This window comes from Vreelandella aquamarina, from assembly GCF_020075495.1.
Lineage (GTDB): Bacteria > Pseudomonadota > Gammaproteobacteria > Pseudomonadales > Halomonadaceae > Vreelandella > Vreelandella aquamarina_A.
In genome coordinates, this window is record NZ_JABYQT010000015.1 from 1 (window position 1) to 57,265 (window position 57,265).

Annotated in this window: 51 protein-coding genes, 4 tRNA genes and 1 rRNA gene (1 of these 56 cut by a window edge); 20 read left to right on the forward strand and 36 right to left on the reverse strand. The window is 59.4% G+C overall.

The window, feature by feature from the left end; genetic code table 11:
• The 5 genes from HW452_RS16040 to HW452_RS16060 all read right to left on the reverse strand — a co-directional run.
• Positions 1–94: ribosomal RNA gene (locus tag HW452_RS16040) — 16S ribosomal RNA — on the reverse strand; the annotation flags it as partial.
• Positions 95–615: 521 nt separating this feature from the next.
• Entirely contained in the window at positions 616–2,421 is a 1,806-nt protein-coding gene (locus HW452_RS16045; RefSeq protein WP_224107109.1) for an acyl-CoA dehydrogenase C-terminal domain-containing protein, read from the reverse strand.
• Between the two features lie 206 nt (positions 2,422–2,627).
• On the reverse strand, positions 2,628–3,395 hold the full coding sequence (locus tag HW452_RS16050) for an SDR family NAD(P)-dependent oxidoreductase (protein ID WP_224107110.1): 768 nt from the start codon (positions 3,393–3,395) through the stop codon (positions 2,628–2,630).
• Between the two features lie 19 nt (positions 3,396–3,414).
• Complete coding sequence (locus tag HW452_RS16055) at positions 3,415–5,085, reverse strand: AMP-binding protein (RefSeq protein ID WP_224107111.1); 1,671 nt, start codon at positions 5,083–5,085, stop codon at positions 3,415–3,417.
• A 194-nt stretch (positions 5,086–5,279) separates the two neighbouring features.
• Positions 5,280–5,843 (reverse strand): TetR/AcrR family transcriptional regulator, encoded by a 564-nt coding sequence (locus HW452_RS16060; protein ID WP_224107112.1) that lies wholly within the window; start codon positions 5,841–5,843, stop codon positions 5,280–5,282.
• Between the two features lie 139 nt (positions 5,844–5,982).
• Between HW452_RS16060 and HW452_RS16065 the strand changes: the two genes are divergently transcribed.
• Complete coding sequence (locus HW452_RS16065) at positions 5,983–7,170, forward strand: acetyl-CoA C-acyltransferase (protein WP_224107113.1); 1,188 nt, start codon at positions 5,983–5,985, stop codon at positions 7,168–7,170.
• Between the two features lie 61 nt (positions 7,171–7,231).
• On the opposite strand, the gene pstB is transcribed toward HW452_RS16065, so the two are convergent.
• The 4 genes from pstB to HW452_RS16085 all read right to left on the reverse strand — a co-directional run bounded on the left by pstB (position 7,232) and on the right by HW452_RS16085 (position 11,926).
• Positions 7,232–8,047 carry a phosphate ABC transporter ATP-binding protein PstB gene (pstB, locus tag HW452_RS16070; RefSeq protein ID WP_425348118.1) on the reverse strand — a complete coding sequence of 272 codons (816 nt, stop codon included), beginning with the start codon at positions 8,045–8,047 and terminating at the stop codon, positions 7,232–7,234.
• 21 nt (positions 8,048–8,068) lie between these two features.
• Positions 8,069–9,427: a phosphate ABC transporter permease PstA gene (gene pstA, locus HW452_RS16075; RefSeq protein ID WP_224107114.1), complete on the reverse strand. Its 1,359-nt coding sequence runs from the start codon at positions 9,425–9,427 to the stop codon at positions 8,069–8,071.
• A 6-nt stretch (positions 9,428–9,433) separates the two neighbouring features.
• Positions 9,434–10,813, reverse strand: a complete 1,380-nt coding sequence (pstC, locus tag HW452_RS16080; RefSeq protein ID WP_224107115.1) for a phosphate ABC transporter permease subunit PstC — start codon at positions 10,811–10,813, stop codon at positions 9,434–9,436.
• A gap of 102 nt (positions 10,814–10,915) precedes the next feature.
• Positions 10,916–11,926: a substrate-binding domain-containing protein gene (locus tag HW452_RS16085; protein ID WP_224107116.1), complete on the reverse strand. Its 1,011-nt coding sequence runs from the start codon at positions 11,924–11,926 to the stop codon at positions 10,916–10,918.
• Between the two features lie 275 nt (positions 11,927–12,201).
• Here HW452_RS16085 and HW452_RS16090 point away from each other — a divergent pair, with 275 nt between their 5' ends.
• Both HW452_RS16090 and tal read left to right on the forward strand, forming a co-directional pair.
• Positions 12,202–13,860, forward strand: a complete 1,659-nt coding sequence (locus tag HW452_RS16090) for a methyl-accepting chemotaxis protein (protein ID WP_224107117.1) — start codon at positions 12,202–12,204, stop codon at positions 13,858–13,860.
• Positions 13,861–13,886: 26 nt separating this feature from the next.
• Complete coding sequence (gene tal / locus HW452_RS16095) at positions 13,887–14,825, forward strand: transaldolase (protein ID WP_224107118.1); 939 nt, start codon at positions 13,887–13,889, stop codon at positions 14,823–14,825.
• Positions 14,826–14,890: 65 nt separating this feature from the next.
• Here tal and HW452_RS16100 read toward each other — a convergent pair whose 3' ends face one another.
• The 8 genes from HW452_RS16100 to HW452_RS16135 all read right to left on the reverse strand — a co-directional run bounded on the left by HW452_RS16100 (position 14,891) and on the right by HW452_RS16135 (position 25,971).
• Positions 14,891–15,403, reverse strand: coding sequence for an STAS domain-containing protein (locus HW452_RS16100; RefSeq protein ID WP_224107119.1), 513 nt, complete (start codon positions 15,401–15,403; stop codon positions 14,891–14,893).
• Complete coding sequence (locus HW452_RS16105; protein ID WP_224107120.1) at positions 15,393–16,586, reverse strand: PP2C family protein-serine/threonine phosphatase; 1,194 nt, start codon at positions 16,584–16,586, stop codon at positions 15,393–15,395. Before HW452_RS16105 ends, HW452_RS16100 begins: the two co-directional genes overlap by 11 nt.
• An 8-nt stretch (positions 16,587–16,594) precedes the next feature.
• Positions 16,595–17,389: an MlaA family lipoprotein gene (locus tag HW452_RS16110; RefSeq protein WP_224107121.1), complete on the reverse strand. Its 795-nt coding sequence runs from the start codon at positions 17,387–17,389 to the stop codon at positions 16,595–16,597.
• A 30-nt stretch (positions 17,390–17,419) separates the two neighbouring features.
• The gene (locus tag HW452_RS16115) at positions 17,420–18,541 is read right to left on the reverse strand and encodes a beta-ketoacyl-ACP synthase III (protein ID WP_224107122.1); all 1,122 of its coding nucleotides are present in this window, start codon (positions 18,539–18,541) and stop codon (positions 17,420–17,422) included.
• 113 nt (positions 18,542–18,654) lie between these two features.
• Positions 18,655–22,659, reverse strand: a complete 4,005-nt coding sequence (hrpA, locus tag HW452_RS16120; RefSeq protein ID WP_224107123.1) for an ATP-dependent RNA helicase HrpA — start codon at positions 22,657–22,659, stop codon at positions 18,655–18,657.
• Between the two features lie 128 nt (positions 22,660–22,787).
• The gene (locus HW452_RS16125) at positions 22,788–24,473 is read right to left on the reverse strand and encodes an AMP-binding protein (RefSeq protein ID WP_224107124.1); all 1,686 of its coding nucleotides are present in this window, start codon (positions 24,471–24,473) and stop codon (positions 22,788–22,790) included.
• Between the two features lie 213 nt (positions 24,474–24,686).
• On the reverse strand, positions 24,687–25,490 hold the full coding sequence (locus HW452_RS16130; protein ID WP_224107125.1) for a class II glutamine amidotransferase: 804 nt from the start codon (positions 25,488–25,490) through the stop codon (positions 24,687–24,689).
• 55 nt (positions 25,491–25,545) lie between these two features.
• Positions 25,546–25,971, reverse strand: coding sequence for a hypothetical protein (locus HW452_RS16135; protein ID WP_224107126.1), 426 nt, complete (start codon positions 25,969–25,971; stop codon positions 25,546–25,548).
• 62 nt (positions 25,972–26,033) lie between these two features.
• On the opposite strand from HW452_RS16135, the gene HW452_RS16140 reads away from it, so the two are divergent.
• Both HW452_RS16140 and HW452_RS16145 read left to right on the forward strand, forming a co-directional pair.
• A complete protein-coding gene (locus HW452_RS16140) occupies positions 26,034–28,136 on the forward strand; it encodes a S9 family peptidase (protein ID WP_224107127.1) in 2,103 nt (700 codons plus the stop codon).
• Between the two features lie 153 nt (positions 28,137–28,289).
• Positions 28,290–28,445, forward strand: a complete 156-nt coding sequence (locus HW452_RS16145; protein ID WP_224107128.1) for a hypothetical protein — start codon at positions 28,290–28,292, stop codon at positions 28,443–28,445.
• A gap of 56 nt (positions 28,446–28,501) precedes the next feature.
• Here HW452_RS16145 and HW452_RS16150 read toward each other — a convergent pair whose 3' ends face one another.
• From HW452_RS16150 to grxD, 8 genes are all read right to left on the reverse strand, one after another.
• Positions 28,502–28,957: a YcgN family cysteine cluster protein gene (locus HW452_RS16150; protein WP_224107129.1), complete on the reverse strand. Its 456-nt coding sequence runs from the start codon at positions 28,955–28,957 to the stop codon at positions 28,502–28,504.
• A 24-nt stretch (positions 28,958–28,981) separates the two neighbouring features.
• Positions 28,982–29,560 (reverse strand): ACP phosphodiesterase, encoded by a 579-nt coding sequence (locus HW452_RS16155; RefSeq protein WP_224107130.1) that lies wholly within the window; start codon positions 29,558–29,560, stop codon positions 28,982–28,984.
• A 9-nt stretch (positions 29,561–29,569) separates the two neighbouring features.
• Positions 29,570–29,872, reverse strand: coding sequence for a YcgL domain-containing protein (locus tag HW452_RS16160; protein WP_224107131.1), 303 nt, complete (start codon positions 29,870–29,872; stop codon positions 29,570–29,572).
• Complete coding sequence (rnd, locus tag HW452_RS16165) at positions 29,869–31,002, reverse strand: ribonuclease D (RefSeq protein ID WP_224107132.1); 1,134 nt, start codon at positions 31,000–31,002, stop codon at positions 29,869–29,871. Before rnd ends, HW452_RS16160 begins: the two co-directional genes overlap by 4 nt.
• Before the next feature lie 50 nt (positions 31,003–31,052).
• Positions 31,053–31,658: a recombination mediator RecR gene (gene recR, locus HW452_RS16170; RefSeq protein ID WP_224107133.1), complete on the reverse strand. Its 606-nt coding sequence runs from the start codon at positions 31,656–31,658 to the stop codon at positions 31,053–31,055.
• A gap of 3 nt (positions 31,659–31,661) precedes the next feature.
• Positions 31,662–31,988, reverse strand: a complete 327-nt coding sequence (locus tag HW452_RS16175) for a YbaB/EbfC family nucleoid-associated protein (RefSeq protein ID WP_106376064.1) — start codon at positions 31,986–31,988, stop codon at positions 31,662–31,664.
• A 51-nt stretch (positions 31,989–32,039) separates the two neighbouring features.
• Positions 32,040–33,956 carry a DNA polymerase III subunit gamma/tau gene (dnaX, locus tag HW452_RS16180; RefSeq protein ID WP_224107134.1) on the reverse strand — a complete coding sequence of 639 codons (1,917 nt, stop codon included), beginning with the start codon at positions 33,954–33,956 and terminating at the stop codon, positions 32,040–32,042.
• A gap of 139 nt (positions 33,957–34,095) precedes the next feature.
• Complete coding sequence (gene grxD / locus HW452_RS16185; protein ID WP_224107135.1) at positions 34,096–34,446, reverse strand: Grx4 family monothiol glutaredoxin; 351 nt, start codon at positions 34,444–34,446, stop codon at positions 34,096–34,098.
• A gap of 187 nt (positions 34,447–34,633) precedes the next feature.
• On the opposite strand from grxD, the gene argF reads away from it, so the two are divergent.
• Positions 34,634–35,554, forward strand: coding sequence for an ornithine carbamoyltransferase (argF, locus tag HW452_RS16190; protein ID WP_224107136.1), 921 nt, complete (start codon positions 34,634–34,636; stop codon positions 35,552–35,554).
• A 151-nt stretch (positions 35,555–35,705) separates the two neighbouring features.
• On the opposite strand, the gene HW452_RS16195 is transcribed toward argF, so the two are convergent.
• Positions 35,706–35,781, reverse strand: a tRNA-Ala gene (locus HW452_RS16195).
• A 188-nt stretch (positions 35,782–35,969) separates the two neighbouring features.
• Here HW452_RS16195 and uvrY point away from each other — a divergent pair.
• The 7 genes from uvrY (at position 35,970) to nadB (ending at position 41,337) form a co-directional block, all read left to right on the forward strand.
• Positions 35,970–36,620 (forward strand): UvrY/SirA/GacA family response regulator transcription factor, encoded by a 651-nt coding sequence (gene uvrY / locus HW452_RS16200; RefSeq protein ID WP_106376068.1) that lies wholly within the window; start codon positions 35,970–35,972, stop codon positions 36,618–36,620.
• 42 nt (positions 36,621–36,662) lie between these two features.
• On the forward strand, positions 36,663–38,477 hold the full coding sequence (gene uvrC, locus HW452_RS16205; protein ID WP_224107137.1) for an excinuclease ABC subunit UvrC: 1,815 nt from the start codon (positions 36,663–36,665) through the stop codon (positions 38,475–38,477).
• Positions 38,478–38,596: 119 nt separating this feature from the next.
• The gene (gene pgsA / locus HW452_RS16210; RefSeq protein WP_224107138.1) at positions 38,597–39,145 is read left to right on the forward strand and encodes a CDP-diacylglycerol--glycerol-3-phosphate 3-phosphatidyltransferase; all 549 of its coding nucleotides are present in this window, start codon (positions 38,597–38,599) and stop codon (positions 39,143–39,145) included.
• Between the two features lie 83 nt (positions 39,146–39,228).
• Positions 39,229–39,303 (forward strand) — tRNA-Gly (locus tag HW452_RS16215).
• Positions 39,304–39,389: 86 nt separating this feature from the next.
• Positions 39,390–39,463 (forward strand) — tRNA-Cys (locus tag HW452_RS16220).
• Between the two features lie 35 nt (positions 39,464–39,498).
• Positions 39,499–39,585: transfer RNA gene (locus HW452_RS16225), tRNA-Leu, on the forward strand.
• A gap of 156 nt (positions 39,586–39,741) precedes the next feature.
• Positions 39,742–41,337, forward strand: a complete 1,596-nt coding sequence (nadB, locus tag HW452_RS16230; RefSeq protein WP_224107139.1) for an L-aspartate oxidase — start codon at positions 39,742–39,744, stop codon at positions 41,335–41,337.
• On the opposite strand, the gene HW452_RS16235 is transcribed toward nadB, so the two are convergent.
• Complete coding sequence (locus HW452_RS16235) at positions 41,314–41,628, reverse strand: hypothetical protein (RefSeq protein WP_224107140.1); 315 nt, start codon at positions 41,626–41,628, stop codon at positions 41,314–41,316. The two genes, nadB and HW452_RS16235, sit on opposite strands and share 24 nt — an antisense overlap.
• Positions 41,629–41,671: 43 nt before the next feature.
• Positions 41,672–41,965, reverse strand: a complete 294-nt coding sequence (locus tag HW452_RS16240; protein ID WP_224107141.1) for a succinate dehydrogenase assembly factor 2 — start codon at positions 41,963–41,965, stop codon at positions 41,672–41,674.
• A gap of 138 nt (positions 41,966–42,103) precedes the next feature.
• Here HW452_RS16240 and HW452_RS16245 point away from each other — a divergent pair, with 138 nt between their 5' ends.
• The 3 genes from HW452_RS16245 to lapB all read left to right on the forward strand — a co-directional run bounded on the left by HW452_RS16245 (position 42,104) and on the right by lapB (position 44,102).
• A complete protein-coding gene (locus HW452_RS16245; protein ID WP_224107142.1) occupies positions 42,104–42,469 on the forward strand; it encodes an integration host factor subunit beta in 366 nt (121 codons plus the stop codon).
• A 109-nt stretch (positions 42,470–42,578) separates the two neighbouring features.
• Entirely contained in the window at positions 42,579–42,902 is a 324-nt protein-coding gene (locus HW452_RS16250; protein WP_224107143.1) for a lipopolysaccharide assembly protein LapA domain-containing protein, read from the forward strand.
• The gene (lapB, locus tag HW452_RS16255) at positions 42,903–44,102 is read left to right on the forward strand and encodes a lipopolysaccharide assembly protein LapB (RefSeq protein WP_224107144.1); all 1,200 of its coding nucleotides are present in this window, start codon (positions 42,903–42,905) and stop codon (positions 44,100–44,102) included.
• A 4-nt stretch (positions 44,103–44,106) separates the two neighbouring features.
• On the opposite strand, the gene pyrF is transcribed toward lapB, so the two are convergent.
• The gene (gene pyrF, locus HW452_RS16260; RefSeq protein WP_224107145.1) at positions 44,107–44,799 is read right to left on the reverse strand and encodes an orotidine-5'-phosphate decarboxylase; all 693 of its coding nucleotides are present in this window, start codon (positions 44,797–44,799) and stop codon (positions 44,107–44,109) included.
• Positions 44,800–45,014: 215 nt separating this feature from the next.
• Between pyrF and HW452_RS16265 the strand changes: the two genes are divergently transcribed.
• Positions 45,015–45,299: a ComEA family DNA-binding protein gene (locus tag HW452_RS16265; protein WP_224107146.1), complete on the forward strand. Its 285-nt coding sequence runs from the start codon at positions 45,015–45,017 to the stop codon at positions 45,297–45,299.
• A 110-nt stretch (positions 45,300–45,409) separates the two neighbouring features.
• On the opposite strand, the gene prpF is transcribed toward HW452_RS16265, so the two are convergent.
• The 5 genes from prpF to HW452_RS16290 all read right to left on the reverse strand — a co-directional run bounded on the left by prpF (position 45,410) and on the right by HW452_RS16290 (position 52,202).
• Positions 45,410–46,624 (reverse strand): 2-methylaconitate cis-trans isomerase PrpF, encoded by a 1,215-nt coding sequence (gene prpF, locus HW452_RS16270; protein WP_224107147.1) that lies wholly within the window; start codon positions 46,622–46,624, stop codon positions 45,410–45,412.
• 18 nt (positions 46,625–46,642) lie between these two features.
• A complete protein-coding gene (gene acnD / locus HW452_RS16275) occupies positions 46,643–49,252 on the reverse strand; it encodes a Fe/S-dependent 2-methylisocitrate dehydratase AcnD (RefSeq protein WP_224107148.1) in 2,610 nt (869 codons plus the stop codon).
• Between the two features lie 60 nt (positions 49,253–49,312).
• Positions 49,313–50,440 (reverse strand): bifunctional 2-methylcitrate synthase/citrate synthase, encoded by a 1,128-nt coding sequence (prpC, locus tag HW452_RS16280; protein WP_224107149.1) that lies wholly within the window; start codon positions 50,438–50,440, stop codon positions 49,313–49,315.
• A gap of 95 nt (positions 50,441–50,535) precedes the next feature.
• Positions 50,536–51,429, reverse strand: a complete 894-nt coding sequence (gene prpB / locus HW452_RS16285; protein ID WP_224107150.1) for a methylisocitrate lyase — start codon at positions 51,427–51,429, stop codon at positions 50,536–50,538.
• 32 nt (positions 51,430–51,461) lie between these two features.
• Complete coding sequence (locus HW452_RS16290; RefSeq protein WP_224107151.1) at positions 51,462–52,202, reverse strand: GntR family transcriptional regulator; 741 nt, start codon at positions 52,200–52,202, stop codon at positions 51,462–51,464.
• Positions 52,203–52,433: 231 nt separating this feature from the next.
• Here HW452_RS16290 and pabB point away from each other — a divergent pair, with 231 nt between their 5' ends.
• Complete coding sequence (gene pabB / locus HW452_RS16295) at positions 52,434–53,798, forward strand: aminodeoxychorismate synthase component I (RefSeq protein ID WP_224107152.1); 1,365 nt, start codon at positions 52,434–52,436, stop codon at positions 53,796–53,798.
• Between the two features lie 117 nt (positions 53,799–53,915).
• On the forward strand, positions 53,916–54,536 hold the full coding sequence (locus tag HW452_RS16300; RefSeq protein WP_224107153.1) for a phosphoadenosine phosphosulfate reductase family protein: 621 nt from the start codon (positions 53,916–53,918) through the stop codon (positions 54,534–54,536).
• 54 nt (positions 54,537–54,590) lie between these two features.
• Here the strand turns inward: HW452_RS16300 and cysB are convergent, their stop codons facing one another.
• Positions 54,591–55,565 carry an HTH-type transcriptional regulator CysB gene (gene cysB, locus HW452_RS16305; RefSeq protein WP_224107154.1) on the reverse strand — a complete coding sequence of 325 codons (975 nt, stop codon included), beginning with the start codon at positions 55,563–55,565 and terminating at the stop codon, positions 54,591–54,593.
• 318 nt (positions 55,566–55,883) lie between these two features.
• On the opposite strand from cysB, the gene trxA reads away from it, so the two are divergent.
• Entirely contained in the window at positions 55,884–56,207 is a 324-nt protein-coding gene (gene trxA / locus HW452_RS16310) for a thioredoxin (protein ID WP_106376086.1), read from the forward strand.
• A 42-nt stretch (positions 56,208–56,249) separates the two neighbouring features.
• Here trxA and HW452_RS16315 read toward each other — a convergent pair whose 3' ends face one another.
• On the reverse strand, positions 56,250–57,265 hold the 3' portion of the coding sequence (locus HW452_RS16315) for an AI-2E family transporter (protein ID WP_224107155.1). It continues 130 nt past the right edge of the window; 1,016 of the gene's 1,146 nt are visible here — the last part of the coding sequence; its start codon lies off the right edge, out of view; its stop codon occupies positions 56,250–56,252.

Genomic DNA, 57,265 nt, shown 5'->3' on the forward strand with positions numbered 1-57,265 from the left:
AGCGGGAAGCAAGCTTCCCCTGTTACCGCTCGACTTGCATGTGTTAAGCCTGCCGCCAGCGTTCAATCTGAGCCATGATCAAACTCTTCAGTTTAAAATCATTGTGATCCTTACGTGCTGCCCGAAGACAACAAAAGCGGATCAAACTTGGCTCAAGGTTCAAACGAATTCACTGTGATACTTAATAAAAAGATAAAAAGTATCGATGTGTCGCTTGCCTTGATATTTGGTGACTTGTCACCCTCATCGGCAAACGCCCACATGAATTACCTGATCAAATTGTTAAAGAGCTGTTTCGCTGGAGACCTATCAATACCTGGCTCGATGACCGGAGCCGCTTGCCTCAGCGAGGAAGGCGTATTCTACGCATTTCCTGGTGTTTGTCAAGGGCGTTGTTTTCGATGTAAAACCTGCCGCATCCAAAACCGCTAACCAACTGACAAACCGAAGGTTTTCACCTTCACTCACCGCTGGTAACGCTGGGCGTCCCCGGCAGCGGATGCGTACTTTACGGATTCATTGCCGGTTGTGCAAGCGCTTTTTTAAAATAAAAAAGGCGGCAGGCATCTTCATGAGAAGAGAACCTGCCGCAAACCACCGATCAGAAAGCGTTTACTAGATTTCAAACCCCAGGCCGAAGTCTTCGCTGGAGATCGCCATCAGGCTTTGCGCTCCCGCCTTGATCATCTGCGCGTGTGCCTGAGTGCGCGGCAGCAGCCGTTGATAGTAGAAGCGCGCTGTATTCAGCTTGGCGGTATAGAACGCCTTGTCGTCACCTTCAAGCGAAACGGATGCCTGTTTGGCGGCGCGGGCAAAAAGATAGGCAAGCGCAACATAGCCGGAGTACATCAAGTAATCGACGCTTGCCGCCCCCACCTCTTCGCGATCCTGCATCGCCTTCATGCCGATACCCATGGTCAGCTCACCCCATTCAGCGTTGAGCTTGGCCAGCGGCTCGACGAACTCCTTGAGGGCGGGGTTATCAGCCTCAGCCTTACAGAACTTGTGGATCTCCTTGGTGAAGACCTTGAGCGATTCACCCTGACTCATCAGCACCTTGCGGCCCAGCAGGTCCAGCGCCTGAATGCCAGTCGTCCCTTCGTAGAGGCGCGTAATGCGCGCATCGCGCACCAGCTGCTCCATGCCCCACTCTTTGATGAAACCGTGGCCGCCAAAGATCTGCACACCTTCGTTGGTGCTTTCAAACCCTACTTCCGTCAGAAACGCCTTGACGATGGGCGTCAGCAGCCCGAGCAGCGTTTCGGCACGCTCCTGCTCTTCACCGGGCTGGCCGTGCTCCACGATATCGAGCATCTGCGCGGCGTACAGCACCAGCATGCGGCCACCTTCGGCAAAGGCCTTCTGGGTCAGCAGCATCCGGCGGACATCAGGGTGAACGATAATCGGATCAGCGGGCTTGTCCGGCGCCTGCTTACCGGAGAGTCCACGCATTTGCAGGCGATCACGGGCATAGCTCAGCGAATTCTGGAAGCTGGCTTCGATCAGCCCCAACCCCTGGATACCCACGCCAAGGCGGGCAGCGTTCATCATGGTGAACATGCACGCCAACCCCTTGTTGGGCGGGCCAACCAGGTAACCGGTCGCACCGTCGAAATTCATGACGCAGGTGGCGTTACCGTGAATTCCCATCTTGTGCTCGAGCGAACCGCAGGTAACACCGTTACGCTCACCCACGTTACCCTGAGCATCCGGCATGAACTTGGGCACGACGAACAGTGAAATGCCTTTGGAGCCTTCCGGCGCATCGGGCAGTTTCGCCAGCACCAGATGAACGATGTTCTCGGCCAGGTCATGCTCACCCGCCGAGATGAAGATCTTGGTACCGGTAATGGCGTAAGCGTCGCCTTCAGCAGGTACCGCGCGGGTCTTGATCAAGCCGAGGTCGGTGCCGCAGTGCGGCTCGGTCAGGCACATGGTACCGGTCCACACGCCTTCAACGAGCTTGGTCAGATAGGTGGCCTTCTGCTCATCGGTGCCGTGATGACGCAGGGCGTCGGCTGCGCCGTGGGAAAGCCCTGGATACATCCCCCAGGCCAGGTTGGTAGCGCAGATCATTTCCGAAAGCAGCATGGCCAGTGAGTGCGGTAGCCCTTGGCCACCGTGCTCCGGGTCAGCCGCAAGGCTAGGCCAGCCGCCTTCTACATATTGCTGATAGGCTTCCTTGAACCCTTTAGGCGCTTTTACTTCCCCACCCTCCAGGCGGCAGCCTTCAGCGTCGCCGCTCTGATTGATCGGCAGTAACACGTCGCGCGCAAAGCGCGCGCCTTCTTCCAGAATCGCGCTCACCACATCCGGCGACGCATCGTCATCTTTGGATAGGGCCGCGTAGTGGGCGGGATAATCAAGCATTTCGTCCATGACGAAACGCATATCGCGCAAGGGGGCCTGATAGCTGGGCATTGCACTTCTCCTGAACTGGGGGGCTGAAAGCCGGAACGCTTCACAGGCTTTCAAACACATGTTTGAAAATTAGCGCGCCCCGTCAGGCGAGTCAAGCGAGCGTTTGAATATAACCGACCTGAAGCGCCATTCTTTAGTCGAAGCCACCGGCTATAAAAAAGCCCGCCCACTGGGCAGGCTAGCCTTGAGCGTCGTGCAGCGCTCAGCTACTGCATACGAATACCGCCGTCCAGGCGAATCACCTCACCGTTAAGCATTGGGTTGGCAATGATCTGCTCGGCGAGCTGGGCAAACTCCTGGGCCCTGCCAAGGCGCTTGGGAAACGGCACGGCAGCAGCAAGCGCCTGAGCCGCTTCATCGGGAATCTCGCTCATCATGGGCGTCTCAAACACGCCAGGAGCAATGGCCATCACGCGGATGGCATGCCGTGAAAGCTCTCGCGCCGCGGGCAGACTCATGCCCACCACCCCTGCCTTGGATGCGCTATAGGCACACTGCCCTACCTGACCATCAAACGCCGCAATGGAGGCGGTATTGATGATCACCCCACGCTCGCCGCTATCCGCTGGCGTATTTTTCGCCATGGCCGCCGCTGCCAGGCGCATCACATTGAACGTACCTACCAGATTGATATGGATGGTCCTTGCATAGGCTTCCAGATCAGCCGGGCTGCCTTCACGGTCCACCAGCTTGGCAACGCTGACCACTCCCGCGCAGTGAACGACGCCGGCAAGCCCTTGCTCTTCGCTCAGGGCAACGGCCATATCGAACGCCTGCTGCATCTGCTCGGCCGAGGTGATATCCACTCGGCAGGCTCGGGCACTCTCGCCCAGACGCTCGGCAAGCGTCGTTACTTCTTCATTCAGATCACACAACATCACCCTGGCACCCGCCTTTGCCAGACGTTCAGCGGTGGCCGCGCCCAACCCCGAGGCGGCGCCGGTAATCAAGAACGTACGATCCTTTACCTGCATTGCAGCTCTCCTTGATGAATTACGGTATGTGGCGAACCTGATCGGCCGCCTGAGCGCGTAGCTTGAAGCGCTGAATCTTGCCGCTGGGGGTCTTGGGCAGCTCATCGACAAACTCGATCACTCGCGGGAACGCGTGAGTCGACAGGCGTTCGCGCACCTGCTGGCGAATCTCCTCTGCCAGTTCGTCGCTCGGCGTATATCCATCGCGCAGGACGATGTAGGACTTGATCACCTCGCCGCGAATGTCATCGGGCTGGCCAACTGCTGCAGACTCGGCCACCGCCGGGTGGGTCATGACGCTATTCTCCACATCCGTAGGCCCTACCCGATAGCCGGCGGTGGTAATGATATCGTCGTCACGACCGGCGAACTGGAAAGTGCCATCCGCGTTGCAAACCACCACATCGCCGGTCAGGTAGTAGCCGTTCACAAAGGGGTCTTTCTCCTGCCAGGTGTAACCCTGAAAGAAATGCGCAGGCGAGCGCTCGATATCCACGGCCAGCACACCAGGCTCCCCAGGCGGCAGCTCGTTGTACTCGGCATCCAGAATCGCCAGGCGATAGCCGGGCAGCGGCATGCCCATGCCGCCGACATGCTTGGGATGCTCGAGAGCGTGATGATTGTTGCAGGTCATGCCCGTTTCAGTCTGCCCGTAATGGTCCATGACCGAACAGCCCAATGACTTCTCGACCCAGTTGACCACCTCGGTATTCAGCGGCTCGCCCGCTGAACTTGCGGCACGCAAATCAAGCGTCCGATGGGCATCATCAAACAGTCCTGAAGCTTTCATCAATCGGTATGCCGTCGGCGCGGCGGCAAAATTGGTGATTCCGTGGCGCTTCATGAAGGCAAGTGCTCCTTCAGCGCTAAAGCCTGCCTCACAAAAATGCGTGGTAACGCCCAGCAGCAGCGGCCCGGCAATGGCGTAGTAAAGCCCGTAGGCCCACCCGGGGTCGGCCATGTTCCAGAAGCGATCCTCTTGTTGCAAATCAACCGCAAGCTCCATATACAGCGCAAACGCGGTCATCGCTGAAAGCGGCACCGCAACGCCCTTGGGTTTACCGACGGTGCCGGAGGTAAACATCTGCAAAAAAGGCGCTGACGGGGCAAGCCGGGGCGGTTTCTCGCTCATGGGTGCATGCGCCAGTGCCGCCTGCCAGTCCAGGTCGTCAGGGTGTTCACGGCTTGCCCCGCCCACGCTCAGTATCGGCGGGCACTGGCTCAGGCCATCAAACTTGTAGCGGTTAGCGTGATCGGTAATGACCAGCCGGGTATCTGCCCGGCTCAACCGATAGTCCACCGCGTCCGGGCCGAAGGCGGTAAATAGCGGCTGGTATACGCCCCCTATTCGCCAGACCGCCAGCACGGCCACCAACAGCGCTTTTGAACGGGGCAGCATGCAGGCAATGCGATCGCCCTTCTCGAGCCCCTGGGCCAGCAGCCAGCCCGCCAGCCTGGCGCTCTGCTCGTCCAGTTCGCGATAGGTCAGGGTATGGATTTCCCCGTGGGTATCTTCATGAACCAGCGCCAGCCCCTCGCCACGCCCGGAACGCACGTGGCGCCCGCAGCACGCCTCATAGGCATTGAGCTGACCATCTTGATGGTCATCAAGCGTCGATGTCACCTGATCGATGGAAAAGCGGTCAAGGTAGTCGGCATAGCCGGGAAGCGGTCGTGTTGTCGCTGTCATGGTGGCTCTCTTGTATTGTTGGTAGTGAGCAATCTGCAACGCGGGAGATCAACATCTAACCCTAGATTCATTCTTTCAGCTTACGTTAACGTAACCCTGTCGATAATTCTCAACGCTAAAAGCAAATGGCAGGAAGCGCAAGCGACGCGCCCTGTTTATGCGTTATACGTTGGTAGCGGGAAGCCCCACAGCGCCTAGCGCGCCATGATCATGCCTACCAGCTCATCGGCCAGGTCGTCCGGGGCGCGCGACCCATTGGGGTCATACCAGCGTACCGTCCAGTTCAGTGCGCCCAGTACAAAGCGCGATACCAGAAAGCGATCACCGTGGATCAACCCTGCACGCAGCGCGTCATCGATTACCTCTACCCACAGCGTCTCGTAGGCATCGCGCAGATGACTGAGGTGAGCACTGGCTGCCGGATCCAACCGGCGCCATTCGAACAGTGCCACCACATGCGCGTTGCGATCAGTAAACAGCGTTTTTAGATGCGCTCGCGCCATTGCCCGCAGACGCGCCTCAGGGTCCGGACCGCAGCGCTTGAGGGATTGACGCGCAATGGCCAGGGCATTCTGGGTGCCCTCTTCGATCACCGCGGCCAGAATTTCCTGCTTGTCCTTGAAATGGTGGAACAGGCTGCCTGACTTGATGCCCATTTCCTGAGCCAACATGCGCACAGTGGTGCGATCGAAACCCTCCTGAACGAACAGCTGGGCCGCCAGTCGGGTGAGCTCCTTGCGGCGAGGTGATTCATTCATTACATTCATATCATTCACACTAGCGCTTGCTTGGTTACTCAGGAGAAAACCACAGCCCCGGCAGCGGGTCAACGCATCGCTGGTGACGTCACACCACCACTTCATGTCATAAGCATAATAAATCTGAAGGAGTCAGCTCATGAGCAGCGCGAACGATATCGTGTTTCTTGCCGCCACTCGTACCCCCATGGGCGCCATGATGGGCAGCCTTTCCACCATGAGCGCCGCCGAGCTGGGCGCGGTGGCCATCAAGGAAGCCATCAAACGAGCCGGCATCGAACCCGGCGCCATCGATGAAGGCATCATGGGCTGCGTACTGCCCGCCGGTGTAAAGCAGGGGCCTGCCCGCCAGGCCATGCGTCAGGCGGGAATTCCCGATGCCATTGGCGCTACCACCATCAACAAGCTGTGCGGCTCGGGCATGAAGGCCGCCATGCTGGCTCACGATCTGATCAAGGTCGGCAGCGGCGACATTCTGCTGGCTGGCGGCATGGAATCGATGTCCAATGCCCCCCACGTGTTGACCAGGGCCCGTAGCGGTTACCGGCTAGGCCATGGCGAGCTCAAGGATCACATGTTTCTCGATGGGCTCGAGGATGCAGAAACCGGCAAGCTGATGGGCGTGTTTGCTCAGGATATCGCCACACAGCGCGGCTACACCCGCGAGCGCCTGGATGATTTCGCAATTGCTTCGCTTGAGCGCGCCATGACGGCCGCGAACGGCGGACATCTGGCAGCCGAAATGGCCCCGGTCATGGTTTCCACTCGCCAAGGCGAAACGCTGGTCGAGCACGATGAGCAGCCGTTTCAGGCAAAACTGGACAAGATCCGAGCACTGCGCCCCGCGTTTGCCAAAGACGGCACGATTACCGCAGCCAACGCGAGCTCGATTTCTGACGGCGCCTCGGCGCTGATTCTGGCAAGCCAGCACGCCGCCGAGCGCGTGAGCGCCAAACCGCTGGCCCGAATGCTCGGCCACGCCACCCACTCGCGCCATCCCAGCGAATTTACCATTGCCCCGGTAGGCGCGATTGAAAAGCTGATGAAGAAGCTCGATTGGCACGTCAGCGACGTCGACCTGTTCGAGATCAATGAAGCCTTCGCGGTAGTGACGCTGATGGCCATGGATGACCTGGGTTTGCCCCACGAAAAGGTCAACGTGTTCGGGGGTGCCTGCGCCCAAGGCCACCCCATCGGCTCGACCGGCTCGCGCATCATCGCCACGCTGATTCACGCACTGCGTACCAAAGGCGGTAAACGGGGTATCGCCAGCCTGTGTATCGGCGGCGGTGAAGCCACGGCAGTAGCGGTGGAACTGATCGATTGATCCGCCCGGCTGGCAGGACAAGGCATGAAGGCCAGCCGGGGTTAGAGGGGCCTTGCAGGTACTAGCCGAAACGGCCGGTAATGTAGTCGTGGGTGCGCTGATCCTGCGGGTTGGTAAATATCTGGTCGGTGCTGTCCACTTCTACCAGATCACCCATGTGGAAGAACGCGGTGCGGTCGGCTACCCGCGCGGCTTGCTGCATGTTGTGGGTCACCATCACGATGGTGTAGCTCTCGCTCAGCTCATCGATCAACTGCTCCACCTTGGCAGTGGCAATCGGATCCAGCGCGGAGCACGGTTCATCCATCAGAATGACATCCGGGCTGACCGCCACGGTACGCGCAATGCACAGCCGCTGCTGCTGGCCGCCGGACAGCCCTGTGCCGGGCTTGTCCAGACGATCCTTCACCTCGTCCCAGAGTCCCGCGCGGCGCAGGCTGCTCTCGACGATGTCATCAAGCTCCGCCTTGCGCCGGGCAAGCCCGTGCAGGCGTGGTCCGTAGGCGATGTTTTCGTAGATCGACTTGGGAAACGGGTTGGGCTTCTGAAACACGATGCCCACCTGCGCGCGCAGCAGTACCACGTCACGGTCCGCCGCGTAGATATCGTTGTCGTCCAGCGTGATCTTGCCCTCTACCCGACAGATATCGATGGTGTCGTTCATGCGGTTCAGGCAGCGCAGAAACGTCGACTTGCCGCAGCCCGAGGGGCCGATGAATGCCAGCACCTCGTTTTCATAGATATCCAGATCAATGCCGTTGATGGCTTGTGCATCACCGTAGAAGACCTTGACGCCCTGAGCGTTCATCTTCACCTTGTCCTTGGCCTTGCTCACACGGCTTTCACCGCTGCCAACGCTTACCGAAGATGTCGCCATGGGTTGTGCAGGAATATTCACTTACCACCTCGTCTCGAATTTTTTACGCAACCAGATCGCCAGTGCGTTCAAGCTCAGCATCAAGCCTAGCAGCACAATGATGGCCGCCGACGTGCGTGCTTCAAAGAAATTACGCAGTTCGTTGCCCTGCCATAGGTAGATCTGAACCGGCAGAGCCGTCGACTGTTCAAGCGGCGTTCCCGGCACGTTGGCCACAAACGCATTCATGCCGATCAGCAAAAGCGGCGCGGTTTCGCCCAGCGCCTGGGCCACGCCCAGAATGGAGCCGGTCAGGATACCGGGCAGCGCCAGGGGCAGCACATGATGAAATACCGTTTGCACCCTTGACGCGCCAATGCCCAGCGCCGCCTGGCGGATGGAAGGCGGAATGGAGCGCAGCGATGCCCGGGTCGCGATAATGATGGTCGGCAGGGTCATCAGCGTCAGCACCAGCCCCCCCACCAACGGCGCCGACAAGGGCAGGCGCAGATAGCCGATGAAGATCGATGCCCCGAGCAGACCAAAGACGATGGAGGGCACCGCTGCGAGGTTGTTGATATTGATCTCGATCAGGTCGGTCAGTCGGTTCTTGGGGGCAAACTCTTCCAGATAGATGGCGCTGGAAACCCCCAGAGGCACGGACAGCGCAATCACCACTATCATCATGAACAGCGAGCCCATGAAGGCACCGGCCAGGCCCGCCGAGGCCAGCGAACTGCGCGAATCGGTATTCAGAAACAGCGACGTGCTGAACGCATTGCGAATCACGCCCTGCTCTTCCAACTGATCGGCCCACCCACGGGTCTGCGCGCTGAGCTGCTGACGGGCATCAGGCAGGTCACGGCTGATGTTGCCCTTGAGCCAGACGTCCACGTTAGCGCTTGCCAGCATCTTGAGCTCGACGGTCTGGCCCAGCAGTGAAGGGTCTTCGATGAAGCGATCACGCAGCGCGTAGCGCTCGCCCGAGGTTACCAGCGCGCGCAGGTCGCGCAACTGGCGCGGCTCGACCTCTTCACCCAGCGCCTCTTCCAACGCGTTGTCGATCAGCGTCTGCCAGTTCACCAGTCCCGCCCGAGTCAGCCACTGGGAGTAGCGCTCGTTGAAGTCAAACTGGCTCTCGCCACGTTCTCGCTCGGGTTTTGGCTCGAGCTGTATCACTTCCGGGTCAAAGTAGACATCGGTATAGAACGTCGCCTGCCAGAAGGCCGGTACGCCGCGCATCAAAATGCTGACAAACAGAATGGCCACCAGCGTCATGCCGGTAACGACCGCCAGCAGCCCCATCCGCCGGAAGGCATTCTCCTTGCGGTGCCGCTTCGCCAGCGATTTTTCAATCGTCATGAGCCGGTGCTGACGACGCTGTTCAATCGATATGGACATGGTCACTTACTCGTATTGCTGGCGGTATTTACGCACGACAACCAGTGCGATGACGTTCAACCCTAGCGTAATGACAAACAGGGTCAGGCCGAGGGCAAAAGCCACCAGCGACTGGGGGCTGGCAAAATCCATGTCGCCGGTCAACTGGTTGACGATCGTCACGGTAATGGTCGAGACAGCCTCGAAGGGATTGGCATGCAGTACAGGATTATTGCCAGCCGCCAGCACCACGATCATGGTTTCACCGATAGCCCGGCTGGCAGCCAGCAAGAAGGCCCCCACAATACCGGGAAGCGCCGCAGGCAGTACCACCTGGCGAATCGTTTCCGACTTGGTCGCCCCCAGGCCGAGCGCCCCATCGCGCAGCGATTTTGGTACCTGGGTGATGATGTCGTCAGACAGCGAGGAAACGAATGGAATGATCATGATGCCCATGACCAGCCCCGCCGTCAGGGCGCTGGTCGTACGGATATTGATCCCGATGAGATCCCCCAGGCTGGAAAGGAACGGCCCCACCACGATCAGGGCAAAAAAGCCATAAACGATGGTCGGAATACCCGCGAGTATTTCGATCACCGGCTTGGCCACGTTACGTAGCCAGGGCGGCGCATACTCGGCCATGTAGATAGCGGTCATCAAGCCCACGGGGATAGCCACCAGCAGCGCAATGATGCTCACCATCATCGTTCCCCAGAGCAGCGGCAGCAGGCCGAACTCGCCCTGATTGCTGGACCCGGAGGTACTGAATCGCGGGTTCCAGGTCGTGCCGAAGAAGAACTCGACGGGGCTTATGAAGCTGAAAAACTTGAGCGCTTCCCCCAGCATGGAAAGCACGATACCGATGGTGGTAAAGATGGCCACCGCGGAGCTTGCCGCCAAGGCGACCATGATGACCCGCTCGACCTGGTTACGGGCACGCCAGTTGGGGGATATGCGCCGCCGAGCAACGATCAACCCCACCACGACCAGCACCGCCATCAAGGCAACCAGACTGAAGTTTTCAATGGTTTGAAGTCTTGCCATGTGCGCCGCGGCGTCAAGCTCCTCAGGGCTCCCGCCCCCGGCCACTCCCCGCCCATCGGCCAGCGCCGTCACACGACGCAGGACAGTTTGCAATTCACGATCACTGAGTCCGGCGACCAGGTCGGCCGGCAACTGCTGGGTAACCAGCATGTCGATCAGCTGTGGCGCCAGAAAGGACCACAGCAGAAAAATGGCCAGTGCCGGCAGGCCACACCACAGGGCGACCAGCACGCCGTAATAACCGGGGCGCGAATGCATTCGTACATCGTGCTCTGCCGCAACCGCGCGACTGCGGGTCAAGCCCAGGTGGTATGCCAAAGCCATCATTACCAGCAGCGTGGCTATCAAGGCAAGGTTGCTCATTATTTCTCCGCCTTTGACTTGCTACGTTTAAACGCCGGCATCACTGCTGCGATGCCGGCGTGAAAACAGACCTGATTAACGTAAAAGCCTGAACCGTTCAGCTTACTCGGCGGTAGCAACTGTACGTGATTCGAACTTCTCAAGCGCTTCGGCGCGCTCTTCTTCATCCATCGGGATGAGACCGGCGTCTTCCAGCGGGCTGCCGTAGCCAGAGGTCATGTCGTTCAGGAAGAATTCGGTGTACTCGGCCAGGCCCGGGATCACATCCAGGTGCTCGCCCTTCACGTAGAAGAACAGCGGACGGGAAACCGGATACTCGCCAGAGCCAATGGTTTCCAGGCTGGGCGTTACGCCATCAACGGTCGCCACTTGCAGGCGGTCACGGTTCTGGTCGTAGAAGCTCAGACCGAATACACCTACCGCGTCTTCCTGGGCGTCAAGGCGGGCCAGGGTTTCGGTATAGTCGCCGGCGATTTCCACGATACGGCCATCACCACGCAGGTTGTTACAGGCGTCGTCTTCCACTTCCGCCACGGTATCACAACCGGGGTGAATCACTTTCTCTTCGAAGACTTCACGAGTGCCGTGGTTGGAGGCCGGGATGACCAGCACGATTTCCTGGTCCGGCAGGCTCGAGTCGATTTCAGACCAGCGGGTATAGGGGTTGTCCACCAGCTCGCCATCCTGGGGCAGCTGGGCCGCGGCCGCCTTGAAGACGTGCTCGGGCGTCAGGGCGAACTCGGCACGGTCAAGGCGTGAGGCGAACACGATACCGTCATAGCCGAATTTCACTTCAAGAATTTCGTTGACGCCGTTCTCGGCGCAGCTTTCGATTTCACCACTGCGAATAGGACGTGACGCATTGGCGATGTCGATGGTGTTTTCGCCAACGCCCTGACAGAACTGGCGCAGGCCGCCGCTTGAGCCACCAGAGCCAACCACCGGCGTGTTGAACTCAGCATAAGTGTTGCCAAATTCCTCGGCGACGATACTCGCAAACGGCAGTACGGTAGAAGATCCCGCAATCTGGATGGTATCGCGCGCCATGGCGGCGGTTGAAACACAGGCGGCTAGACCGGCGACGACTGCAACACTTAGCGCATGCTTTTTCACGTTGTGTTCCCCTCTGGTTTGATATCCGGCCAGCTACTGCCTACCGGAATAATTGGCCCGTTGGCCGTTCACATCGAGGAGTGTGCACACAAAGGATTGCAGAAATGTGACAGCCATAAAAATCTTGATGATTCAGACACAATGGCAGTTGCCGTTCGCTACATCGCCAAGTCTGCATCGATCCGAAAACAAGCATCGCGGACACGCAAAACTGCAACATAACCTGCTTAGTCTCTGTTTCGTGAGCCTTACCAAGACGAATCTCTGGGGACGTCATGAACGTTAACGCCTTGAAAAATCTTCCCTTACGCTGGTTAAGCCTGTCAGCGCTCGCTCTGGTCGCCCTGTGCGTGCTGACATTTGCCCTCATTACCTGGAGCGTGATGCAGCAGAGTCAGCGCGATCTGGCAGCGCTGGAGCAGGTCAATGTTCAGCAATCATCATCGCTCAACAGGCTGCATATCGCAGGGCTGGAGGGCCTTCATCGCCTGGACCGGGCGCTTGAGCGTCAGTTGCGCCCCTCCCTTGGTGACCCGGTCGAGGCGCTTGAAGCAGTCGAGCATGAACTCTCGGAAATGGCGCAATCGCTGGCGACCTTCCTGGCAGCCACTGCCGATACTCCCCATGACACCTTGCGCGATGCCATCGAACAGCAGGCGTCAGCGCTGATCGCCACCATGCATGAGCAGCTCGGTGCCGTTAAGATGGGTGATCGCGGCGGCTACCGGCAGTTAACACTGGATGCGCTGACCCATAGCCAGGCCTTCAGCAAAGAAGCACGCGCCTTTTACCAACTGGCCGATCATCAGGGAACGAGCCTGATGAGCGCTGCCGAACGGCGCGCTCATGGCGTTGGCCAACTGCTGCTCTTGGGCATCGCCGTTGCGCTTGGCCTTCTGGGAATGATGGCCTGGGTGGGCCAGCGTCACGTTCTCTTGCCTATCAACCGCCTGATCCATCACTTTCGCACCATGGCGGCAGGCGATTTGAGCACGTCCGTTCCCGATCAGGGTAACAATGAAATAGGCCAGCTTTACCAGGCACTTGATCATATGCAGCGCGCCTTGATCGAGACCGTTTCCGAGCTGCACGGCAACAGCCGACATATATTCGACAGCGCCCAGCGCCTGGCATTGGGCAATGAGGACCTGGCTATCCGCACCCGCCAGCAGAACGCTTCCCACGAAGCCACGGCAGCCAATCTGGATGAATTGACGGAAAACGTGGCAACCACCGCCGGTTACGCTGCCGATGCCAACGGTCTCACGCTCAAGGCAGCTACCCAGACCCAGCAAGGCAGCCAGATCATGGCCGAGTTCTTGACGACCATGCAGGAAATCCATGCGCGTTCCAAAAAGGTCGACGAGATCGTCAACGTCATCGATACCATTGCCTTTCAAACCAACATTCTGGCACTGAATGCCTCGGTGGAAGCGGCACGCGCCGGTGAACAGGGCAAGGGGTTTGCCGTGGTAGCCGATGAAGTGCGCGCGCTCGCGTCCCGAAGCGCCGACGCCGCGCGCCAGATCCAGACACTGCTGGCCGCATCGGCCAGCAGCATCGAGCAAGGCCACGCCCTTTCAGCTCAGGCTGGCCAGGGAATGCAGGCGATCGTGGAATCTGCCGAGCAGGCCAATAGCATCATGCGCCAGATTGCCGATGCCGCCAGCGAACAGCACCGGCACATTGAACATCTCAACAGTACGCTTCACGAGCAGACTCAGGTCAGCCGTGCCAACGCCCGTCAGGTCGAAACCACCGCTCAAGATGCCATGTCGCTGGAAGCCGCTGCCGAGCGAATGCGCGAACAGGCAGCGCGCTTCAAGATCGACCGTGACACGCTTGACGGTGGCTTTACCTGGCAGGCTTCCCGGAAGGACGCACCAACGCCTGCATCGGAAGATATTCAGCGTGCGCCAGCCTTGCTACAGTAAGGGACTACTTACGCAAGGAGCACCGCATGGCCACCAGCCTTCTGACTCAACTCAAAGACATGACGTCGGTTGTCGCCGACACGGGCGATCTGGAAGCGATCCGCCGTTTTGCCCCCCAGGATGCGACCACCAATCCGTCGCTGATTCTCCAGGCCGCCCAGCAGGAGGCGCGTCGCGCGCGCCTTGCCGCCATCGCCAAGGAGAGCACCGATATCGACGATGCCGCCGATCGGGTGGCCGTCGAGATCGGTAGTGAAATAAGCGAACTGGTGCCGGGATATGTCTCGACCGAAGTCAACGCAAGGCTTTCGTTTGATCGTGATGCCACCGTCGCCCGTGCGCACTCGCTGATCGAGCGCTACGCTCAGAAGGGTGTGGCTGCCGAGCGTATCCTGATCAAGATGGCATCTACCTGGGAAGGTATCCAGGCTGCCCAGCAGCTCGAACGCGAAGGTATCCGCACCAACCTGACACTGCTGTTTGGCTTTGCCCAGGCTCAGGCGTGTGCCGATGCCGGGGTCACGCTGATCTCGCCATTCGTCGGCCGCATTCTGGACTGGCACAAGACGCGCCAGCCGGACGCCGACTTTTCCGGTGACAACGACCCGGGCGTGCAGTCCGTCAAGCAGATCTACAACTACTTCAAGGGTCACGGCTACGCTACCATCGTGATGGGCGCAAGCTTTCGCAACATCGGGGAGATTACTGCCCTGGCCGGCTGCGACCGCCTGACCATTTCGCCGGCCCTGCTCAATGAGCTCGATGAACAGCATGGCGAGCTTGCTCGCAAGCTGACCCCGCTAGGTGCCAGCAGTTCGGTCGAAGAAGCGCTGACGCAAAGCGACTTCCGCTGGGCCATGAACGAAGATGAAATGGCCTCTGACAAGCTGGCAGAAGGCATTCGCAAGTTCATGGCCGACCAGCGCAAGCTGGAAGAACTGCTGGCTACATTGCGTAAATCGTAAGGCCACGTCCGGTCAGGCATTACCGGCTGGAAATGATGAAAGCCCCCGACAGGGGGCTTTTTGTGTTAAAGCTCGGCGTTCTGGGCTTCCAGCATTTCGACCAGCGGCTGGAACTGCTCCCGATTATGCTCGTTCATGTGCATCAAGATACGGTGCGCTTCTAGAATACGCTCACGCAGCGCCCGCTCATCGGCAGGCTCCTCAGGCAAGTCGATCAGCCCTTCATCAAGTGCAGATGCCTGTTGAAGGGGTGCCTCCATCAACGTAAAAAAACGCGCAAACCCCATCACATCGAGCATCTTGCGTACATCGGGGTTATCGACAATGATCGTTGGCGGGTGGGCCAGGCGCCCTTTCACGGCCATGGCAACCTTGGCCAGAAAGCCAAGGGCTGTGGAATCAACGTTCGTTGCCTCGCGCAGGTCGATCATGACCGCGCGCAGTCCTGGCGTCTGGGCAAGGTGTTGCGCCTGGGTATCGAGCGTGGCACACAGCGTCAGACGCACGTCACCACACAGCTTCAGGACGAAAACACCAGAATCGAACGCCGCTTTGATACGGCCTTCTTCAATCAGCATGACCAAATCCGCTCACCATCATGATTGTCAGATCATCGGGTAAAGCATCGCGGTCTTGGTTCGCCTCATCAATTGCGCCTCCTTCTGCCAGGAGTGCATTCGTCTGGGCTAGCCGGTCGCGCAACTGCTCAAGCGTGACACTTTCGCTTATCAATTGCTCAAGCTCCTTGAGCCGCGTGTCGAGCGTATTACCCGGCAAGCATTCCAATACACCGTCTGAACACAGCCACAGGCGAAATTCATCCGGTAGAGCACAGCTGAGCGAAGGATACTCGATATCAGGGAAAAGACCTACCGGCATCCCCTCTCCCTCGAGCCTGACGAGCGTGTCGCGGGCTGCCAGCATCGGCATCGGCAGCTGTGCGCCGAGCGAATAGTGAAGGGTATGCGTCTCATGGTCAATAACCCCGACGAACAGGGTCGCGTGCTTGCCTATGTCGGTATCCTGCAACTCCCGATTCATGGCCGCCAGCCAATCAGGTGCAAGGCGCTCTGGCTGCTTGCCATCCCACTCGTTGAGCCAGCGATTGCACAGATATTTCAACAGCACCGTGACGAATGCCGATGACGCGCCGTGCCCGGATACATCGGCAAAATAGAACGCGCTGTAGCGCTCGTTATAGCGCTGATAATCCAGAAAATCCCCGGACAGGTAGAGCGAAGGCGCAAACCAGTAATCATAATAGACACGGTTGATCGTCTTGGGACGCGCCGGCAGCAGCCGACGCTGGATATGCCCCCCACTCTGCTGGTCCATGCGCAGAAGCGCCAGATGTGTCTCCAGACTCTCGTTGAGCTCCGCCAGGCGCTCACGATCACGGTCGCGCTCGATAGCCAGGGCATTGAGCTCGATCGCCTTGCGGATCATTCGCCGCAGCAGTTCCGTATGGCGCAGCGGATGCACGATATAGTCGACCAGGCCAATATCGATTGCCTTGATAAGATCCGCATCTTCACGTGAATCGCTGACCACCAGGGTAGGCAGGCGCCGCGTCAGCTGTGACCACTGCTGACGCGGCACCGCATGCGCATGAGCCACGATCAACGTGGTGGTCGCCGGCAAATGACCGATATCAGACGCTGCATACACGCACATGTCGTCGCAGGTGATCGCCTCTGCCAACGCGTTACGCTCGGGGCCGGGCTCAGCGATGACCGCAATCAGCTGCTTGGAATGCTCCATATCAAGCCTCAATCGGCAAAATCATCGTCACTGAAGTCGTTATCGTCGAACTCGAAGCTGTCCATGGCAAACGGATCATCACCCAACTGACCATCGTTGATTTCAAACTGGCGGCGCTGCAGGAAGGCGTCGCGTATGAAACTGTATCGATCGCCCTGAATCAGGTTCTCCTGATCGAGCAGACCCGCGCGGATATCGACGATATTGAGCGCCGCCAGCCCGATTCGGGTCGCGTCGTCCTCGATGTAGAACGTCGGGTAAGACGCCATATCCGCCGGCAGGCCAGTAGTGTCGCGCAGCGTGCTGGGGCCCAGCAGCGGCAGGACCAGATAGCGTGACTCCTCCCAGCCCCACGCGGCCAACGTCTGTCCGAAATCCTCGTCGTCGGCGGTGATTTCCATCAGCGTTGCGTAATCAAGCAGTCCACCGATACCCACGGTCGTGTTGATCAGAAACCGGGAGGTGGCAAGTCCTGCATTGGCGGGCTTGCCTTGAAGCAGGCTGTTGATGACCGTGCGGATTTCCCCCAGGTTGGAAAAGAAGTTGCCTATGCCGGTTTGCACGGGATCTGGTGTCACCGTGCGATAGCCTTTCGCCACTGGCTTCAACGCATAACGATCAAGCACATCGTTGAATACGAATACCCGGCGGTTAAAGCCTTCCCAAGGATCGTCCGGGTGTGGCTCCTGCGCCATCTGGGTACTGGCACAACCGCTCACGGCCAGGGTAGTCAACAGCATGACAGGCAACGCGGCCCTTGGCTTGGGGAGTGTAGGCATCTGGCTGGCTAATAACCGCAGCATGATCTTTCCTCTTGTGAAACCTGAGCGCTGTTACTGACGCTGTACGATGACGCTGCCGGCGCTGTAGCCTGCCCCGAACGAGCAGATGACACCGATATCGCCCTTCTTGAGCCCGCTGCGATGCAAATGAAAAGCAATGATGGAACCCGCTGAACTGGTGTTGGCGTAGCGGTCGAGAATGATCGGCGCCTGTTCCTCACTGGGCTCGAAACCCAGCACTTTACGCGCGATAAGGTCATTCATGTGGCGATTGGCCTGATGCAGCCACATGGTCTTGAGATCGTCCCCCGACAGCTCGAGCGATGCCAGATGTTCGGAAATAAGCTGCGCCACCATAGGGCACACTTCCCGGAACACCCGGCGCCCCTCCTGTACGAACAGCTTGTCCAGCGCCAGCGGGTCGCTGTCTGTGACGCGGTTCAGGAAACCGGCGTTATTGCGAATCGCGTTGGAAAATTGGGTCACCAGGCGCGTGCCAAGAATCGCAAACCGCTCCTTGGCAACCGCGTCGGCGCTGTTTTCCAATACTACCGCCGTACAAGCATCGCCGAAAATAAAGTGGCTGTCACGGTCTTGAAAGTTTAAATGCGCCGAACATATTTCAGGATTGATCACCAACGCACGCTTGATACGTCCAGACACGATGGCGCTGGTCGCGGCGTCGATCGCAAAGGTGGCAGAACTGCAAGCCACGTTCATGTCAAATCCGTAACCGCTGGTGCCCAGCGCCTGCTGCACTTCGACCGCAACTGCCGGATAGGCACGCTCGAGATTTGAGCAGGCCACGATGACAAGGTCGATATCCTGTGCTGCCACGCGGGCATTTTCCAGCGCCTGGCGGGCAGCACTGACCGCCATTTCACACTGAATGGAAGGCTCGTCATTGGCGCGCTGGGGCAGTCGCGGGCGCAGCCGCTCAGGGTCAAGAATCCCTGCGGCATCCAGCACGTAGCGACTCTTGATGCCAGAGGCCTTTTCAATGAACTCGCTACTCGAGTGGGCCAATGGCTCGCGTTCACCGCGAGCAATTTCATCGCCATGGCGAGCATTTTCACTATCCACCCACGTGTTGAATGCACTGACCAGCGCTGCGTTGTCAATGGCGTGTTCCGGCGTATAAAGCCCCGTGCCGGTAATCACCGCTTCATTCATGCCTATCTCCTTTCAGCGTCTTGCCATTGGTTATTCGCTCTCAGGCCAGTCAAGGCCCTGGCTCACGCTTATGATGACTGTGTGCTTTATCCGCGCCGTTTTCCAGTGGCGGTCTAAACGCTAATTATCTCTTGCCAACGTTTTTCCAGCCGCTTGGTCGACACCGGTGCAAGCGTACCGAGCTGCTGGGCAAACAGCGATACCCGAAGCTCCTGCAGCCACCATCCGAACTCGACAAGTGTCGGGTCTTCCACACGCCCGCGGCGTTCGCTTTTGCGCCGCGCATCAAAGCGTGCTTCCAGCGCTTGCACCTCGTGCATCATCATCTGATCACGTCCGCGCTCACGCGCGGCCTTTTCCAGGCGAATGAGCGCCGCTTCCGTATAGCGAGGATACTCCGTGAGCCAGCTTCCCGCATCGCGAATGAAGCCAGGATAGACCAGGCGCTGCATCTGCGCGCTGATATCGCTGTAGGCAAGTGCCAGCGCAAAATTGAGCTTGCCCTTGAGTACCTTGCTGACCGCCAGATGGCCTTTCAGCGCTGCCTCCACCTGACTTAAAAGTGTGGTGGCATGCGCTACCAGCTCACCCTTGGTGGCCTCGAGCCGTGCGGTCAGCTCGGCAGAGGAACGGGGCAGCGGCTGCTGTGCGACCACCTGGGTAAAGACCGCCAGCAGCAGGTCGTCCACCAGCTCCTGCTTGCCACCCACCTTGGCAAACAGCAGCGCACATGTCTCGACCCCGGGCAAACGCTTGATAAGCTTCACCTGATCGGCCTGCCGGGAAATTGCCAGGCGAGCTACCCCTTCCTGATGGGCCGCCTGTGCTTTCGCCGGATGATCGAACAGCGCCACCTTGAACTCGCTGGCCTCGGCCACCAGAGCCGGATAAGCCTCGACCCGAATCCCCGCCTGGGTGGTCACGCGGGACTCCGGCAGCGGCTCCTCGGGTAGCCCGGCAAGCGCGGGCGCCTGACTTGCCTGCTCTGCCAGCGCCTGAGCACCGGCACTGGCAGCCGCTTCAAAGCGGCGCTCCAGTGCCCGCACATCGCGCCCCTGACCCAGCAGCTTGCCCGCGTGATCGACCACTCGAACGTTCATGATCAGGTGAGGCTCGAGCAGATCCAGCCGCCAGTCATCGGCATGTACTCGTGTACCGGTGCGTCGGCGTATGAATTCGCCCAGCGCCTCGGTCAGCGGGCGCTGATCCGGCACCAGCGTTTCCAGCGCGGCGTCCACCCAGTCTGGAATAGGCACTACCTGGCGGCGGATGCTCTTGGGCAGCGACTTGAGCAGTGCAATGCACTTTTCGCGCAGAAGCCCGGGCACCAGCCACTCCAGCGCATGTATCGGCAACTGTGGCAGCATGGCCGCCGGCACGGTCAGCGTCACGCCATCGTCTTCGGCGTTGGGCTCGAAATGATAGCTGACCGGGTAGGTCACGCCAGCCAGGGTCAGATGATCGGGATACTGCGCCTGGGTAACGTCAGCAGCGTCGCGAGCCTTTAGCGCTTCAATGTCAAAGTGAAGAAGCGTCGGCGTCTGGCGCTCGGCCTGCTTGCGCCAGTGCTCGAACCCCTTGCCGTTGACGATCTCATGGGGTATGCGCTCGTCGTAGAAGGCAAACAGGGTCTCTTCATCGACCAGAATGTCGCGTCGCCGGGCGCGGTCTTCGAGCGCTTCGACTTCCTCTACCAGGGCGCGGTTATGGGCAAAGAACGCGCCCTTGGTAGTGAATTCACCTTCCACCAACGCCCGGCGAATGAACAGCTCACGAGACTCCATCGGAGCAATTGGCCCGTAGTGTACACGTCGACGCGCAACTATCGGCAGGCCGAACAGCGTGACCTGCTCAAAGGCAACGACCTGGGCGCGCTTTTGCTCCCAATGGGGCTCGCTGTAACTGCGTTTTACCAGGTGCTCTGCCTGGGGCTCGATCCACTGCGGATCGATCTTGGCCACGGTGCGTGCAAATAGCTTGGTAGTTTCAATCAGCTCGAACGCCATGACCCACTTGGGGGATTTCTTGGCAAGCCCCGAGCCTGGATGAATCATGAACTTGCGGTTGCGTGCGCCAAGGTACTCGCGATTTTCCAGCAGTGTTCCGAGATTGGAGAGCAGTCCCGAAAGCAGCGCCTGGTGAAGCTTGCCGGACGTCTTGCGCCGCGCTTGACGCGCCAGCTCCTCGCTCTGCTCGTCATCCTTGGGCAGTGGTGCGGGCACTTCTATGTCCATGTCGCGCAGCAATTGACGCAGTTGACGGAACGTATCGTGCCACTCGCGCATGCGCAGGTAATTGATATAGTGCTCACGGCACCAGCGACGTAGCTGGTTGCCGGAGAGCGCTTCGCGAGCGTTTTCGATGCCGTGCCACAGGTTCAGCAGGGCCACAAAATCCGAATCCGGATCGTGCCATCGCTGATGCGCCTGATCGGCGGCCTGACGCTTGTCCGCCGGGCGCTCGCGCGGGTCCTGTATGGCCAGCGCAGAGACCACCACCAGCACATCGCGCAGGCTGCCACGCTCGGCACCTGCGAGCACCATGCGCGCCAGGCGCGGATCAATGGGCAGCTTGGCAAGCTTGCGCCCAAGCGGGCTGAGGCGCTGCTTGTCATCCACTGCGCCCAGCTCGAACAGCAGCCGGAAGCCATCCTTTACAAAGCGGCTGTCCGGCGGGTCGACAAACGGGAACGCTTCGATGTCGCCAAGCTTGAGCGCCAGCATGGAAAGAATGACTGACGCAAGGTTCGTGCGCTGAATTTCCGGATCGGTGAACGCCGGACGAGAGAGAAAATCCTCTTCATCATAAAGGCGAATACATACACCGTCGGCAACCCGCCCGCAGCGACCCTTGCGCTGGTTGGCGCTGGCCTGGCTCACCGGTTCGATGGGCAGGCGCTGGATCTTGGCGCGATAGCTGTAGCGACTGATGCGCACCAGCCCCGGGTCGATCACGTAGCGAATGCCGGGCACCGTCAGCGAGGTTTCTGCCACGTTGGTGGCCAATACGATCCGCCGCCCACGATGAGAGGAGAATACCCGGTTCTGCTCCTCGTTGGAGAGGCGCGCATAGAGCGGCAGAATTTCCGTGCCCTTCAAGTCGGCCCGGCGCAGGGTATCCGCCGTTTCGCGAATTTCACGCTCGCCGGGCAGAAACACGAGCACGTCGCGCGGGCCGTGCAGCCAGCCCTTTTCACGTTCGATGGCTTCGATTTCATGCACCGCGTGCAGAATACCCTCCTGCAGCGTGCGATCCTCCTCGTCCTCTTCACCGCGTGCCAGTGGGCGATAGTGAACATCCACCGGGTAGGTACGCCCTGATACTTCCACCACCGGGGCGGGCGTTTCAGGCGTTCCGAAATGGGCAGCAAAGCGCTCTACATCGATGGTGGCCGAAGTGATGATGACTTTCAGATCCGGCCGTCGAGGCAACAATCGCTTGAGATAGCCAAGCAGGAAATCGATGTTCAGGCTGCGCTCGTGGGCCTCATCGATGATCAGGGTGTCGTAGCGCAGCAGCAAGGGGTCATGCTGGGTCTCGGCCAGCAGGATACCATCGGTCATCAGCTTGACCAGCGTGGTGGGGCTGCTTTGATCGGTAAAGCGCACCTGATACCCCACCTGCTCACCCAGCGGCACGTCGAGCTCTTCTGCCAGGCGCGTGGCTACGCTGCGCGCCGCCAGGCGCCGCGGCTGAGTGTGGCCGACCAGCCCCTTGCGCCCACGGCCCAGCTCCAGGCACATCTTGGGCAGCTGGGTGGTCTTGCCCGAGCCGGTCTCGCCAGCTACCACGACCACCTGATGGTCACGAATGGCAGCCAGGATGTCATCACGGCGCTCCACCACCGGCAGTTCATGAGGATAATTGAGCGCGACCTTCAACGCTTCACGCTGGCTGAACACCTGTTGGGCCCGCTGAATCTCACGCTGCACCTCGTCGAGACCACGATCGACGGGCTTTGTGTCGCGCACGCGCCGCGCAAGCCCCGCCAGGCGCCGCTCAAGCCTTTGGGCATCGCGTAGCATGACGTTGCCCAGGGCTTTTTCAAGCTCGGCCAGGCGCTGGTGGTCATTGAGGTCAGAAGGCGTATCAGGGATCACGTTAGGCTCGGTTTCCATTCGTCATGTAAAAGCGGGGGGATGCGCGTCGCTTGACGGCAGAGCCCATCAACAGTCGGCCCGCTGACAAAGCGGGCCGAATATTATAACGCTTTCCTTGACGCGACGCCTAACCAGCGGCAAGTTCGCTAGCCATTGGCATTGGTCGGTTCAGGTTTTTTCTCATCGCGCAGTTCCCGGCGCAACACCTTGCCCACATTGGTCTTGGGCAGTTCATCACGAAACTCGATGTACCTGGGCACCTTGTAGCCGGTCAACTCCTTCTTGCACCAGGCACGCAGCGTTTCGGCGTCGAGCTGGCTGTTCTTCGAAACCACGAACAGCTTGATGACTTCACCGGCGTCATCATCCGGCACGCCCACCACTGCCGCCTCGATGACGTCCGGATGCGCAGCGACCACGTCCTCCACCTCATTGGGGTAGACGTTGAAACCGGACACCAGAATCATGTCTTTCTTGCGATCGACAATACGGATATAGCCATCGTCCTGCAGCACGGCAATATCGCCGGTGTGAAACCAGCCATCCCCATCGATGGAGTTGCGGGTTTCATCGTCACGCTGCCAGTAGCCTTTCATCACTTGAGGCCCCTGCACACACAGCTCGCCCGGCTCTCCCATCGCGACATCGTTGCCATCGGCGTCGACTACCTTGACCGCCGTGCCCGCTACGGGCTTGCCGATCGTGCCCAACTGAATGGCATCGGTGGGGTTGAAGCTTACAATAGGCGACGTCTCCGTCAGGCCATACCCTTCGGCGATGGGGCATCCGGTGGTCTCTTCCCAGCGCTGGGCAGCCGCCTTGGTCAAGGCCATGCCGCCGGAAATGGTCAGCTTGAGATGGGAAAAATCCAGTTGCTTGAAGTCATCGCGATTGCACAATGCGTTGAACAGCGTGTTGAGGCCGATAAAGGCGGTGAACTTGACCTTCTTGAGTTCCTTGACGAAACCATCCAGATCCCGCGGGTTGGTGATCAGCAGTGAATGGTTGCCGGACTCCATCAAGAACAGGCAGTTAACCGTAAACGTATAGATGTGATAAACCGGCAGCGGTGCAATCACGACCTCTTCACCGTGCCTCAGGTGCGCGCCGATCGCGGTACGCGCCTGAAGCATATTGGCAATCAGGTTGCAGTGGGTCAGCATCGCTCCCTTGGGCATGCCGGTGGTGCCGCCGGTGTACTGCAGCGCGGCCAGATCGTCCTGACCACGGCTGACGTCGGTATGGTTCAGCGAAGCGCCCTTTTTCATGACGTCGACAAAACGCACCGAGCCCGGAAGCGAATAGGCAGGCACCATCTTTTTCACGTGCTTGACGACTGCATTGATCAACCAGCGCTTGGGCAGGCCATGAAGGTCACCCAGCTCGGTCACCAGCACATGCTGAATATCGGTCTTGCCCAGCACGTTTTCGAGCTTCTTGGCCATGTTGGCCAGAATCAGCACTGCCTTGGTGCCGGAATCCTTGAACTGGTGCGTCATCTCACGCTCGGTGTAGAGCGGGTTGGTGTTCACGACCACAAGCCCCGCGCGCAGTGCGCCAAAGACGGCAACCGGAAACTGCAAGACGTTGGGAAGCTGAATGGCAATGCGATCCCCCGGCTCGAGATCGGTTTCATGCTGAAGCCAGGCGGCGAAATCCGCCGACAGACGATCCAGCTCGCCAAAGGTGAGGGTCTTGCCCATGCAGCTGAAAGCGGGCTTGTCTCTGTAGCGATTGACGGCAGCGTGAAAAACGTCTGTGACCGAATCGTACTGGTCCAGCCCTTCAAGCGCCGGGCCGCGTAAAATTGAAGCTCTGGCGTGTTCGCTCATGGGCAATCTCCGCTATCCATGTCGATGATGTTACCGACCTTGTTATTGTCGCGAGGCAAGGAAGCCACCGTATACGATGCGCGGCATAGTGTAAAACGATCGCTTGAAACTTGCGTTTCAACTTTAGACCATAACCCGTAGCGCCCATCAAGGTCAGCCACGTAACGGGGGTTTCTCCTACTCGTGCTTTCTCCTATTTGCGCTTTCTTCTACTTAATAATGTAGCGACTCCTGGCCTGATGGACAGTAGCGAGCCTGAATTTCTCCGTTGCGCCAGACCAGAAGCTCACCGGGCACCATCCGCTGCCACGCTTCATTATGAGTCAGGGGTTCGGTGGCAATGACCGATACCACGTCGTCAGGCGTCGTATGTTCTGCGAAGTTGACCGTGATTTCCGCATCGGAAAGCTCGGCATCGCCAAACGGGGCCCGGCGAGTGATGTGAGCCAGCTTGGTTGAGCAGTAGGTATAAAGGTACTGTCCATCGGACAGCAACAGGTTGAACACACCCAGCCCGCGCAGCTCTTCACACAGCCCATGAAGCGTGGCCCATAGGGCGCTCGAGGAATCCGGCGCGACAGGAAACGCCTGTCGCAACGCGCCCATCAGCCAGCAAAAGGCGTGCTCACTGTCGGTGCTGCCTACCGGTGTATACATTTCAAGCGGCAGCTGCTCCCAACCGCTCAGTTGGCCATTGTGAGCATAGCACCAGGGGCGCCCCCACATTTCACGGGTGAAAGGGTGGGTATTGGCCAAGCGTACGCCACCCACGTTTGCCTGACGGATATGACTGATCACGATGTGGGACTTGATCGGATAGTCGCATATCAGCCGAGCGATAGGAGAATCCACCGAGGGGTGTGGATCGCGGAATTCGCGATAGCCGCCCTCTTCGTAAAAGGCGATTCCCCAGCCATCGCGGTGCGGCCCGGTGCCGCCGCCGCGATGCAGAAAGCCCGAGAAGCTGAAACAGATATCGGTGGGAACATTGGCGCTCATGCCCAGCAGTTCACACATGCATAGCTCCCTTTTCACACATGCATAGCTCTCTTTCTTGCCCCGGCGGCTAGCATCAGCCAAGAACCGGTTCGCGGCGACGTGTCGGCTGCGGGTCTTCGTCCACCTGCTTGACCCGTTTTGCTGGCGGCACATCTGTCGGCCGGCGCCACCACCACAGCGCAATACCGATCATTACCCCCACCGCAATACCCACGACCAGACAAAGCAGGCTGGTGCGCAGAGCATTGGTGTCATGCTCGAAGAAACCGACGGCGGCCACCATCGCGGCGGGCGCCCACCCGGTATAGAATTCACCCTCTTCTATCAAGGGCAAGCGGAACATGGCAGGCGCCCACATGGCCCCGGCGACTCCCCAGGTCACCACCAGACGCGGCAGGCGCGGCAGGAAAGCCAGTGCCAGATAGACCGCGGCCAGGACCAGCAATGAAATACCGTAATAGCTAAGCCACAGCAGTGACATTGAATTTTCAAACAGCATAATACCTCTCATGTGGGTGCATGCACCCGACGTTGATTTCCCGTTATGGTACCTGTCAATCTATGAAAGCACAGCCAGATACGCGTTCAGGCTCACCCGTGGCGCGCTATTATCGCGCTAATGACCCCAAATGGCACTGGTTGGAAGCCCGCGAAACGCCCGAGGTCAGCGAGTTTCTTGACGCCGCCAATCAAGAGCAGGCCGCATGGTTTACCCCTCTCGCCCCTCTGGCCGATGCATTGTACGAAAGCCACCTGGCGCGGCGCGAACTTGCCGTCAAGAGCCTTGAGACACCGCTTGACCATTTTACGTTCTGGAGCGAAACCGGCGCTGAGGATGACTACCCCCGCTGGTGGCGCTATCCCAATGGCCAGCCAGAACAGCGCGAATGCTTTTTCGACGTTCAAGCCCGCGCGGCCGATGAAGAATTCTATGACATGGGCGATATGGCGCTCTCTCCGGACGAGCAGTGGCTGGCCTGGACGGAAGACACCCAGGGCGACGAGCGCTATACGCTGTGGATCAAGCAGTTGCCAGCCGGCAGGCCTAAGGCATTGATCCATGACATTGGCGCTGGGCTCTGCTGGGCGGAAAACCAGACACCTGCATCCGCCACACTGTTTTTCACCCGGTTTGATGACACCCAGCGCCCGGACAGCCTGTGGCGGGTGTCACTGCCGTTTGAAGCGCCGGAGCAGCACGCTGAGCCGGTGCTGGTGTTACGCGAGGACGATACAGAATTCTGGCTTGGCGTCGGCAAGACTCGCTCACGCGAATGGCTCTTGATCGAAAGCGCCTCGAAAGATACCAGCGAGATCCATGCCCTGCCGGCTCATCGCCCGGAGACCACACCGTGGTGCATCCAGCCACGCCAGCCGGGAGTGGAATACAGCATCGACCACCGTCCTGGCGCGTTCTATCGCCTGCACAATCAGACGAGCGCTCACTTCCAGCTGGACTACCTGCCCGAGGCGGCCCTCCCCAGCACCGAAAGCCAGTGGCAGCCGCTGATCGCCCCGCGTGACGAGGTAACCCTTGAAGGCATCGACGCCTTCGCCTGGGGGCTGGTGATCGGCGAGCGTGATCACCGCCAGGCCCAGGTAGTGCTGCGTCGCTGGGAGTTCGATAGCCAGCACCAGCGCACATTGGACGAGTACCTGACGCAGCCCCAACCGCCCTGCTCGCAACTCCTGGAAGATGCACCTCACTTCGACACTCGGGTGCTGCGCCTTCGTGAAGAGTCGTTCACTCAGCCGCCCAGCTGGTTTGCACTGGATCTTGAAAGCGGCGAGCGAACGCTGCTCAAGCGCACCCCGGTATATGGCAGTCTCATGCCCGAGCAGTTGATCAGCCGCCGCCTGTGGGCGACCAGTCGGGACGGCGAACAGGTGCCGGTATCGGTAGTGATGCGCGCCGATCTTGCCGACCAGCCATTACCGACCCTGCTCTATGGCTATGGTGCCTATGGCGAGGCGCTCGACCCCTGGTTCTCGATTGCCCGACTGGAGCTGCTCGAGCGCGGTGCTGCCTTTGCCGTGGCCCACGTGCGAGGCGGCGGCGAGCGGGGTGAACCCTGGTATCTCGACGGCAAGATGGCGCACAAGGAAAACAGCTTCGACGATTTTCTGGCCGCACGCGATGCGCTGGTCGAAAACGGTATCAGCAACCCGCAACGCATTGCGGCTTATGGTGCCAGCGCAGGCGGCCTGCTGGTGGGCGCCTGCGTCAACCGCGCACCCCAGGCATTCTGTGCAGCGCTTCTCGATGTGCCATTTCTCGATGTGCTGCGCACCATGCAGAACCCGGAACTGCCGCTGACCACCGCCGAGTACAGCGAATGGGGCAACCCGGCAACACCGGAGGTCGCCGAGCGCATTCGTGGCTATTCGCCCATGGACAACATCACCGATCAGCGCTACCCGGCGCTATGGATTGAAGGCAGCTGGTTCGACACCCGAGTAAGCTACTGGGAGCCCGCCAAATTCTACGCCCAGGTAACTCAGCACCAGCAGGGCGATGCACCGGTGCTGCTGCATACCGACATGAGCAGCGGCCATGGCGGCGCGTCAGGGCGCTTCAAGGCGTGGCGAGATACGGCTCGCCAGGATGCTTTCCTGCTCTGGGCGCTGGGCCTGACGCCCCACTCTGGCGCAAACGAAAGCTGAGTCCTTGCAAGCCCTGCCTTCCATTCAACGCTCTCTTCGGCAGCGCCTGGCGCTGCCTTTTTTATTTTTTGAAAATACTTTCCATAAATCTTATTTTGCGCCATACTCGACGTTAGTCGCATAAACGTACGTCTGAGCCATGGAGCTCCTATCATGAAATATCAGGATCACTTCCCGACCATCTGGGATACGCCGCTCAAACAGCCTGCTCGCAAGGCCACCCACAAGGCGAGCGCGTCCAGGCCTTTGGCATTCAAGGCGCTGTTATTGAGTTTCTGGAATAGTGCAAAACGCAAACCAGCCGCCTGAAAGAAGGCACTGGTTTCGGTGATGCGAACTCGCTTAAAGAGGCAGGTTTGCCGCCCTTACATGGGCAGAACGGCAATGATGTGAGATTCCAGCGCCCGCTCGGGCACCTCTTCTTCCGATACGGCAAAATTGCGCACGCTGACTCCCTTGCGATGTACGCGCTCGGCATCATTGCTTAAAAGCGGATGCCAGCCCGCGAGCTTGCGCCCTTCCGACACCCGGCGATAACCGCAGGTGGGCGGCAGCCAGGTAAACTCCTTGACCAGCGCCGGGGTCAGCTGCGTGCAGTCCGGCACGCTGTCGAATCGATTGGGATAATCGCTGCACTGGCAGCTTTTGATATCCAGAAGTCGGCAGGCGACGTTGAGTATGGCAAGCTCCTGGGTGTCGTCATCGTGCAGCTTTAACAGGCAGCACTGTCCGCAGCCATCGCAAAGCGCTTCCCACTCGTCGGCATTGAGCTCCTCAAGCGTGTAGCGCTCCCAAAAGCGCTCGCGCAGTCCGGTTTCCATGCTAACTCCTCTCGTTGTCACCACTTAGGTGTCTGCTGCTCTTGGGCTGCTCAGCGCAGCGCTTAGCGCCGGCCATAGCGTATTGAAGTCTGCTTCCAGCCGTGAATAGTCGCTTTGCAGCCAAGGCACCAGCGCGGCCAGATGGTTGGGGCCAGACAACCGCCGGCCCAGCCCGGCAATGGCCCGGCAGGTAAAACCGAAGTCGGCATACCCGCTTAGCCAGTCATGTTCGACCAGATGCGGCACCATGTCCGCCATTCGGTTGGGTGCCGACCTTGCCGTCAGCAGGCGATAGCAACGTGCCACCAGTTGCTGCTGGGACGTCTGTCCGGCTTTCTCGCGGGCCAGAAAATGATCCCAGACGATATCCAGCGCAATCGCGGCATAGCGGCGCTTGCCCTGCGGCGCGCGGTGCTTGGCATTCAGCACACATGGATGCTGATCCACCCAGGCGTCCACCCGGCGATGATGACGCACGCCGGCAGCCACGTCAGCGGGCCAGGCGCTTAGATCACTGCCCTTGACCCCATCGGCAATGAGGTTGCCATACAGGAAGTCGTCGCTTCCGCTTCCGGCAAGCCAGGCGTGAGCCAGAAAGTTCATGGCTGGCCGTTACCTTTCCACGTCACGGGCATTGAGCTGCGCCCGATGTATATCCAGCAGATAATCCTCTTTGGCCGGCGGCATCTGCAGATAGAACCCCTGACTTTCGATTGCATCGATGACCTCGCCGGCGTCGACCCGTGCCAGCTTCTTGTCAGCGGTCAGAATCATGGTCAGCACCGAAATGGGCTTGCCGAAGGTTTCCATCAGCGCTTCGGGAACCCGTTCACACCCTTGGCGCTTGTCAACGTACAGGTACATCTCTTGCTTGCGCGAGCTCTTGAATATCTCGCAAAGCAGCTTGTCGCTCATGGGGACACCTCCTCAAGTGCTTGAACGAACCCGTCAGCCAGACACTCACCTCGCCACCCGTTCGGCAGCGTCAGCGGCTCACCGGCCATATCCTGCACCACCAGAGCTTCGATATCGCGGCGGCGCATCAGCACTTCAGACGCAATCCCGAGCTCTCCCGCCTTTTGGGTGACGACACCTTTAAGCGCCTTGAAGCGGCGCTTGAAAGCCGGCTGCATGGGGTCAGGGCAGCGAGCGGGCAGGCTCGCTTCGTCAACCTGCAGGGCCTTTTTGACGAGAGATAAAAGAGTGTCGCCCTCCTTTTTGATCAACGAGGGCTTCAAGCCTTCCACCTCGGCAAGCTCAAAACGGTTTTTGGGCATGGCCTCAGCCACCGCAAACAGCAGCTTGTCGGCGATCAGCCAGTTACGCGGCAGATTGCGCCGCCGGGTTTCCCCTTCCCGCCAGATGGTCATCAGCCGATAGGCTTCCAGTTCACGGGGGGCCAGCCGCCACAGCTGACGATGACGAGTAAACCACTGCCCGTCTGCCTCGACGCTGCGCCCGGCCTGCTCGATCAATCCAGCACACTCCGAGGCAAGCCATTCGCAGCGGCCAAGTTCGGTCAGGCGCTCGGCTTGCAGGGCCCACACTTTCAACAGATAGATCACATCCAGCGCCGCGTAATCGCACTGCGACGAAGTCAGTGGTCGCTCCAGCCAGTTGGAGCGCGTCTCCTCCTTGGGCAGTGTCTCGCCCATCCACAGCTCTACCAGCTTCTGATAGCCCATGGCTGGCGTTTCACCCAGCAGCCCCTGGGCTACCTGCGTATCTACCAGCGGCGTCGGGAGCACTCCCGCCCAATGCTGCAGCACTTCCAGGTCTTCACTGCAGGCATGCAGGAGCTTGACTGCGCGACCCTGGAGCAGCTCGCGGAATGCGGGGGTGCAGGGGGTAGCAAGCGGGTCGATCAGATACGCAAGCTCCCCGGCGGCGAACTGGATGAGCGCAGGCACGGGAAAAAACGTGTTTTCACGAAAGAACTCGGTATCCAGCGCGATCACATCGGCATCGGCTACCTGCGCGCAGGCGGCGTTAAGCGCGTCAGCAGTGTCAATCCATTGATATACAGGAGAGGCTAGAGAAGACAAGTCATACTTCCTTGATGCAACCGCGGCGGCGCTTGCAATGTGGGGTGTGATTATTCGCTGGTGAAGGGCTGACGTCCGTTGAACGCGCGGCTTAGCGTACCGCCATCGACATACTCGAGTTCCCCTCCCATGGGGACGCCGTAAGCCAGACGTGAAAACCTGATACCGTGACGAGCAAGCTGCGCGGCAATGTAATGCGCCGTTGCCTCCCCTTCCACGGTAGGGTTGGTGGCCAGCACGATCTCTTCGATCTGACCTTCATTCACGCGGGCTTCCAGTTGATCCAGGCCAATCGCATCCGGGCCGATGCCATCCAGCGGCGAGAGATGCCCATGCAGCACGAAATAACGCCCCTGGAAACCGCCTGCTTCTTCTATGGCCAGCTGGTCGGCCGGCGATTCTACCACGCACAGTAGCGTATCATCGCGGCGCGGCGTCTCGCATATGGCACAGATATCGGCTTCGGTCAGCGTGCGGCAGCGCCGACAGTAGCCCACTTCGTCGATGGCCTTCTGAATGATGGATGCCAACCGCTGCCCCCCCGGACGCTCACGCTCGAGCAGATGCATGGCCATGCGCTGAGCCGTCTTGGGCCCAACGCCTGGAAGGACGCGAAACGCCTCCATCAACTGCTCGATAAGAGGAGAAAAGCGCATTACTTAAAACGGCATCTTGAAGCCCGGCGGCAGATTCAGGCCTGCCGTTGCTTCTTCCATCTTGGCCTTGGAGTTGGCTTCCACCTTGCGTACAGCATCATTGACCGCCGCTGCCAGCAGGTCTTCAAGCAGTTCCTTGTCTTCTTCCAGCACGCTTGGGTCAATGGACACATTGCTGACATCGTGACGGCCATTCATGGTGACCTTGACCATGCCCGCGCCCGCTTCGCCCTGCACTTCTGTCTGGGCGGCTTCTTCCTGAACGCGCTGCATCTTTTCCTGCATCTCTTGGGCTTGCTTCATCAAGTTGCCCATTCCACCTTTAAACATGGTGTGCTCTCCTAGCGGGTTAATGACGGGATAAAACAGATAACGATAGTGCTAGCGCTTGTCAGCGGCCGGCTTGACGGTTGACTCGACCAGTGTCGCGCCAAAGGCCTGCTGAAGCTTCTGTATATTGGGATCGTGATGAAGAAGATCAACGGCCTGGGCATGGCGCTCCTGATTCAAGCGCTCTTCACGCTGGCGCGGTGTTTCACGATCAGCTGGCAACTCGGCAACGTCGAACATTACCCGGCGCGGCATACCCTGCTCACTCAGCGCCCGCTCGATACGGGTCTGGTGAACCTCGGCCTGCATGGCGGCCTGGCTCGGATCCAGACGCAGCGTCAACGTCTTGCCGTCATCGCTTTCCAGAAGACAGTTGGCTGCCAGGTTGCGCGTCAGCCCACCAAGCCCTAGTGAGTCAAAGCATAGCAGCCATTTCTGATGATCGAGCAGCCCACCAGGCTCAACGACCAGCGCCTGGGGCGGTTCAGGTGGCGACTGCGCTGTTTCTGGCTCTGGCTCTGGCTCTGGCTCTGGCTCTGGCTCTGGCTCTGGCTCTGGCTCTGGCTCTGGCAGGGATGTTACCTCTGTTGCCGCCTCGGCGACCTCGTCCAGCGACCAGGGAGGCGGTGCCTGGTTATCAGCCTCGTCTGGCGTAGCCGGCTGCTCGATCTCTGGGCGCGGTGGCTGCACCGCCGAGCCAGGTTCAGCCGGCACAGCGGCGAAAGGCTTTGCATCTTCCTGCGAAGCCTCTGGCGCTGACTGAGGGACGTCGGTCTGCTCTACACGAGGCTGAGCCGACTGCTCAGCACTGCCGCCCGACGGTTCGGCGCGCAGCGGTAGTGGCGTGCGCGGCGGCTTGGGAACGCCCTGGGGGCGAAACGCCAGCATGCGCAGCAAGGTCATCTCCAGCGCGCTGCGCAAATCCGGGGCGTGTACCATATCGCCACGGCCTTGAATACCAATCTGGTAATAAAGCTGAATATCTTCCGCAGTAAAGCGGCTGGCCAGGGCCAGAATCGTCTCACGGTCACCATGACTGTTATCGACCGCATCAGGCACCATCTGCGCCACGGCAAGACGATGCAGAATCGCCGACAGCTCGTCGAGTACCGCAGCAAAATCAGGCCCCTGTTCGGCCAACTGACTCACCTCGCTCAACAGCCGCTGAACGTCCACGTCAGCCAGTGCCTCGGCCAGCGCCAGCACATGGCGGTGATCAAGCGTGCCCAGCATGGCCGCCACGTCGGCATGGCGTACCGCGCCTTGCCCAAAGGCAATGGCCTGGTCGGTCAGGCTCATGGCATCGCGCATGGAGCCTTCGGCCGCCTTGCCCAGAAGCCATAGCGCACTTTCGTCAAATGCGACCCCTTCTTCTCCCAGCACATAGGTCAGATGCTCGACCACACGCTCAGGCGGCATGTGCTTCAAGGTAAACTGAAGGCAGCGGGAAAGCACCGTAGCCGGCAACTTCTGCGGGTCGGTGGTGGCCAGCAGGAACTTGACGTGGGGAGGGGGTTCTTCCAGGGTTTTCAGCAGCGCATTGAAGCTGCTGGTCGAGAGCATGTGCACCTCATCGATCAGGTACACCTTGTAGCGCCCCTGAGTGGGCGCATACTGCACGTTATCCAGCAGCTCCCGGGTATCTTCGACCTTGGTGCGCGACGCCGCATCGACCTCGATCAGATCGACAAAGCGCCCTTCATCGATGGCCTGGCAACTGTCGCACCGGCCGCAGGGCGTCGAGGTAATGCCTTCATCGCCGAGGCCGTTGGCCGTGCAGTTCAAGCATTTGGCGAGGATGCGCGCAAGCGTGGTCTTGCCCACACCGCGGGTGCCGGTAAACAGGTACGCGTGATGCAGACGGCCCTGGTCAAGGGCATTGACCAGAGCGCGTTGAACATGGGCCTGGCCCACGAGCTCGTGGAATGTACGTGGCCGCCATTTGCGGGCCAGAACCTGATAGCTCATTGAGCAATGTTTCCTTCAGCGGGCTGCATGATAGTGCATCACTTCAACACCAAGTGCCCGCAATGCATGGTAAAAACGCCATTCTAGCGGCTACGCTGCAGCCCGCCAACCGTCCGGGCGGCTAGCCCGGACGCGTTCATCAGGCGTTATCGTCGGCCTGCTCGGCATTGGCACGTTCAGCGGCTTCCTTTACCAGCTTTTCGAGTTCGCCATTCTGGTGCATTTCCATGACGATATCGCAGCCGCCAACCAGCTCGCCCTCCACCCACAGCTGCGGGAAAGTCGGCCAGTTGGCAATCTTGGGCAGTTCGGCACGAATATCGGGGTTGTCCAGAACGTTGACGAAGGCAAAGCGTTCGCCGCAGCTCATCAATGCCTGAACGGTCTGGGCAGAAAAGCCGCACTGAGGCAGCTGAGGCGTGCCTTTCATGTAGATCAGGATGGGGTTTTCGCCAATCTGACGCTGAATGTTTTCGGCTGTTGTGCTCATGTGAGTACTCCTTGAGTAAAGAATTGACACGACCAAGATGAGTATATGCAAGGCCCGGCATCTCGCTAACAATACCTGAGCGCGTTACTCGGCCTTCATCCTTGAACGCCATTCTACGCATGCCGCTTGCGTTGCGCATCCCCCGCCGCCTCGCTAGGATGGTGTTTTTGCGCGGAGAGAAGCAACCATGGCGACACGCCATTTCCTTACCCTGCTGGATTTGACGCCTGACGAACTGGATTATCTGATTCAGCGTGCCATCAAGATCAAGACGGACCTGAAAGCCAATGGGCCGGTCTATACGCCGCTTCCCAACCGCACGCTGGCCATGATTTTTGAGAAGTCGTCCACCCGTACGCGCGTCTCCTTTGAAACCGGCATGGCGCAGTTCGGCGGACACGCCCTGTTTCTTTCACCGCGCGACACCCAGCTTGGCCGTGGCGAACCCATCGAAGACACCGCACGCGTGCTGTCGGAAATGGTCGATGCCGTCATGATCCGCACCTTTTCTCACGCCGGACTTGAAACCTATGCCAGCGCCAGCAGCGTGCCGGTCATCAACGCGCTGAGCGATGACTACCACCCCTGCCAACTGCTGGCTGACGTCATGACCTGGACCGAGCTTCGCGGCAGCGTCAAGGGTCGCACGGCGGTGTGGATCGGCGATGGTAACAACATGTGCCACTCCTGGATCAATGCCGCCCGCCAGTTCGATTTCAACCTGCGCATCTGTTGCCCGAAAGGCTATGAGCCGCGTGAAGATATCCTGGCCGCCGCCGGTGATCGCGTGACGCTGCTTCACGACCCCGAGGCCGCCGTGCAGGATGTTGACCTGGTCACGACCGATGTGTGGGCATCCATGGGCCAGGAAGAGGAGCAGGCCAGGCGCGAAGCGGATTTCGCAGGCTTTCAGGTCAGCGAAGCCATGCTGGACAAGGCAAAGGACGATGTGCTGTTCCTGCACTGCCTGCCCGCTCACCGTGGCGAGGAGATCAGCCATACCCTGCTCGATGACCCGCGTTCGGTGGTCTGGCAGGAAGCCGGCAACCGCCTGCACGCCCAGAAGGCGCTGATCGAATTTCTGCTGCTTGGCCGTATCAGCGAATAGACGCCTGAAACCACCAGTACTGCCAGCCGCTAAAGATACTTTCTCGGCGGCTGGCAAGCCAGGACAATCTCATCGGCACCGGACACGCGCGCCTGCTGACAGGCATACAAAAAAGCCTCGCTACGGATAGCGAGGCTTTTTGGATAAATTTTGGTGGAGCCTAGCGGGATCGAACCGCTGACCTCAACACTGCCAGTGTTGCGCTCTCCCAGCTGAGCTAAGGCCCCTTTACTATCAGCGCGAACAATTCTGCGTGGACAGCGAGGCGCATACTATTATGAAAACGGGCCTGCGTCAATGTTCTATCCAAATAAGTGCTTACTAATTCTCCTTTATAGATAGCTGTGGCACTCTATGCGTAAGCATCAGCGGCTATCGCCTGAGCCCACTATGTTTCCATGCAGGAGCCAGTCCATTGATCAACGTTCTAATTGCCGATGATCACCACCTGGTGAGAACCAGTATTGCTCACCTGCTGAACGAAGAAAGCGATATAAAAATCATAGGCGAAGTCGACGACGGCGAAAGCGCTGTCACTCAGTGCCGGCACTTGAAACCCGATATCGTGCTGATGGATATACGCATGCCCGGTATTGGCGGTCTGGAAGCCACCAGGCGCATTCACCGTACGATGGTGGACATCAAGGTATTGATCCTGACGGCACACATGGAAGATAGCGTGCTGCGGCGCATGCTCGAAGCGGGTGCTTCGGGCTTCTTGAGCAAGGGCGCTGATGCGGCTGAAATGACCGATGCCATCCGCCAGGTTTTCCACGGCCGACGCTATGTCAGCCAGGAAATTGCCCAACGCCTGGCGCTGGCTCACTTTACCAACGAGGACAATCCGTTCAGCCATCTCTCTCATCGTGAGCTGCAGATTGCCCTGATGATCGTCAACTGCCAGCGCGTTCAGGACATCTCGGATCGCCTGCACCTGAGCCCCAAAACCGTCAATACCTACCGCTATCGACTGTTCGATAAACTTCAAGTCGCCACCGATGTCGAACTGACACACCTGGCGCTGCGCCACGGCCTTGTGGAAGGCTTTGACGGCAGCCAGGGTTGAACCTAACATCCCTAGCGACTCCTCGGCGCTCGATACGGTGCAATGACATTTAATGCAAAGCAGTTCTTAAGCTCGGTAAGCACCTCCCCCGGTGTCTATCGCATGCTGGATGACGATGGCAACACTCTTTATGTGGGCAAGGCGAAACGCTTGAAAGCGCGCCTTGCCAGCTATTTTCGTGGCCAGCTCAATACCAAGACCCAAGCCATGGTCGCACGAATTGCGGATATCCAGATTACCGTCACTCGTAGCGAAACCGAGGCGCTTTTGCTCGAACAGACGCTGATCAAGGAGCTGCGTCCGCCCTATAACATTCTGCTGCGCGACGACAAGTCCTACCCGTTTGTCTTCGTGACCGACCGCCACCCCTACCCCAAGCTTGAATACAAGCGCGCTCGCCAGCGTCGGGACGATGGTCGCTATCTCGGCCCTTATCCGAGCAGCGGCGCAGTCCGCGAAAGCCTCTCATTGATGCAGAAGATCTTTCATATTCGCAACTGCGAAGACAGCGTATTTGCCCACCGCTCCCGCCCCTGCCTGCAGTACCAGATCAACCGCTGCAGTGCGCCCTGCGTGGACTACATCGCCGAGGAGGACTATCAACGTGACGTCGAGCACGCAGTGATGTGCCTCGAGGGCAAGAGCGAGGACGTTACTCAGGCGCTTACCCAGGCTATGGAAACCGCAAGCCAGGCGCTGAATTTCGAAGAGGCCGGCCGCCTGCGTGACCAGATACAGCAACTGCGTCAGCTCCAGCAGCGCCAGTTCGTGGATAACGACAGTGGCGATGCGGACATCTTTGCCCTGGCCCAGCGCCCTGGCGCATTGGGCATTTCAATACTGAGCGTCCGCGATGGCCGGATGCTTGGCGCACGCCATCACGCTCCGAAGAACGGACTGGATCTGACCCCGGAAGCCTTGCTGACCGACGTCGTCAGCCAATACTACTTCGGCCAGCCACATAACGTTCCCAGTGAAGTCATCACCAGCCATACCCTGGACGATAGCGCGCTGATTGCCGAGGCATTGACCCAGCAGGCGGGCAAGCGCATCCGTGTCACCAGCCAGGTGCGTGGCCACCGCGCCCAGTGGCAGCAGTTGGCCATGACCAATGCAGAGCAGCAGCTGGCGTCACAACTGGCCAATACCACCCAGCTCACCCAGCGTTTTGCCGCCCTGCAGAAGGCGCTGGGACTTGACAGCCTGCCCGAGCGGCTTGAGTGCTTTGATATCAGCCACAGCCACGGCGAAGCCACGGTGGCCTCCTGTGTGGTCTTCGATCATCAGGGTCCGCGCAAGAGTGACTATCGTCACTTTCGCATCGAAGGCGTGGCCGCCGGCGACGATTACGCGGCCATGCAGCAGGCGCTTACCCGCCGGTTGAAACGCGTCAAGAGCGGCGAGGCCGTGGCACCGGACATCTTGATAGTCGACGGCGGCAAGGGTCAGCTCAACATGGCGCGAGAGGTGCTCGACGAGCTCGCGGTCACCGGCATCCTTCTGCTCGGCGTGGCCAAGGGTACGACGCGCAAGGCAGGGCTTGAAACGCTGTTTCTGGAAACCGCCGACAATCCGCTACCGCTGGACCCTGCATCGCCTGCCCTGCACCTTATCCAGCACATCCGCGATGAATCGCACCGTTTTGCCATCGCTGGGCACCGCGCGCAGCGTGATAAAGCCAGACGCACCTCGACGCTCCAGGAGATACCCGGTATCGGCCCCAAGCGCCGACGCGAACTTCTACGCTTTTTTGGCGGGCTTCAAGGCGTGCAGAAGGCCAGCCGCGCGGAGCTTGCGCGAGTGCCGGGCATCAACGCAGCACTTGCCGAGAGCATTTATCTTGCCCTTAATAAATAATATCTTGCCCTTGACGGATAAACCCGCCTTGGGCATGGATGCCGCCTGCCAAGGGGGATAGAATGGCCCTAGACCACATTTCGAATCTTATGACTCTCCGGTAAGGATCGCCGACCGCGATGAATATACCCAACCTACTGACACTAGCCAGAGTTGCCTTCATTCCTCTGCTTGTCGTGCTGTTCTACTTGCCTTTCAACTGGAGCATGCCGCTGGCCGCCGGGCTTTTCGCCCTGGCGTCGGCGACCGACTGGCTGGACGGCTATCTGGCCCGGCGCTGGAATCAGTCGACGCCCTTTGGCGCGTTTCTGGATCCGGTAGCCGACAAGCTCATGGTCGTCGTGGCTCTGGCCCTGCTGATCGAGCGTTACGACACCCTGGTGCTGACGCTACCGGCGCTGGTCATTATCGGACGTGAAATCGTCATTTCCGCACTGCGGGAGTGGATGGCAGAAATGGGCAAACGCGGCCTGGTGGCGGTTTCCTGGATCGGCAAGCTCAAGACTACGCTACAGATGGTGGCGCTGCTGATCCTGCTCGCCCTGCCGCCCAGTCACGAAATTGCCCTGCTGGGCGTTGTCGTTCTCTATGCCGCTGCGGTCCTGACACTCTGGTCAATGATCCAGTATCTCAAGGCGGCCTGGCCTCATCTTAGTCGCTCCATGTAAGTATTTGATTACCTGGATGAGATGATGACGACATTGATGATTGACATCTCACCGGCGATGCGTATAATTCGCCCTCGAGTCGAGCGGGAATAGCTCAGTGGTAGAGCATCGCCTTGCCAAGGCGAGGGTCGAGAGTTCGAATCTCTTTTCCCGCTCCAACTTGGACAGTGTGGCAAAGCAGGTAGGGTCGAGAGCTGGAACGCCAGCCCGGTCAAATCTCTTTTCCCGCTCCATCGACTCTTCAGGCTGGATGGCAGAGTGGTTATGCAGCGGACTGCAACTCCGTGTACGCCGGTTCGATTCCGACTCCAGCCTCCACTTTTATGTGCCGTGCAACGTTTTCATGCTGCACTGCCCGGATGGCGAAATCGGTAGACGCAAGAGACTTAAAATCTCTCGGGGGTAACCCCGTGCCGGTTCAAGTCCGGCTCCGGGCACCACTTCTATTTTTCGCTCCCCTTATTTTGACTATCTGCACGATCACCATGATCGATGCGGATTTTTTGCGTTTCTGCATCGCCAACCACTGATGGCCACGCTATGATGCCTGCCGTTTGGCAGCACACTGCAGATAGCTATAAAAAGGAGCGGGCCTGATGAGCACGCCAACAAGCGATATTCTGATTATTGGCGGCGGCGTGGCCGGCCTGACCCTGGCGCTTATGGCAGCCGAGCACTTTTCTGTCACACTGGTGCGCCCAGAACACGATGAAAAAGGCGCCAGCCGATGGGCTCAAGGGGGCATCGCCGCCGCACTCTCCCCGGAGGACAGCCTGGAAGCCCATATCCAGGATACGCTGATCGCCGGGGACGGCTTGTGCAATGAGCAGGCGGTTCGCTTTACCGTTACTCATGGCCCGGAGGCCATTCAGTGGCTGATCGACAATGGCGTCCCCTTTACGCCGGATACCACCGACGGCGCCCGCTATGCCTACCATCTGACCCGAGAAGGCGGGCATAGCGCGCGGAGAGTCATTCACGCCGATGACGCCACGGGACGTGCACTGATTGATACGCTCTCGCACAAGGCCGCACAGCACCCACGCATTCATCAGCGCAATGACCTCACCATGCTGGGGTTACTGCAGGATGATGACGGGGGTTGTCGCGGCGCTTACGGGCTTGACGCGCAGCATCAGTTGCACAGACTGACGGCCTATAACACCGTACTGGCTACCGGTGGCGCCAGCGGTCTTTATCAGCACACGACCACTCCCTCTCCCAGCAGCGGCGAAGGCATGATCATGGCCGCCGAGCTGGGTGCGCCGTTGATGAATCTGGAGTTTCAGCAGTTTCATCCGACCAGCCTGTATGACCCTGACGGGCCAGCATTTCTCATCAGCGAAGCGGTACGCGGCGAAGGCGGCTACCTGCTCGATGAAGCCGGCAAGCGGTTCATGCCCGCCCTTGATCCCAGAGCCGAACTGGCGCCCCGGGATGTGGTGGCACGAGCTATCGATGCTCAGATCCAGAAGAGCAACCTCGGGCACGTGTGGCTGGATATCCGCCACCTGGGGGAGCGCGCCATTCACCATCACTTCCCGACGATTGTCGCCCACTGCGCCGCACGCGGCATGGATATAACGCGGCAGCCGATCCCGGTAGTTCCCGCCGCGCACTATAGCTGCGGCGGCATTGCCACGAACCATCAGGGCGCCACGCAAGTACCTAACCTGTATGCCGTTGGGGAAGTTGCCTATACAGGCTTGCATGGTGCCAACCGCATGGCGAGCAATTCGCTGCTGGAGTGTCTGGTCTATGCCAGAAGCTGCGCCCAGGCGCTGCGCGAGAAAAAAGCGCCCCACTGGAAGAACTCGACGCCTTCAGGACCCGAACGCCTTGCCACGTTGAGCCCGCCAGATCAGGACATGCTCATGGCGCTACGCCACGAGCTTCGCTGTATCATGACTCAGCATGTATCGATTGTGCGCAGCAGCGCCGGCCTCAAGACTGCTCAACACAAGCTTGCCGAACTATCAATGCGCCTGAACGAGGGGCCAGTGGATCAATGCTCGCTTGAAGGCATCCAGCTTCGCCAGGCACTCTTGCTGGCAAAGCTGACGGTAGCGGCAGCAGTGACGCGCCGTGAGTCGCGCGGGCTGCACTACTCGACTGACTGGCCTTCTGGCCAGCCAGCAACCGCCCCCTCTTGCCTGACCCTTGCCGACCTAACGCCCGGCACGGTGGCATAACCGGCGCAGCTGCCGGTGGCTTTCGCGGGGCAGGCTATCGGGCCAGAGCCAGAGACGCTCAGGCCCTACCCAAAGTCCTATCAGCCAAGGGCCCAGGTAGTCACAGCGCACGGTCAACTCTTCCCCAAGCTCTCCATAGGCCAGTCGCCAACGTCCCGACAGCGTGCCCTCACCCTCTGTGAGGTAGAGTACCCCCTTGGGCTGGACAGAAGCGCTGCGCCAGAGCAGTACGATAAACACGGCGCCCGCGATACCGGCCACCCAGGCGCCCAATAGCTGAAGGCTCAGCACACAAAGCCCCAGTGCTAAAACCGCCTGGAGCAGACCAGCAGCGCTAGAGGGTACGATAGGCAGAATTATCGGTGTTTTCGGCATGCTCGACGATCATCTGCACGATACGCCGTAGCGCGGGGTCTTCCGGCCATTCGCGGTGCATCAGCCAGACAAACAGATCCTGGTCTTCTTCGGCAATCAACCGTTCGTAAGCTCGCCGGTCCTCCTCGCCAAGTGTTTGAAAACGTTTTTCCAGAAACGGAATCAGCAGTAGATCCAGTTCCCACATGCCGCGCCGGGAGTGCCAGTAAAGGCGCTTGCGCAGAATGGCTTCTGAGGATGTGTCGTCGCTCAAGGCCGGCCTCTTTGATGATGAAAATGAAGCGCCAGTATACCTAAGCTAAAAGGTCGCGCCAGCGCCAAGCTTCGCCTATGCTGTTATCCAGTCTAGTACCTTGTTTTATCTGCATTGTTTAATATCGATTTGCACAGTATGCTGAATTCGAGTGATCGAGATCAGCAGAGCCAGCCACGGCCTTCACAGCTTGCAGGGAGCCAACCGATGACCAAATCTGAATTGATCGAACAAATCGCGATGCGTCAACCGGAGCTATCCGCCAAAGAAGTCGAAACGGCGGTACGTATTATTCTGGACGATATGACCGAAGCCCTTTCCAGTGGCGGCCGCGTCGAAATACGTGGCTTCGGCAGTTTTTCGCTGCACTTTCGTGAGCCCCGCACGGGTCGCAACCCGAAAACAGGTGACCCCGTCGAGCTGGATGGCAAGTATGTTCCTCATTTCAAGCCAGGCAAGGAGCTACGCGAACAGGTGGATGCCAGCCGTGCGCTTGGCTACTAGCCCAAGGCAGTCACTGCCCTATTGGTAATCTATATCTGTAGGATGACGTCGCGCCAAGACTCATACACAATAGAGCCACTCTGCGAACGTCACTGACTAGGAAACTCTCATGCGTTGGATCAAAGGGCTGATTCTTGCCGTTATCTTGCTGGTTGTTCTACTGATCGGCATTCTGTTTGCCGTGAATAACCAGCAAGCCATTGCCTTGAATCTCATCTGGGTAGAACTGCCCGCCGTCTCGTTCTCGGTGTGGCTGCTGGCAGCGCTGACGTTTGGCGTGCTGCTGGGCATGCTCGCCATGCTGGGGGTCTATGCGCGCCTGAAAACCCGCCTGGCACGCAGCGAACGCCATAACAAGCAGCAGCGCAAGGAGCTGGATCGTCTACGCACACAGGAGTTCAAGGAACCGCGGGAGCTCAAGGAACTCGCCTAAATGCATGATGCCATGCTGCTAGGCTTGCTGCTGGCGGCCATTGCCATCGGCTTCGGGTTGGGCATTCGCCATGCCGCTCGCCGCGCCCGCCAGGCGCCCGTGGCCACCTCCTCCTCGCTATCACGCGAATACTTCATCGGGCTGAACTATCTGCTCAACGAGCAGCCCGATGAAGCCATCAATACGTTTATCAATGCCCTGGACGTCAATAGTGATACGGTAGACACGCATATTGCGCTGGGCAAACTGTTCCGAATGCGTGGTGAGGCCGACAAGGCCGTCAGCATTCATCAGAATCTGCTGGCTCGGCCCGCGCTGTCGCGTAGCGTCAATGAAAGCGTTCAACTCGAGCTTGCGCGCGATTTCATGGCACTGGGCGTCCATGATCGGGCGCAGCGTTTACTGGACTCGCTGCTTGAACACTCAACGAACGACGAGTTTCGCTATGCCGCCAAGCGGCTGATGGTCGATATTCTCGAGCGTGAAAAAGAGTGGCATCACGCCTACGATGTCATTCAGCCGCTTTTGAAGCAACATGCGGGAATGCGCCGCCCGGCGTCGCACTGGCTGTGCGAACTGGCCCAGGAAGAGATCGCCCAGTCCAGCCGCGCACTGGCTAGAAAGCACCTCAAGAAAGCGCTGCAGCTGGATGAACGCTGCATTCGCGCCACGCTGCTGCTGGCTGAGCTTGAAATGGACAACGGCCACTATGCGCGCGCCATCGAGCGGCTCGAGCATATTCCCACACAGGATGCCGCGCACATCCCGACCATGCTGCCGGCCTTGAAGCGCGCCTATATGCGCCTCGATGACATCAAGGGTCTGGAAGCTCACCTGTATCGGTTGCTGGACCAAGCCCCCTACACGAGCGTCATCGTGATGTTGGGCGAGCTTGTTCACCAGCGTGATGGCGTGGATAGTGCCATCGAGCGAACGGGTGAGTGGCTACACGAGGCGCCGAGCCTGGGCGGGCTTGACTACCTGCTCGACCTGTATGTTGAAAGCCAGCGTCTGAGCGGCAGAGCGACACCAGACTCGCGCCTGTTACTGCTCAAGTACCATACGCAGGCCTTGCTGAAGGACCGGCCACGACACCGCTGCAGGCGCTGCGGATTCTCGAGTGACGCCCTTTCCTGGCAGTGTCCCAGCTGCCGGCGCTGGGGAACGATCAAACCCATCACCGGCGTTGAAGGCGAATAGTGCTTCAAGCGAGGTCGGCTTCTATGGCGGCAAGCGCCTGCATGGGATCAGTCGCCTGAGTAACCGGGCGCCCGATGACCAGGTGAGTGCTTCCTGCCCGCATCGCTTCACTGGGCGTCATGATGCGCTGCTGATCATTGACTGCGGCAAAACTGGGGCGAATACCTGGCGTGACTTTCAAAAAGCGCTCACCGCATACCTTCCTGAGATGCGCCGCCTCCTGAGCTGAACATACCACGCCATCCAGGCCGCTTTGCTGCGTCAAGCGCGCCAGGCGTTCGACCTGCTCGTCCAGCGCGCCGGTAACACCGACTTCCTGCAGACCGCTCTGCTCGGTGCTGGTCAACACGGTGACCGCAATCAAATGGGTGGTCAAATGGTTGCTTGCAAGCCGCTCGGCCGCCGCCTCCATCATCCTGCGACCGCCAGCGGCATGCACATTCACCATCCATACCCCCTGCTCCGCCGCCGCCTGTACGGCACCCGCCACCGTATTGGGAATGTCATGAAATTTAAGGTCCAGAAACACGTCGAACCCACGCCCATGCAACGCTTCAAGCACGGCCGGGCCGCTACGGGTAAACAGCTCCTTGCCCACTTTCAAACGGCAGCGGGCCGGGTCAAGCTGGTCAGCCATGCACAAGGCGGCATCCAGAGACGGGTAATCAAGCGCGATGATCAGCGGGGATTCAGACACAGCACAACTCCATACTCATTTAAGCGCATTATAACAGTCTCTTGAGGCTTGCTTGTAAGCGATTTGCCACACATGGATAGCCGAATACTTACAAATCGTATCGCACATCTCTGACAACATTCATTAAATGAACGCGTTAAGTTAGTCAGGCGCACCGTTAACAATAATTCGGTCGCTACTTTTATCCTGCTGACTTACAAGGGACAATTCGCCTGATGAACATGACACTGAAAAACCTGTTTGCAGCTCTCGTACTGAGCCTGAGCCTGGGTGTGACCAGCAGTGCATTGGCACAAGATGTCGCCCCCATCAATATCAATACCGCCAACGAGGAACTGCTCGCCGAGCTGCCAGGTATCGGGCCAAGCCGTGCTGCGGCCATCGTTGAAGAGCGTGAAGCCAATGGTGACTTTGAAAGCGCCGATGACCTGACTCGCGTCAGCGGCATTGGTGAAGCGACGGTTGATCGCATGCGTGACCAGGTGGTGATTGAAGACTGAATGCCAAGCTTTGCCATTATCCGGTGGCACTTTCCAGGCCACCGGATAATTCACCTGCGTTTCTCGATTGCCAAGGTTTTCACCCCCTTGTGACGTCAGGGCCTCACCTTTCAGGCCTGAAAGCTGTCACCGGGAATGCGCACGACGCCTTCCATCAATACTCGAGCGCTACGGCTCATTACCGCTTTTTCGATATGCCAGCAGCCCTCGACAAGGCGGGCCTCTGCCCCGACCCGCAAGCTGCCGGACGGATGTCCAAACGTGACGGCATTGCGCTTGCCGCCCCCGGATGTGTCGCGGGTAGCGGCTAGGTTGACCAGCGTGCCCTCAATGGCAGCAGCGGCTGCAATGGCAACGGCTGCGGTGCCCATCATCGCATGGTGCAGTTTTCCCATCGAGAGCGCCCGCACCAGCAGATCGATATCCGCGCCTTTTATGCACTTGCCGCTCGAGGCAACGTAATCCGCCGGCGGGGCTACAAACGCGATCTTGGGGGTATGCTGGCGCTGGGCGGCTTCACTGATATCGGCAATCAACCCCATACGCAGAGCACCCTGGGCGCGAATCGTCTCAAATAGTTCCAGCGCACGCTCATCTCCATTGATGGCGGCCTGCCTTTCGGTGCCGTCATAGCCTAGATCTGCCGCATCGACAAAAACCGTAGGGATACCTGCGTTGATCAGCGTTGCCCTGAGCAGCCCCACACCGGGCACGTCGAGCTCATCGATCAGATTGCCGGTAGGGAAGATTGCCCCTTCACCATCGGCCGGGTCCATGAAGGCTACCGGAATCTCAGCGGCAGGAAAGGTCACGCCATCGAGCTCGAAATCCCCGGTCTCCTGCACTTGGCCATTGATGACAGGCACCCGAGACACGATGGTTTTCTGGATATTCACCTGCCAGATGCGCACTTCGACCACACCATCATGCGGAATACGCGCAGCGTCTACCAAGCCGTTGGCCACCGCAAAAGGACCAACCGCAGCGGAAAGGTTGCCGCAGTTGCCGCTCCAGTCCACGTAGGGCTTGTCGATGGCGACCTGACCAAACAGGTAGTCCACATCGTGCTCGGTGGATTCACTTTTGGACAGAATGACCGTCTTGCTGGTACTCGACGTGGCGCCGCCCATCCCGTCGATCTGCTTTTCATAGGGGTCGGGACTGCCGATGACACGCAAGAGCAGCTGATCACGGGCGGTGCCTGGCACCTGCGCGGCAGCAGGCAAGTCGCTTAACTTGAAAAACACGCCCTTGCTGGTGCCCCCCCGCATATAGGTCGCGGGAATACGGATCTGCGGTGGATAGTGGCGCGCGGCGTCATTCATGAGTTCACTCCGTCAGGTTCAGGCAGCCGATGATTCGAGAAAGTCCTGGGCAAAGCGCTGCAGCACGCCGCCGGCGGTATAAATCGACACTTCCTCGGCGGTGTCCAGGCGACACTTCACCACCACGCGCTCGCTTCCTCCTTCGCGGCGATGAATCACCAGGGTCAGCAGAGCGCCCGGCGACACGGCCCCTTCCACATCGAAGGTTTCGGTGCCATCAAGAGCAAGCGTCAGGCGCGTGGTGCCGGGCTCGAACTCCAGCGGCATGACGCCCATGCCGATCAGGTTGGTGCGGTGAATACGCTCGAAGCCTTCCGCAACAATCGCCTCCACACCGGCCAGCGCCACCCCCTTGGCCGCCCAGTCCCGCGAGGAACCCTGGCCGTAGTCGGCACCAGCGATGATGATCAGTGGCTGCTTGCGTGCCATATACGTCTCGATGGCTTCCCACATGCGCATGACCTGCCCTTCTGGTTCGACCCGTGCCAGCGAGCCCTGTTTCACGACGCCGTCAGCGTCGCGCACCATTTCGTTATACAACTTGGGATTGGCAAAGGTGGCCCGCTGGGCGGTGAGATGATCGCCACGGTGGGTGGCGTAAGAGTTGAAGTCCTCCTCGGGCAGCCCCATCTTGGCCAGGTACTCGCCCGCGGCACTGCTCAACTGGATGGCGTTGGAGGGCGACAGGTGGTCGGTGGTGATATTGTCCGGCAGGATCGCCAGCGGACGCATGCCCTTGAGGGTGCGTTCCCTGGCCATCTTGCCCTCCCAGTACGGTGGACGGCGAATATAGGTGCTCTGGGGGCGCCAGTCGTACAGCGGGCTTACCTGGGTACGTGCGCTCTTGTCCAGGTCGAACATGGGAATGTAGGTCTGGCGGAACTGCTCGGGCTTTACCGCCGCTTGCACGATAGCATCGATCTCTTCGTCGGCGGGCCAGATATCCTTCAAGGTAACGGGATTGCCCGCCTGGTCGATGCCCAGCACGTCCTTTTCGATATCAAAACGAATCGTTCCCGCAATGGCGTAGGCCACTACCAGCGGCGGCGAGGCCAGAAAGGCCTGCTGGGCGTTGGGGTGAATCCGCCCATCGAAGTTGCGGTTACCCGACAGCACAGCGGTGGCGTAAAGATCACGCTGGGTAATCTCCTGCTCGATTTTCGGGTCCAGCGCCCCGGACATGCCGTTGCAAGTGGTACAGGCGTAGGCCACCACGCCAAAGCCAAGCGCCTCAAGCTCGCTCATCAATCCGGCTTCTTCCAGATACATCTTGACGGTCTTGGAGCCCGGCGCCAGCGACGACTTCACCCAGGGCTTGCGGGCAAGCCCCAGGCGGTTGGCGTTGCGGGCAATCAAGCCAGCGGCCACCATGTTGCGCGGGTTCGACGTATTGGTGCAGCTGGTAATGGCGGCGATAATCACCGCGCCATCGGGCATTCGGCCAGCACGCTCCTCGTCGCGTGCCGCCTCAAGCCCTACCGCAATACCGCGAGCAACGAGTTCCGAGGTCGGCAGGTGCGCATGGGGATTGGAAGGCCCGGCCAGGGTGCGGGTCACCGACGAGAGATCAAAGCGCAGCAGGCGCTCGTACTCGACGCCTTTCAGGCTGTCTGCCCAGAGACCGGTGTGCCTGGCGTAGGTTTCCACCAGCGCTACCTGCTCATCCTCGCGCCCGGTCAGTTTCAGGTAGTCGATGGTCTGGCCGTCGATGTAGAACATGGCCGCCGTCGCCCCATACTCGGGCGTCATGTTCGAAATGGTCGCGCGGTCACCAATGGTCAGTGCATCGGCGCCTTCACCGAAAAATTCAAGATAGGCGCCGACCACCCGTTCCTTGCGCAGAAATTCGGTAATGGCCAGTACCATGTCAGTGCCGGTAATCCCCGGCTGCAGCTTGCCGGCAAGCTCTACACCGACGATATCCGGCAGGCGCATCATGGACGCCCTGCCCAGCATGACACTTTCGGCCTCGAGCCCACCCACGCCTACGGAAATCACGCCCAGGGCATCCACCATGGGCGTATGGCTATCCGTACCCACGCAGGTATCCGGGTAGGCAATGCCGTCACGGTTCTGCACCACCGGCGACATCTTCTCCAGATTGATCTGGTGCATGATGCCGTTGCCGGGCGGGATCACATCGACGTTCTCGAACGCCGTCCTGGTCCAGTTGATAAAGTGGAAACGATCGTCGTTGCGGCGATCCTCGATGGCACGATTCTTCTCGAACGCGCCCTCTTCAAAGCCTGCATGCTCGACGGCCAAGGAGTGATCGACAATCAATTGAGTGGGCACGACGGGGTTGACCTTGGCAGGGTCGCCCCCCTTCTCGGCAATGGCATCACGCAACCCGGCCAGGTCCACCAGCGCGGTCTGGCCCAGAATGTCGTGACACACCACCCGCGCCGGATACCAGGGGAAATCCAGATCGCGCCGCCGCTCGATCAGCTGGATCAGGGCATCGGACAGCAGTGCCGGGTCGCAGCGGCGCACCAGCTGCTCGGCGAGCACGCGGGAGGTATAGGGAAGCTTGTCATAGGCGCCGGGCTGAATGTCTTCCACCGCCTCACGAGCGTCGAAAAACTCGAGTTCGGTACCAGGCAGCGGCTTACGGTAGCGGGTATTCATGGCAGGACTCACGCAAAGGGGCAAAAATTCAGGCCCGGCAGCTTGGGCCGGGCCACGCGGTCAATCACGCGCTTCTATCGGCACCCAGGCACTCTTCTCGGGGCCGGTGTAATCCGCACTGGGGCGAATGATACGATTGTTGGCACGCTGCTCGAATACGTGAGCCGCCCAGCCGGTAACGCGCGACATGACAAAGATCGGCGTAAACAGCTTGGTAGGAATATCCATGAAGTGATAGGCGCTTGCGTGGAAGAAATCCGCGTTACAGAACAGCTTCTTCTCACGCCACATCACCTCTTCCACACGCTCGGACACTGGATAGAGCACGTTATCGCCCACGTCTTCGGAAAGTTTTCTGGACCACTCCTTGATGATCTCGTTACGCGGGTCGGACTCGCGGTAGATGGCATGGCCAAAGCCCATGATCTTGTCCTTGCGCTCCAGCATGCCCATGATCTTGCTTTCCGCCTCGTCCGGCGAGGTCCACTGCTCGATCATCGCCATGGCGGCTTCGTTGGCGCCACCGTGCAGCGGGCCACGCAGCGAGCCAATCGCACCGGTCACGCAGGAGTGCATGTCGGAAAGCGTCGAAGCGCATACCCGGGCAGTAAAGGTCGAGGCGTTGAACTCGTGCTCGGCGTAGAGGATCAGCGAAACGTTCATGACGCGCGCGTGCAGCTCGGAGGCAGGCTCACCGCGCAGCATGTTGAGAAAATGCCCGCCCACGGACACATCATCGGTTTGCGTGTCGATACGCACGCCATCGTGGGAGAAACGGTACCAGTAGCAGATGATCGAGGGCAGTACGGCCAGCAGGCGGTCGGCCACATCCTGCTGCTGGTCGAAACTCTCCTCGGTCTCGAGATTGCCCAGCATCGAGGTGCCGGTACGCATCACGTCCATCGGGTGGGCATCTCTGGGAATCTGCTCCAGCACGGTTTTCAGCGCATCGGGCAGTCCACGCAGGCGCTTGAGCCGGTCGATATAGTAATCAAGCTCGGCCTGATTGGGCAGCTTGCCTTTCAGCAGCAGGTAGGCCACTTCTTCGAACCTGGCCTTCTCGGCAAGCTCCTTGATATCAAAGCCGCGGTAGGTCAGGCCCGAGCCTGTCTTGCCTACCGTACACAGCGCGGTGGAACCGGCGCTCTGGCCGCGTAGTCCTGCACCTGTCACGGGTTTATCAGCCATGGTGTGTCTCCTGTCCTGCTCTTGTTGTTGGTCGTCAAGCTGGTGTTGGTCGTCAAGCTGGTGTTGATCGCCAATCTGAGGATGGATGGAACGCACTACTGCTGCCCGTCGCCTTTTTCGGCGAACAGCGCGTCCAGCTTCTGCTCGAAATCGTGGTAGTTGAGAAAGTCGTAAAGCTCATCCCGGGTCTGCATGAGAGGCACCACCTCTTTCTGGTGGCCATTCTCCAGAATGCTTTGGTAGACCTTGAGCGCAGCGGCGTTCATGGCACGAAACGCAGAAAGCGGATAGAGGACCATGCGACAGCCCACATCGCCAAGCTCTGACTGGGTAAACAGCGGCGTGGCGCCGAACTCGGTAATATTGGCCAGAATCGGCGCATTGACGCGCTCGCAGAAGGCCTTGTAGTCATCCAGGGTATGCACCGCTTCGGCGAAGATGGCATCTGCTCCCGCGTCAATACAGGCATTGGCCCGCTCGATGGCAGCATCCAGCCCCTCTTTCTGAAACGCATCGGTGCGTGCGATCAGATAGAAGTCCGGATCGACCCGCGCGTCTGCGGCGGCCTTGATCCGATCGACCATCTCCTGCTGGGAGACGATCGCCTTGTTCGGCCGGTGCCCGCAGCGCTTCTGCGCCACCTGGTCTTCCACATGCACCGCCGCGACCCCCGCGCGCTGCATTTCCTTTACGGTGCGGGCAATGTTGAACGCACCGCCCCAGCCGGTATCGATATCCACCAGCAGCGGAAGCTCGGTCGCCCCGCAGATGCGGTGAGCATCCTCCACCACGTCGTTCATGGTCGTTATGCCCAGATCCGGCAGACCGAAGGAGGCGTTGGCCACACCGCCACCGGAAAGGTAGATCGCCTGATGGCCTACCCGCTCGGCCATCAGGGCGGTATAGGCATTGATGGTGCCAAGAATGGGGAGCGGACGATGGGTTTCAAGTGCGGCCTTGAAACGGGCGCCGGGGGTAAGCGTCGACATTAGAATGGCTCCTGGCAATTGGGGCGGGCCGCTCACTCGGCCTGCGTTACAGAGGATTGTTCGAGCGTGGCCGCGTAGCGATCAGCCACATTGGCCCGGGATGCGCTGACATGACGGCGCATCAGCAGTTCGGCAAGCTCGGCATCCCCGGCCTCGATGGCATCCACGATACGGTGATGTTCGACAAAGGCGCGCTGGGGGCGCGTGCCGCTGGCACTGAACTGGGTGCGGTACAGACGAACCAGGTAGTAAAGATCGTTGCAAAGAAGGCTCATCAGCATCTTGTTGTGACTGCCTTGCACGATACGGTAGTGAAAGTCGAGATCGCCCTCACGCTGGTAGTAGGCTTCACCCCGCTGCAGATCGGCCTGACTTTCATGCAGGGTCAGCACATCGCGCAGGCCCTGGATCTCCTCGGCGGTCATGTGCTCGGCGGCGAGCCTTGCCGCCATGCTCTCCAGGGCCTCACGAACGTCAAACAGCTCGATCAGCTCTTTCATCGACAGCTTGACTACCCGGGCGCCCACATGGGGCACGCGCTCGATCAGCCGGTGCGACTCCAGGCGGCGCATGGCCTCTCGCAACGGCCCCCGGGAAATGCCGTAGGTCTTGGCGAGTCCTGGCTCGGTAATCTTGCTGCCCGGTGCCAGCACACCGCGTACAATGTCGCTTTGCAACTGGTGAAATACCCGCTCGGCGAGTGTGCGCACTTCGGGCGTCACCATGTCAGGTGCAAGCTCGGTCGGGTAGGGAGAAGAAACGGGTAAGTGCATGGCAAATTGTCGACAATTAAGAAAGTAGTGAAACTTTAGCCCTGTGGCAATAAACCGTCAACCTTGTAAATCGGCCCACCAATGCATCTTTCGTTGTAGTCAAAAAGTCTATCACGCCTGACAGTGTCAACAATCTTTCTGCGAGTGTGAGAAATGCGTCATGCATGGTACTGGCATGGGCGTCATGCGAGCTCTAATATAGGCGCCTTTTACCGGCTAGGCGTTTGCTCCATGACCACGGCGTTGTCGATCTCCACTCTGCCCTACTCTTCTGACCCGCTGAACTTGTTTGACGCGCTTCGCCAGCGCCCAGGCGCGGTGCTGCTGGATAGCGGCCGTCCCGTGGCCCAGGGGCGCTTCGATATCATCAGTAGCGACCCCGTGGCTACGCTTGAAGTAAGCGCTGAGGGTGTATCAGCCTTGCTAACGGCAGAGCCCGAGTTCCCCCCCCTGCCTCCCGGCGACAGTTTTGCCCAGCAGCAGTGGCTGCTCGAGCAACTGCCCGGCCAGTGCGCTGACGCATCGGCTCTTGCGAGTGAACTGCCCTTCATGGGTGGATTGATCGGCTACTGGGGGTATGATCTGGGCCGGGAGCGCCTGATCGACGCACAGCAACCTGATGTAACAAGCCTCCCTCAAGCACGCCTTGGCCTGTATGACTGGTGCATCACCCTTGATCACGCAACCCGTGAAGCGTGGCTGGTTGCCACTGACGAGCGCCGCAAGCAGGTATTGGCCTGGCTCGAGGCGCCGACAGCATCTGCGTCCTTCAGACTCACCGAGCCCTTCAAGAGCGAGCTAGAGCACCGCGACTACGCCGAACGCTTTGATGCCGTTCAACGCTACATTCGTGCCGGTGACTGCTACCAGATCAACCTTGCCCAGCGCTTTTCAGCCGCCTATGAAGGCGATGAGTGGCAGGCCTACCTGCGCCTGCGTAACGCCACCCCCACGCCTTTTTCCGGCTTCATGGCCTGGGACAAGCAGGCCGTTCTCTCGGTATCACCAGAGCGCTTTATTCAAAGCCGCAACGGTCGGGTGGAAACCCGCCCGATCAAGGGCACTCGCCCCCGCGGCGCCACCCCGCAAGAGGATAGCGCTCTCGCCGAGCAGCTACTGAGCAGCACCAAGGACCGCGCCGAGAACGTGATGATCGTTGATCTTCTGCGTAACGACCTTGGCCGCGTATGCCAGCCAGGCACCATCAGCGTTCCCCAACTGTGCCAACTTGAGAGCTACCCTAACGTGCACCACCTGGTCAGCGTCGTGCAGGGCGAGCTTGCCCACAGCGCCTCGCCCATCGCGCTACTGTCGGCGGCATTTCCGGGCGGGTCGATCACCGGTGCTCCCAAGATTCGCGCCATGCAGATCATTGCCGAGCTGGAGCCCTGTCAGCGCAGCGTCTACTGCGGCAGTCTGGGCTATGTGGATGTTCGTGGCAGCATGGACACCTCGATCACCATTCGTACCTTTGCGGCAAGCGAGGGTCGGCTGCACGTATGGGGCGGCGGTGGCCTGGTAGCCGACTCGACGCTCGACGAGGAGTACACGGAAACGCTGGACAAGATTCGTCATCTCATCAAGGCGCTGGAATAAGCAAGGCGGGATTTCAATCCAAAAGGAATATAAACGCCAAACCAAACGGTATTGGGGGTGTACAGGCGCAGTTTGATAGCCTACCCGCGTGATTTATCAATATGACAAGGAGGCAACATGTCCTCATCGCTTGAAGCGATCAATCGCGACCTGGGCAACAACCCCCAGGCGCTTATCGAGTGGGCGTTGACTCAGGGCGAGCGTCCTATCTGCACGACCAACTTCCGGCCATTTGAAGCCGTGATCCTGCATATGGTGACCCAGGTGCGTCCGGATATGCCGATCGTGTGGATGGATAGCGGCTACAACACCGAAGCCACTTACCAGTTCGCCGATACCGTGATCAAGCAGCTCGGCCTTAACATTGTCAGTTTCGTGCCCAGGCGCACGCGGGCACACCGAGAAGCACTGGAAGGCCCCATGCCCGGCATTGACGACCCGCGCCACGCGGCATTCACGCAAGAGGTCAAGATCGAGCCCTTCGAGCGCGCCTTGAACGAGATGCGTCCGGATATCTGGTTCACTGCGCTGCGCGCCGAGGACACTCCGGAGCGTGCCAGGATGCAGCCGGTCAGCCGCAATGGCGACGGTCTGGTGAAAGTCGCGCCGTTACTGCACTGGAGCGCCAAGGACATGTATCAGTACCTGGAGGCACGTGGCCTGCCGAACAACTTCGACTACTTCGACCCCACCAAGGTGGAAGAGAAGCGCGAATGCGGCTTGCACCTCCAGCACTGACCTGCCTGCTCACCTGGCGACTCCCCATGGGCCAGGTGAGACCCGAGGCCAGATTCAGTGCTCTGGCAGCTCGACGTCCTCGAACAGGGTCTGTTCGAAGCGTGGCCCTACAGTCAGCGCCTCGTCGACCAGATCACGGCTCAGGTGAGGCGCAAAACGGGTCAGAAAATCGTACATGTAGCCACGCATGAACGTGCCTCGGCGAATTCCTATCTTGGTGGTCGAACTTTCGAACAGGTGGCTTGCATCCAATGCCACCAGATCGTCGTCCAGCGCCGGGTCTACCGCCATATGCGCCACGATTCCCACCCCCATCCCCAGGCGCACGTAGGTCTTGATCACATCGGCATCGGCCGCGGTCAGTACCACGTTGGGGGTCAGGCCCTCCGCCTTGAATGCATCGTCCAGTTGCGAGCGGCCGGTAAACCCGAACACGTAGGTAACCAGCGGGTGCTCGGCCAATGCCTGAAGGGTCAGCGGTCCCTCCAGTGAGGCGAGCGCATGCTCCCTGGGTACCAGGATACAGCGGTTCCAGCGGTAGCAAGGCAGCAGCACCAGGTCGGTAAACAGTTCGAGCGACTCGGTGGCAATCGCAAAGTCGGCCTGGCCATCGCTGACCATCTGGGCAATCTGCTTGGGCGTTCCCTGCTGCATGTGCAGAGCAACTTCCGGGTACTTCAGCGTGAACTCACTGATGATGGGCGGCAGCGCATAGCGTGCCTGGGTGTGAGTCGTGGCGATGGACAGACTGCCACGGCGCTCATCGCTATGCTCCTGAGCCACCTGCTTGATGTTCTCGGTCAGCTTGAGCACCTGCCCGGCGAGCTCGATAATCGACTGGCCGGCTGGCGTTACCCGGGTCAGGTGCTTGCCACTGCGCGCAAAAATTTCCACCCCCAGCTCGTCTTCAAGCAAGCGAATCTGTTTTGAGATACCGGGTTGGGAGGTAAACAGGCTCTGGGCCGTTGCGGACACATTCAGGCTATGTCGGTTGACTTCCCAGATGTAGCGAAGTTGTTGCAGCTTCATATCGTCACCTCCTTATCTATACTGACAGCAGTCTGGCAGGTTACATGCTAGCTGCAGCCATCCTTCGCCTGTCATAAAGCACTATTTAGCATAAAAAATTAACTTATAATTCACTTATATTATAAAAAAAAGTGGCCATTCGCATCTATAAATTTAATTGCTCGATCAACAAATCCGCCGCGGATATTTGCCAGCCATCGTCGTGGCCGCTAACATCTGCCGACTTGGCGTAATAAACATGCGCTGGTTTATCGCGTAATGACCGTTGCTCCATCTGAGGCAACGAAACTGCAAGAGCAACGCAAACGGGAGAAGCAAATGGCTAATAATGTTGATGTTACCAACGCCAATTTTGAGCAAGAAGTTCTCAATGCCGAACAGCCTGTCCTGCTGAAGTTCTGGGCGCCCTGGTGTGGGCCGTGTAAAGTCATGGCGCCTGTGGTCGACGAAGTGGCTGCTGAACGCGGCGACAACCTGAAAGTGGTGAGTGTAAACGTCGATGACGCACCGGAGATTGCCGCTGAGCAAGGCGTGCGCGGTGTGCCTACCGTCATGCTGTTCAAGTCCGGTACCAAGGTCGCCTCACTGGTTGGCGCGCAGTCCAAGACGCAGCTGACTCAGTTCATCGATCAGAACGCCTGACAAGCATGACAACCGCTGGCGCTGCCGGCGGTTGTCGCTTGCCTACGGGCTCCCCTCTTCTTCACCCTTGCCTGCCTGATCCTCGTTTTTGCGCTTCCACGGCGCCCGCCCGGCATCCTGTCGACTCAGGTAACGCCCCGTACGATGCTTGCCTGGGCCAAGAAAATGCGCAATCCAGCGCGTTTGCGGATGGCTGTCCAGTGCGATCTTGAGCGTCATGGTCAGCACCACGGATAACAGCATCCCCGCCGCCCCGAAGATCCACCCCCAGACCACCAGCGACAAGAACGCCACGAAAGTAGAAAGTCCCAGCGCCTGCCCCATCACGCGAGGCTCGATCAGGTTACCCAGCACGAAATTGATCACCAGATAAGCAGACGCCAGCAGCAGCGCCTGAAGCACGCCCCCATCCTGGGAAACCAGCAGCAGCAATACCGGTGGAATCGCCGCCAGTGCCGAGCCGATATTGGGAATGAAATTGAGCCCAAAGGCCAGCACGCCCCACAGCAGCGGGAAATCGACACCCACCATCAGACACGAAAACCAGACCAGCACCCCGGTTGCAAGGCTGATCACGGTCTTGACCGCCAGATAGCGCTTGAGCGTAAGGCTGAACTCGCTGAAACGCTTCAAACTCGGGGCCGGGTTCTCGAGTGCCCGGGACACCTTCTGGCGAAAATTGAGCGTTTCAAACAGCATGAAGATGACCAGCAGCGCCACGATACCACTCTGCATGACCATGTTGCCGATTTCGCTCAGCAGCGTAGCAACCCAGGACCCCTCCTCGTCCATGGCGAATGCTTCCGTCAGTTGGTCAGGGTCGACGGCAAACCCATGCGACGCCAGTGTATTCAGCAAATCCCAGTAATGCTCGTAAAGACGTGCCTCGATATCAGGCAGCGCCGCCACGAAGGTACTGAAACTGTTGACCACCAGAACGCCAAGCAGCGACAAGAAGCCCAGCAGAATGAACAGCGTCAAAAGTGCTGCGGTGCGCATGCTCAGCCCGCAGCGATGCAGCCACTGAACAGGAGACGTGCATACCACGGCGATAAATA

What these genes read in the sequence shown, in the direction of transcription:
- HW452_RS16045 (WP_224107109.1), bottom strand. Translation starts at nt 2,421, where the DNA reads ATGCCCAGCTATCAGGCCCCCTTGCGCGATATGCGTTTCGTCATGGAC.
- HW452_RS16050 (WP_224107110.1), bottom strand. Translation starts at nt 3,395, where the DNA reads ATGCAGGTAAAGGATCGTACGTTCTTGATTACCGGCGCCGCCTCGGGG.
- HW452_RS16055 (WP_224107111.1), bottom strand. Translation starts at nt 5,085, where the DNA reads ATGACAGCGACAACACGACCGCTTCCCGGCTATGCCGACTACCTTGAC.
- HW452_RS16060 (WP_224107112.1), bottom strand. Translation starts at nt 5,843, where the DNA reads ATGAATGAATCACCTCGCCGCAAGGAGCTCACCCGACTGGCGGCCCAG.
- HW452_RS16065 (WP_224107113.1), top strand. Translation starts at nt 5,983, where the DNA reads ATGAGCAGCGCGAACGATATCGTGTTTCTTGCCGCCACTCGTACCCCC.
- pstB (WP_425348118.1), bottom strand. Translation starts at nt 8,047, where the DNA reads ATGGCGACATCTTCGGTAAGCGTTGGCAGCGGTGAAAGCCGTGTGAGC.
- pstA (WP_224107114.1), bottom strand. Translation starts at nt 9,427, where the DNA reads ATGTCCATATCGATTGAACAGCGTCGTCAGCACCGGCTCATGACGATT.
- pstC (WP_224107115.1), bottom strand. Translation starts at nt 10,813, where the DNA reads ATGAGCAACCTTGCCTTGATAGCCACGCTGCTGGTAATGATGGCTTTG.
- HW452_RS16090 (WP_224107117.1), top strand. Translation starts at nt 12,202, where the DNA reads ATGAACGTTAACGCCTTGAAAAATCTTCCCTTACGCTGGTTAAGCCTG.
- tal (WP_224107118.1), top strand. Translation starts at nt 13,887, where the DNA reads ATGGCCACCAGCCTTCTGACTCAACTCAAAGACATGACGTCGGTTGTC.
- HW452_RS16100 (WP_224107119.1), bottom strand. Translation starts at nt 15,403, where the DNA reads ATGCTGATTGAAGAAGGCCGTATCAAAGCGGCGTTCGATTCTGGTGTT.
- HW452_RS16105 (WP_224107120.1), bottom strand. Translation starts at nt 16,586, where the DNA reads ATGGAGCATTCCAAGCAGCTGATTGCGGTCATCGCTGAGCCCGGCCCC.
- HW452_RS16110 (WP_224107121.1), bottom strand. Translation starts at nt 17,389, where the DNA reads ATGCTGCGGTTATTAGCCAGCCAGATGCCTACACTCCCCAAGCCAAGG.
- HW452_RS16115 (WP_224107122.1), bottom strand. Translation starts at nt 18,541, where the DNA reads ATGAATGAAGCGGTGATTACCGGCACGGGGCTTTATACGCCGGAACAC.
- hrpA (WP_224107123.1), bottom strand. Translation starts at nt 22,659, where the DNA reads ATGGAAACCGAGCCTAACGTGATCCCTGATACGCCTTCTGACCTCAAT.
- HW452_RS16125 (WP_224107124.1), bottom strand. Translation starts at nt 24,473, where the DNA reads ATGAGCGAACACGCCAGAGCTTCAATTTTACGCGGCCCGGCGCTTGAA.
- HW452_RS16130 (WP_224107125.1), bottom strand. Translation starts at nt 25,490, where the DNA reads ATGTGTGAACTGCTGGGCATGAGCGCCAATGTTCCCACCGATATCTGT.
- HW452_RS16135 (WP_224107126.1), bottom strand. Translation starts at nt 25,971, where the DNA reads ATGCTGTTTGAAAATTCAATGTCACTGCTGTGGCTTAGCTATTACGGT.
- HW452_RS16140 (WP_224107127.1), top strand. Translation starts at nt 26,034, where the DNA reads ATGAAAGCACAGCCAGATACGCGTTCAGGCTCACCCGTGGCGCGCTAT.
- HW452_RS16145 (WP_224107128.1), top strand. Translation starts at nt 28,290, where the DNA reads ATGAAATATCAGGATCACTTCCCGACCATCTGGGATACGCCGCTCAAA.
- HW452_RS16150 (WP_224107129.1), bottom strand. Translation starts at nt 28,957, where the DNA reads ATGGAAACCGGACTGCGCGAGCGCTTTTGGGAGCGCTACACGCTTGAG.
- HW452_RS16155 (WP_224107130.1), bottom strand. Translation starts at nt 29,560, where the DNA reads ATGAACTTTCTGGCTCACGCCTGGCTTGCCGGAAGCGGAAGCGACGAC.
- HW452_RS16160 (WP_224107131.1), bottom strand. Translation starts at nt 29,872, where the DNA reads ATGAGCGACAAGCTGCTTTGCGAGATATTCAAGAGCTCGCGCAAGCAA.
- recR (WP_224107133.1), bottom strand. Translation starts at nt 31,658, where the DNA reads ATGCGCTTTTCTCCTCTTATCGAGCAGTTGATGGAGGCGTTTCGCGTC.
- HW452_RS16175 (WP_106376064.1), bottom strand. Translation starts at nt 31,988, where the DNA reads ATGTTTAAAGGTGGAATGGGCAACTTGATGAAGCAAGCCCAAGAGATG.
- dnaX (WP_224107134.1), bottom strand. Translation starts at nt 33,956, where the DNA reads ATGAGCTATCAGGTTCTGGCCCGCAAATGGCGGCCACGTACATTCCAC.
- grxD (WP_224107135.1), bottom strand. Translation starts at nt 34,446, where the DNA reads ATGAGCACAACAGCCGAAAACATTCAGCGTCAGATTGGCGAAAACCCC.
- argF (WP_224107136.1), top strand. Translation starts at nt 34,634, where the DNA reads ATGGCGACACGCCATTTCCTTACCCTGCTGGATTTGACGCCTGACGAA.
- uvrC (WP_224107137.1), top strand. Translation starts at nt 36,663, where the DNA reads ATGACATTTAATGCAAAGCAGTTCTTAAGCTCGGTAAGCACCTCCCCC.
- pgsA (WP_224107138.1), top strand. Translation starts at nt 38,597, where the DNA reads ATGAATATACCCAACCTACTGACACTAGCCAGAGTTGCCTTCATTCCT.
- nadB (WP_224107139.1), top strand. Translation starts at nt 39,742, where the DNA reads ATGAGCACGCCAACAAGCGATATTCTGATTATTGGCGGCGGCGTGGCC.
- HW452_RS16245 (WP_224107142.1), top strand. Translation starts at nt 42,104, where the DNA reads ATGCTGAATTCGAGTGATCGAGATCAGCAGAGCCAGCCACGGCCTTCA.
- HW452_RS16250 (WP_224107143.1), top strand. Translation starts at nt 42,579, where the DNA reads ATGCGTTGGATCAAAGGGCTGATTCTTGCCGTTATCTTGCTGGTTGTT.
- lapB (WP_224107144.1), top strand. Translation starts at nt 42,903, where the DNA reads ATGCATGATGCCATGCTGCTAGGCTTGCTGCTGGCGGCCATTGCCATC.
- HW452_RS16265 (WP_224107146.1), top strand. Translation starts at nt 45,015, where the DNA reads ATGAACATGACACTGAAAAACCTGTTTGCAGCTCTCGTACTGAGCCTG.
- prpF (WP_224107147.1), bottom strand. Translation starts at nt 46,624, where the DNA reads ATGAATGACGCCGCGCGCCACTATCCACCGCAGATCCGTATTCCCGCG.
- acnD (WP_224107148.1), bottom strand. Translation starts at nt 49,252, where the DNA reads ATGAATACCCGCTACCGTAAGCCGCTGCCTGGTACCGAACTCGAGTTT.
- prpC (WP_224107149.1), bottom strand. Translation starts at nt 50,440, where the DNA reads ATGGCTGATAAACCCGTGACAGGTGCAGGACTACGCGGCCAGAGCGCC.
- prpB (WP_224107150.1), bottom strand. Translation starts at nt 51,429, where the DNA reads ATGTCGACGCTTACCCCCGGCGCCCGTTTCAAGGCCGCACTTGAAACC.
- HW452_RS16290 (WP_224107151.1), bottom strand. Translation starts at nt 52,202, where the DNA reads ATGCACTTACCCGTTTCTTCTCCCTACCCGACCGAGCTTGCACCTGAC.
- pabB (WP_224107152.1), top strand. Translation starts at nt 52,434, where the DNA reads ATGACCACGGCGTTGTCGATCTCCACTCTGCCCTACTCTTCTGACCCG.
- HW452_RS16300 (WP_224107153.1), top strand. Translation starts at nt 53,916, where the DNA reads ATGTCCTCATCGCTTGAAGCGATCAATCGCGACCTGGGCAACAACCCC.
- cysB (WP_224107154.1), bottom strand. Translation starts at nt 55,565, where the DNA reads ATGAAGCTGCAACAACTTCGCTACATCTGGGAAGTCAACCGACATAGC.
- trxA (WP_106376086.1), top strand. Translation starts at nt 55,884, where the DNA reads ATGGCTAATAATGTTGATGTTACCAACGCCAATTTTGAGCAAGAAGTT.